The following is a 57,531-nucleotide window of genomic DNA, read 5'->3' as shown; positions in this document are numbered from 1 at the left end:
AAGCCCGCACCCGGCTGCTCTACGGCGAATGGCTGCGCCGCGACAAACGCAAGGTCGACGCGCGCACGCAACTGGAGCAGGCGATGGCCCTGTTCGATCGGCTCGACGCGACACCGTGGAGCGAACGCGCCCGCACCGAACTCGGCGCACTCGGCGTCGGAACCGGCGTGCGCGCGAGCGGTGGTCCGCTGAGTTCGCTCACCCCGCAGGAGTCACAGATCGTGCGGCTGGCGGCGCAGGGGTTGTCGAATCGGGAGATCGCGGCCCGGTTGTTCCTGAGTCACCGCACGGTCGGCCATCACCTGTACAAGGCGTATCCGAAGCTGGGCGTGCTCTCGCGCGGGGAATTGAGCGCGCTCGATCTGACGGAGTAGTTCGGAAGCGCGGAAACCAGCTGGCGCGTCTACCGAGGACACCGGCGGCGGCTCAACGCAGGAGTCGGGCGCGCCGGATCAAGTGCGAGACGCGGTGCGGGTGGCGCCGATGGTCCAGCGCACCGCGGCGACCGCAGCCGCGACCAGCACGGCCACCTGCGGTGACCCGACGATCAGCAGCAACAGTGCCCCGACAACGAGCGCGGCGACGAGCGCCTCGAGCTTGTAGACCGGCCAAGCGCTGCCCGCGATGTCGACGGTCGCCGATGCTGCCGATGAGGTGAGCACTGCCATGCAGACCAGGATAGGCGCACATCGAAGTTCGGGCCACCGAACTTATTCGAATCACCCTATCGGGAACATCACATCGCGTTGGTTCGTTGTGCAGGTCATGCCACTCACAGGAGAGTACGCACCGAGCACATCGGACTGGGCACGCGAACAGGCCGAGACCTACGAGAACTCCGGCGGTACCGAGGGCGCTTCGCTGCAGGGCAAGCCCGTCATCCTGCTCACCACGAAGGGCGCCAAGACCGGCAAGCTGCGCAAGACGCCGCTGATGCGGGTCGAGCACGACGGTGAGTACGCCGTCGTCGCCTCGCTGGGCGGGGCGCCCAAACACCCCGTCTGGTACCACAACATCAAGGCCGATCCGCACGTCGAATTGCGCGACGGCACCACCACCAAGGACTACACCGCCCGCGAGGTCGACGGGGACGAGCGAGCGCTGTGGTGGGAGCGCGCGGTCGCCGTGTGGCCCGACTACGACGAGTACACCAAGAAGACCGATCGCGTGATCCCGGTCTTCGTCCTCACCCCGCGCTGAAACCGCAGGTCCGAGCCCACCCGCCGTGGCCACCACGGCGGGTGGTTCCCCTCGTCGTGCGTGCGGGGCGCCTCGGTAGCATTGTGCGGGTGCCCCCCATCGCTGACGTCGCCGAAGTGTCCGTAACCCGTCCGCCGCTGTCCGCGGACGAGATCGACGCCGCCGCCAAGCGAATTTCCGACATCATCGAGCCGACACCGCTGCAGTACAGCGCGCGACTGTCGGCGAGCACCGGTGCGCAGGTCTACCTCAAGCGCGAAGACCTGACCGCGGTCCGCTCCTACAAGCTGCGCGGTGCCTACAACCTGATGGTGCAGCTCACCGCCGCCGAGCGCGCGGCCGGTGTGGTGACCGCCAGCGCGGGCAACCACGCGCAGGGCGTGGCCTTCGCCTGTCAGGCGATGGGTGTGCGCGGGCGCATCTACGTGCCGACCACCACCCCCAAGCAGAAGCGTGACCGCATCCGCGTGCACGGCGGCGAGTTCGTCGAGTTGATCGCGGTCGGCGAGACCTACGACGCGGCCGCCGCGGCCGCCGCCGACGATGTGGCCCGCACCGGCGCCACCATGGTGCCGCCGTTCGACGACGCCCGCACCGCCGCGGGTCAGGGCACCATCGCCGCGGAATTCCTCGAACAGCTCGGCACCGCGCCCGACCTGGTGATCGTCCCGGTCGGCGGCGGCGGCTGCCTGGCAGGCATCGGCACCTACCTGCGCGAACGCGCCCCACACACCGGTCTGCTCGCCGTCGAACCCGCCGGCGCCGCCTCGCTCACGGCCGCGCTGGTCGCAGGCGCACCGGTGACGCTGCCCGAGATCGACCCGTTCGTCGACGGTGCCGCCGTTCGCCGCATCGGCGAACTGCCCTACCGGGCCGCGGCCTCGTTCGGCGGCCGGATGGTCTCGCATGCCTCGCTGCCGCTGCTCACCACACCCGAATCCGCCACCGGCACAGCACTTTTCCGGGTGATGCTGGTCGACGAGGGCGCCATCTGCACCGCGATGCTCGACCTCTACCAGAGCGAGGGCATCATCGCCGAGCCCGCGGGCGCGCTGGCCACCGCGGCACTGGCCGAGATCGACGTGGAACCCGGCAGCACGGTCGTGGTGCTGGTCTCGGGCGGCAACAACGACATCTCGCGCTACGGCGAGATCATCGAACGCTCGCTCGTGCATCGCGGTCTCAAGCACTACTTCCTGGTCGACTTCCCCCAGGAACCCGGTGCGCTGCGCCGCTTCCTCGACGATGTCCTCGGCCCCGACGACGACATCACCATGTTCGAGTACGTCAAGCGCAACAACCGCGATACCGGAGCGGCGCTGGTCGGCATCGAGCTCGGCGCCACCGACGACCTGGCCTCGCTGATGCACCGCATCGAGGAGTCCCCGATCCAGGCCGAACGCCTGGAACCGGGTTCCCCCGCCTATCGCTACCTGACCTAGGAGCCCGCGCGGCGGTCAGGCCGCCGCGCGGTCCTCACGGTGTCCGGATACGCGACTCGCGCGCACGCTCGACACGACCAGCGGCAGCAGCCAGCCCATGGCGAGCTGGTCGTAGGGCAGCAGGATCTGATCGAGCCGGTTGTGGACGTAGGCCACCGACAGACCCGACTGCGGGTCGACCCAGCCGAACGAACCACCGAGTCCGATGTGGCCGAAACCGTGCCGTGCGCCGGGGACGGGCAACGAGTGGTAGCCCAGGTGCCACATCATCGGCAGGTAGAACAGCGCGTGGTCGAGCTTGTAGGTCTGGACCCGGCGGATCGCGGCGTGTGCGCTCGGCGACAGGTACGGGGTGCCGTCGACGGTGACCCCGTCGGCCAGCGCGGCGTACATCTTCGCCAGCCCGGCGGCGGTGGCGACACCGTTGCCCGCCGGCATCTCGCTGTTCAGGATCGGGGGGTCCTCACCGTCGAGGATGCCGTCGAGGCCGGGCACGAACAGGCAGCGCGCGGCCGCACCGAGCGGTCCGGGCAGCCGGAAACCGACCTTCGCGAGGAAGCCCGCAGCGAGCGGGTGCGCGGCGAAGCTCAAGTGCGCGCCCGCCAGCGGGGCGTACTCGGTCGACGAGTCCGCGGCCGGACGCCCGAGGTGAATGCCGTCGATACCGAGCGGATCGGTGACCTCGCTGCGGATCAGCTCGCTCATGTTCCGGCCGGTCGCGCCCCTGGCGATGCCCGCGAGCAGCCAGCCGTAGGTCAGGGCGTGATAGGTGGGAGTGCCGAGCATCCGGTCCGGGGTGGCCAGCGCGAGACGGTCCTCCATCAACTCGTGATCGAGGGCTTCGCCCGCGGTGTTCGCGACCGCGGACAGCGACGACAGTCCGGCGCGGTGGGTGAGCACGTCGGCGACGGTGATCGCGCCCTTGCCGTGCGCGGCGAAGCGCGGCCAGTACTCGGCGACCGGCGCCTGGTAGTCGATCACTCCGCGGTCGGCGAGCCGATGGATGACGGTGGCGGTGACGCCCTTGGTCGCGGAGAACACGATCGCACCGGTATCCGCGGTCCACGGCCGGTCACCCGCGCTGCCGATCCAGAAGTGGGCGAGTGGTTCACCGTGGCGATAGACCGCGAGCGCACCGCCCGCGTCGTGGCGGTGGCCGATCAAGGTGGCGAAAGCGCGCACCAGCGGACCGAATCCGGCCGGGGCGTAACCCCCGACACCGGCCGGGAGGGCAGCGCTGTCCTGCCCGTAAGCGTCGTTGCTCATCATCCAACTATACGGCGTTATGTCTATTCGGCAACGGCTCGTTTCGGACTGTGGCCGACCCGTGGCCGGACGGAATCACTCGGTGATCACCGTGCCCGCGCCGTCACCTTCCTCGAGCACGGCGAAGCTGTGACCCGAAATGAGTGTTCCCGCAACACTTTCGGTCGCAGGGGACCAGGCGAGCAGCACGCGACCGTGCACCGGGATCACCACTTCGTCCTCGGCGAGGTTGCACACCACTGCTATTCGGCCACGACGCAGGATGAACCAACGCTGTGCTTCGTCATAGTCGGCCCAGACGCGTTCCAGCCATGGATCAGTGAATTCCGGCCTGGATCTACGCAAGGCCAGCAGGCTGCGGTAGCAGGCGAGCAACCGTGCGTGCGGCTCGCGACCGACCTCGGTCCAGTCGAGCTTGGAGCGGGTGAAGGTGGCCGGGTCCTGTGGGTCGGGCACCTCGTCGGCGGACCAGCCGTGTTCGGCGAATTCGGCACGGCGCCCGGTGGCGGTGGCCGCGGCGACCACCGGGTCGGTGTGGGAGGTGAAGAACTGGAACGGGGTGAGCGCGCCCCACTCCTCCCCCATGAACAGCATCGGGGTGCTCGCCGAGAGCAGCACCAGCGCCGCTTTGACCGCGAGCTGTCCGGGGGTGAGGTAGGCGCTGGGACGGTCCCCGATCGCGCGGTTGCCGATTTGATCGTGATTGCAGGTGTAGCCGAGCAGTGCGCTGCCGGGGACGAGGTCGCGCCGGAGGGGCGCACCGTGGGTGCGACCGCGGAAGCTGGAATAGGTTGCGGCGTGGAAGAACCCGTGGGTGAGCGTCTGCATCAGGCAGGCCAGTGAGCCGAAATCGGCGTAATAGCCCTGTCTTTCGCCGGACACGGCGGTGTGGACGGCGTGGTGCAGGTCGTCGTTCCACTGGCCGGTCAGTCCGTAGCCGCCTGCCGCGCGCGGGGTGATCAGGCGGGGGTCGTTGAGGTCGCTCTCGGCGATCAGACTGAGCGGTCGGCCCAGATGCGCTGCCAGCGCGGTGGTTTCGACGGCGAGCTCGTCGAGCAGGTGGGTGGCGGTGCGGTCGACCAGCGCGTGGACGGCGTCGATGCGCAGCGCGTCGAGGTGGAATTCGCGCAGCCAGCGCAGGGCATTGTCGATGATGTAGGCGCGAACCGCGTCCGAGCCGGGACCGTCGAGGTTGAGGCTCTGACCCCAGGTGTTGCGGCCGGTGGTGAGGTAGGGGCCGAAGCGTGGCAGGTAGTTGCCGCTGGGCCCGAGGTGGTTGTAGACCACGTCGAGGCAGACCGCGAGGCTCCTGGCGTGACAGGCGTCGACGAAGCGTTGCAGCCCGTCGGGACCGCCGTAGCTTTCCTGCACCGCGTACCAGCCGACGCCGTCGTAGCCCCAGTTGTGGGTGCCGTCGAAGGCATTGACCGGCATGAGTTCGACCGTGGTGACACCGAGGGTGACCAGGTGGTCGAGGTGCGCGATCGCCGCGTCGAACGTGCCGTCGGGGGTGAAGGTGCCGATGTGCAGCTCGTAGAACACCGAGCCCGCGAGGGTCCTGCCGGTCCAGTTCCGGTCGGTCCAGGCCGCCGGGTCGAGGTCGTGGACTGCCGAGGTTTCGTGCACGCCGTCAGGCTGGCGGGCCGAGCGCGGGTCGGGCAGTACGGTCGGGTCATCGTCGATCAGGAAGCCGTATCGTGCCCCCTGACCTGCGTCGACGCGCACCGACCAGTTGCCGCCACCGTTTCTTCGCATCGGGTGCTCGACCCCGTCCAGTCGCAGCCGCACCGCTCCCGCCTCCGGTGCCCACACCCGAAACTGCCTCATCGGCCCAGCATCGCACGGCTCGCGCCGGTGTGCTCGATCAACGATTCACCGCGCGTGTGCGGTGACCCCGACCGGTCCGGCGCCGACGCACAGCGACTGCCGCTCGTCGAGGGACCTGATCCGTAAGGTGTCACCACCACCGAGCAGCCGGACGTACACGGTGTTCAAGCCCGCACGCACGTCGGCGATCGTCTCGGTCTCGCCTTCGAAGGACAGGGCGATCCGGCCGTCACGTTCGGCGTGGTAGTTCACCTGGGCGGTCCAGTCGCGAATCTGCATGGGGCCGTTCAGCGGGAGGTTGGTGCCGGTGGTGCCGCGTACGCGGTAGCCGCAGCGGGGTTCGGGGCCTGCGACGATGGCGCGGTTCCACCAGACCTGGGCGTCGACGATGGCGCCTTCGTCGGTGATCATGCGCAAGCGTGAGGTCGAGAGCGCGAAGGTGGTGGGGGTGGCGATCGGGGCGAAGACGCGGTCGGTCATGTTCTCGGGGAAAGCCAACGGGTTCAAGACGTTCCACGGGACCTCTTGTGGCAGCAGCGGCGCATCGGCGGCGCCGGGCAGAGCGGCGTGCACCCCGGTGACATAGGTACGGGCCGGGCTCGGTTCCCATGATCTGGTGAAGGTGATCGTCGAGTACACGCTGCTCGCGAGGAACACGATGATCGCCGCGCTACCCACGGCCCGCCGCACGGGAGTGCCGGGCCGACGGGCATTTCGAGGAGTTGCGCCGTCGCCGGACAGAACATCTTGTCGGGCAGCACCGTTCGACCCGTCGACCGAACGCGAGCAGACCTGAGCGGACGCCAACCCGATCAGCGCGAGTGCCATGGTGGCGACCACAGCGAAGTCGGCGAAATAGCGCAGGGATTGCAGGAGCAGACCCGCGGTGCTCGGGCCGTCGCGCAGGAGCACCACAGGCGCGATGGTCGCTATCGCGTAGGCGGCGGCACACAGCCAGACCGCGACCACCCGGTGCCGGGTGCGAATCATCCACGCCACGAACAGGATCAGCAGGATCCAGCTCAGCGCGACCAGTGGGCCGGGCGGATCAGCCCACGGGGTGGCGGGTTGCCAGCGCTCCCAGCGCCACGGACCGCCGGACAGTGCGGGCACCAGCCCGTCCGACAGCGCCCGACTCCAGAGGGATCCGGGATGTTCGGGAGCCGAGAGTCCGCGCGGGCGTTGGATGACGAGCAGGAAGCACGCCGCCCACGTGAGCATGACCGCACCGGCTGCCGTCCACAGCGCGGCCCCACGGCGAGCGGCGTCGCGCGCCGACCCGCCCGACACGTGCGCCGCGAGCACCGCGACCGCGAAGGCGACCGGCAGCACGACCACCGATTTCTCGAAGAACAGCAACGCCACCGCGAACACCGCGGCACCCGACACCGCGTACCTGCGCCGCCCGGTCCGCACCAGTCGCACCGCGTCCGCGCTCACCCAGGCAAGGGCGATCTGCAAGGGCAGCGCGTTCACCGCCGCCGACCACCAGGCGAACGCGGGCACCGTCAACGGCACGAACAGGGAGAACGCCAACGGCCCCAGCATTCGGGCTCGAACCCCGAGCAGCACGACGAGCAGGCGCAACACGGCCAACGACGCGAGCAACTGCAACGCCACCAGCACCACGACCGCGACCGTCCAATTCAGCGGCGCCACCTCGGTGACCAGCCAGGTCAGCACGAACGCCAACGGCATCACGTGCCCGTCGTGGCTGGTGAACAGCAGTTCCGTCGACAACACCGGCTGAGCACTCACCCGGCCGATCAGCAGAAAATCATCCCAGTAGAAGAACCCCGACGCGGCCACCCAGCCGCGTAGTACCAGCTGCGCCGCGATCAACGTCGCCGCCACGAGCAGCACCGCTCGCCCGGACATCCGCCACGGCACCGGCCGCGACGGGTCACGGGAGTGTGGTGGCGAGTCGAGCAGCGGCACGGACGTCACGTCTCTCGACGCTAGCCCGTAGTTCGCGGGGCGGCCATCACGACCCACCACAGGGGTGTCACCGATGGCCTGTGTCCGCGCACAGGGTTATTTTGTACCGATCTGTTCAAAACATGCTACGGTCGACGACATGGCCCGACCCAAGGAATTCGACGAGCACCGCGCCGTGGAGGCCGCGATGCGGGCGTTCTGGTCCGCCGGTTACGAGGCGACCTCGACCCAGGACCTCTGCACCGCAACGGGTTTGGGCCGCAGCAGCATCTACAACACTTTCACCAGCAAACGTGACCTGTTCGATCGCGCGCTGCAGCACTACATGACGACGAAGAACGCGCCCCTGTTCGACATTCTCGACAGCGACATGCCGGCCAGGGAGCGGATCGGCACCGTGATGCGCCGGACCGCCGAGGCACCCGATACCGAACCGGCGGGCTGCCTCGTGGTGAACTCGATCGTCGAACTCGCCCCGCACGATGCCGCCGCACGGGCGACCCTGCGGGCCGACGAGCAGCGTCGCCTCGACGCGCTCACCGCGACGATCGAAAGCGGCCAGCGCGCAGGCGAATTCGCCGTCGATCGCGACGCACGCGCCATCGCCCAGTTCCTGACCACCACCATCAGCGGCATGCGCGTCGCGGCGCGCGGCGGTGCGGATCACGCCACCCTCGCCGCGATCGCCGACACCGCGATGCGCTGTCTCTGAGATCACTTGGCTCAGAACGTCTTTCACCATGCGCTTATTTTAGACCGATTGATTCAAAACGGTTTTCGACGTACGAGAGGTTTGTCATGCCGACCGCTGTCTACATCCTGGGCTTGTCCATCTTCGCCCAGGGCACCTCCGAGCTGATGCTCGCCGGCCTGCTCCCCGAGATGGCCGCCGACCTGGGTGTCTCCATTCCCAGTGCGGGACTGCTCATCTCGGCCTTCGCGCTGGGCATGCTGGTCGGCGCGCCGCTGCTGGCCGTGGTGACGCTGCGCTGGCCACGCCGCGACGCACTGCTGGCCTTCCTCGCGATCTTCGTCGCCGCCCATGTCGTCGGCGCGCTGAGCGGCGACTACTGGGTGATCCTCGGGACACGGGTGGTGAGCGCCTTCGTCTACGCGGGATTCTGGGCGCTCGCGGCGGCGACCGCGGTGAGCCTGGTGGCGCCCCAGTTGCGCGGGCGGGCGATGAGCATCGTCGCGGGTGGCCTCACCATCGCCACGATCGTCGGGGTGCCAGCGGGTACCGTCATCGGCCAGCACTGGGGCTGGCGCGCGGCTTTCTGGGCAGTCGCCGGACTGTCCGCGCTGACCATGATCGGCGTGTTCGCGAAAATTCCCGGCGGTCGGCCCACCACGGTCGCGGCACTGCGCGGCGAATTGCGGGTGATGGCGAACCCGCGGCTGTGGGTGTCCTACGGCGCCACCGCGCTGTCGACGGGTTCGGCGTTCGTCACCTTCGCCTACCTCGGCGCCCTCCTGGCCGACACGACCGGCATCTCTGTGGCGTGGGTCCCCGCGGTGCTGGGTCTGTACGGTGTCGGCGGGTTGATCGGCATCACGATCGGCGGGCGCTACGCCGACGCGCACCCGTTCCGCACCCTGTACGTGGGTGCCGCGGGGATGACGGTGGCTGCGGTCGCGATCGCCGTCACCGCGCACTCCCCCGCGGCGATGATCGTGCTGGTCCTACTGCTCGGTGCCTTCGGCTTCGCGACGAATCCGGCGTTGAACACTCGCGTCTTCACGCTGGCCGACGGCGCCCCGACGCTTGCCGCGGCGACCAACTACTCGGCGTTCAACGTCGGGATCACTGTCGGTCCGTGGTTGGGTGGACTGGCCATCGGCGCCGGGCTGGGCTTGGCCTCGGTGGGCTGGATCGGCGCCGCGCTCGGTCTGGCCATGCTCGCCACCGTCGCCCTGTCCCACCGGCTGGAGCGTGAATCCCGCACCGCCGCTGCCTACTCCGAGGCTCGAGCGCCCGCGTTCACCACTCTGGAGACCTAGCCAGTAGACCCGAATCGGCGAAGCCACCCGCGGGGGTGGCTTCGTCGTTTCGGGCTCAGCCCAGGCAGCCGGGGCCGAGCAGGGCTTTCAGGTCGCCCATCAGAGCCGAGGACGGCGAGACCCGCCAGGCGTCGTCGAGTTTGAGCATGGTGGTCTTCTCGCGGGCACCGACGTGGCGGATGAAGACATCCGAGGTGCCCTGGTGGCGGGTGAGGACCTTCTTGAGTTCGCCGAGCTTGTCGGGCGTGCACATCCGGGTCGTCATGACCACCGCCACCGGCTTGGCCACGCCGATGGCCGAAAGATCCGGCACGACGAGGTCGTTGGCGATCAGCGAGATGCGGTCGTCACGCACGGAGACGCGGGCCTTCACCAACACCACGGCGTCCTCGACCACGTCCATGCCGTACACCGAGTACGACTGCGGGAAGAACAGCACCTCCACACCACCGGTGAGGTCCTCCAATTGCGCCGAGGCCCAGGCCAATCCGTTCTTGTTGATGCGGCGGTTCACCGAGGCGAGGATGCCGCCGATGGTCACCTGCGCGCCGTCCTTGACATCGCCTTCCAGGATCGCCGGAATGGGGGTGTCGACCTGGGCGGCCAGCACGTGCTCGACGCCGTTGAGCGGATGCCCGGACACGTACAGGCCCAGCATCTCTCGTTCGAGGGCGAGCTTGTGCTTGGTTTCCCATTCGTCTTCTGGCACTTTGACGTTGAACACCGACGCCATCGAGTCGTCGCCGTCGTCGAGACCACCGAACAGGTCGAACTGGCCGATCGCCTCGGCCTTCTTGGTCGACATCACGGCATCGATCGCATCGGAATGGATCAGCAGCAGGCCCTTGCGCGGGTGCCCGAGAGAGTCGAAACCGCCTGCCTTGATGAGGGATTCGGTGACCTTCTTGGAGCAGGCGATCGCGTCGATCTTATTCAGATAGTCGGAGAAGTCGGTGAACTTCGACTTCTCCTTGCGCGCGGCGATGATCGACCCGACCACGTTGGTGCCGACATTGCGGACCGCGCCGAGACCGAACCGGATATCGGTGCCGACGGAGGCGAAGTTCAGCTCCGACTCGTTGACATCGGGCGGCAGCACCGTGATGCCCATCTTGCGGCAATCCGACAGGTAGATCGCGGCCTTGTCCTTGTCGTCACCGACGGAGGTGAGCAGGCCAGCCATGTACTCAGCCGGATAGTTGGCCTTGAGATAGGCGGTCCAGAAGGAGACGAGACCGTAGCCGGCGGCGTGCGATTTGTTGAACGCGTACCCGGCGAACGGGAGAATCGTGTCCCACAGCGCTTTGATCGCGGGCTCGGAGAAATCGTTGGCGAGCATGCCGTCGCGGAAGCCGGCATAGGCCTCTTCCAGGACGGACAACTTCTTCTTACCCATGGCGCGGCGCAGGATGTCGGCCTGACCGAGCGAGTACCCGGCCACCTTCTGCGCGATCTGCATGATCTGTTCCTGATAGACGATCAGACCGAAGGTGTCGGCCAGGATCTCTTTCAGCGGCTCTTCGAGTTCGGGGTGGATCGGTTTGACTTCTTGCCGGTTGTTCTTGCGGTCGGCGTAGTCGTTGTGGGCGTTCATGCCCATCGGACCGGGGCGGTACAGCGCGAGGACGGCGACGATATCGCCGAAGCCGGTGGGCTGCATGCGGCGCAGCAGGTCGCGCATGGCGCTGCCGTCGAGCTGGAACACACCGAGAGTGTCGCCGCGGGCGAGCAATTCGTAGGTGGCCGGGTCGTCGAGCGGCAGGTTGTCCATGTCCAGATCGATGCCGCGGTTGGCCTTGATGTTCTCCAACGTGTCACCGATGACGGTGAGGTTGCGCAGACCCAGGAAGTCCATCTTCAGCAGGCCGATGGCCTCACACGACGGGTAGTCCCAGCCGGTGATGATCGCGCCGTCCTGCGCGCGCTTCCACACCGGAATCGCGTCGGTGAGCGGTTCCGAGGACATGATGACCGCGCAGGCGTGCACGCCCGCGTTGCGGATCAGGCCTTCGAGACCGCGTGCCGTTTCGTAGATCTTGGCGACATCGGGGTTGCTCGAGATGAGTTCGCGAACCTCGGCGGCTTCCTTGTACCGCTCGTGGTCGGGATCGGTGATGCCGGCGACCGAGATGTCCTTGGCCATGATCGGCGGCGGCAGCGCCTTGGTGATCTGGTCGGCGATGGCGAAACCGGGCTGGCCGAACAGGACTCGTGCGGAGTCCTTGATCGCGGCCTTGGTCTTGATGGTGCCGAAGGTGATCACCTGGGCGACGCGGTCGCTGCCCCACTTCTCGGTGGCGTAACGCACCATCTCACCGCGGCGGCGATCATCGAAGTCGATATCGATATCGGGCATCGACACGCGCTCGGGATTGAGGAATCGCTCGAAGAGCAGGCCGTGCGGAATGGGGTCGATATTGGTGATACCCATCGCGTACGCGACCAACGAACCGGCGGCCGAACCACGGCCCGGACCGACCCGGATACCCACTTCGAGCGCGTGCTTGATCAGATCACCGACGACGAGGAAGTAGGCGGGGAAACCCATTTCGCAGATGACGCCGAGTTCGAAGTCGGCACGCGCCATGTACTCCTGCGACGGGCCGTCGGGGAAGCGGCGATCGAGACCGTCGAAGACTTCCTTGCGCAGCCAGGTCGCCTGGGTGTGGCCCTCTGGCACCGGGAAGACCGGCATCCGGTCACGGTGTTCCCAGACATCGTCGTAGGGCTGCACGCGCTCACCGATGAGCTCGGTGTTGTCGCAGGCGCCGGGGACCTCGGCGTCCCAGATGGCACGCATCTCCGCGGCGGACTTGAGGTAGTAGCCGTCACCGTCGAACTTGAACCGGGTCGGGTCCGACAGCGTCTTGCCGGTCTGAATGCACAGCAGCGCTTCGTGATTGACCGACTGGTCCTTGGTGACGTAGTGGCAGTCGTTGGTGGCGATCGGCGGGATGCCCAGCTGCTTGCTGATGTCGATCAGGCCCTCGCGGACCCGGCGCTCGATGGACAGACCGTGGTCCATCACCTCGAGGAAGAAGTTCTCGGCGCCGAAGATCTCCTGCCACTTCGCGGCGGCTTCGAGCGCTTCGCGTTCGTGACCGAGGCGCAGGCGGGTCTGCACCTCACCCGACGGGCAGCCGGTGGTCGCGATGATGCCCTCGGCGTGCTGGGCGATGATCTCCTCGTCCATGCGCGCCCACTTGCCCAGCTGACCCTCGATGGAGGCCAGGCTCGACAGCTTGAACAGGTTACGCAGGCCGGTCGCGTTCTCCGCGACCATGGTCATGTGGGTGTAGGCACCCGAGCCGGAGACGTCGTCGCCCTTCTGGCCGGGATCACCCCACTTCACTCGCTTGGTGTCGAAACGCGAGCCGGGCGCGATGTAGGCCTCGATGCCGATGATCGGCTTGATGCCCGCGCTCTTGGCACTGTTGTAGAACTCCGAGGCGCCGTACATGTTGCCGTGGTCGGTCATGCCGACCGCGGTCATGCCCAACCGATCCGCCTCCGCGAACAGCGGCGAGATCTTCGCCGCTCCATCGAGCATCGAGTACTCGGTGTGGTTGTGCAGGTGAACGAACGATCCGGACGGAGCCAAGACGGTCCTTCCTCCCATAGAGTCGGCGGGGGTTGGCCCTGGCATTCTATGCACGGGGGTCCGACAGATTTCGCACTCGGCACGCGCGCCCCGAACCGCACCTCGGTGTGGGGTGGCGTGTCGTGGTGAACGTCACCGACATAATCGGTGGGTGCACTCAGAACGGCCCACTCGTTGACCACCTTCCTCGTGGCCGCCGCGGCCGCCACCCTGCTGGTCGTGGCCTTGCTGGTGTGGCGACGGACCCAGCGTGTCGTCACCACGCCCGCGCAGCGTGCCGTCCACCAGGCGCTGCACACCGCGTCGCTGGCCGCTGTGCCGTTGCGGCGCGGGCTGACCGAGGAATCCGCGAGTGAGGCGGCGCCCCACCTGCGCGCGCTCGCGGGCGCCGAGGCGCTCGGGGTAGCCGATGCCGAGGGGAAGCTGCTGGCCTGGGACGGTCCCCATGCGGGCATGCTCGCGTTGTTCGCCGATGCGAGTCGGCGGGCTGTCGCGGATGAGCGGCCGGTCCTGGTCGCGGGTGACGAGCACACGTTGATCGCGCAGCCGTTGTCGATCGATGCGGGGGCGGCGGTCGGCGCGCTCGGCATGGTGACGACCGGGAAGCCGGGGCCCGGCATGCTCGGGGCGGCGGCGGAAGTGGCGCGGTACGCGTGTGGGCAGTTGGAGCTCGCCGAGTTGGATGCGTCAAGAGCTCGGGTCGACCGGGCCGAATTGCGGGCGCTGCGAGCCCAGATCAGCCCGCACTTCATCTACAACGCACTCAATACGATCGCCTCGTTCGTCCGCACCGACCCCGATCGAGCCCGCGAACTGATCCTCGAATTCGCCGACTTCACCCGCTACTCCTTCCGCGCCGCGGGCGAATTCACCGTCCTGGCCGACGAACTGCGCAATATCGAGCGGTATCTGGCGTTGGAGCAGGCCCGCTTCGGCGACGCCATCGACGTGCGCCTGCGCATCGCACCGGAAGTCCTCGGCGTCGTGCTGCCCTTCCTCGCCTTGCAACCACTCGTCGAGAACGCGGTCCGGCACGGCCTCGCCGGCGGCGGCCGGGGTGGGCAACTCAGCATCGTCGCCACCGACGCGGGCACCGACTGCCTGATCAGCGTCGAAGACGACGGCATCGGCATGGACCCCGACCTGCTCCGCTCCGGCGCCCTCGACGCTGTCGACACCGACTCGGGCCCCGCCCGCACCGGCGAAGCCGCCCACGTCGGCCTGGCCAACGTCGACGACCGTCTCCGCGCCGCCTTCGGCAACGACTACGGCCTGGTCGTGGAAACCGCCCCCGGAGCGGGCACCAAGGTGAGCATGCGGGTCCCGAAGTTCCGCGCCGGTATCCGCGCCTGATTCGCGTCGCGGGGCAGCGTTGGACACGACCGCCGAGGGTGCCGGTTACGATGGATGGGTTGTGACTTGGAACACTGATGAACCCTCGACCGCTCTGCGGGTGCTCGCCGTCGATGATGAGAAACCGGCGCTGGATGAGCTCGTGTATCTGCTGAGCACGCAGGCGGGGGTCGGTGAGATTCATCGAGCCGGTGAGGCGACGGGGGCGTTGCGGTTGCTGCGGGCGCATCCAATCGACGCGGTGTTTCTCGATATCGATATGCCAGGGCTCACCGGGATGGAATTGGCGGGGATTCTGTCGGAGTTCGCGGAGCCGCCCGCGGTGGTCTTCGTGACCGCGCACGATGATCACGCGGTGGCGGCATTCGACTTGGGGGCGGTGGATTATCTACTGAAGCCGCTGCGCGGGGCCCGGCTGGGTGAGGCGGTGCGGCGAATTCTGGCGGGGCGGGTGTCGGCGCCCGCGGCGGTGGTGGCGGAGTCCGCGCATCCCAGCGAGGTGATTCCGGTGGAACTCGGCGGGGTGACCACGTTGGTGCATCGGGCTGATGTGGCGTGGGTCGAAGCGGACGGGGACTACGCGCGGCTGCATACCGGCAGTGGTTCGCATCTGGTGCGCATTCCGTTGTCCGCGTTGGAATCACGGTGGGAGGACGCGGGTTTTCTGCGGGTGCATCGGTCCTATCTGGTGGCCTTGCGCATGGTGACCGGGTTGCGCAGTGCCGGGAACGCGACGGTGGTGTGTTTGCGGGCCGAGGGGGCGGCGGGAGCGGTGGAGTTGCCGGTGAGCCGACGGCAGGTGCGTGAGCTCAAGCAGCGGCTCGTGCACGGGCCTCGGCAGAACTGGTCTCAGCGGTGACAGGTCCGCAGCGTCCGCCGCGCGAACGGGTGGTGCTGGCGCAGCGGCGCGGAGCACGGCAGGTGCGGAACCGCACCGAGATGGTCGAGCAGACCGATCTGGGTGCGGCGTTGATCGGTGGGTTGATTCGGGCGCAGCTCGGTTTGGCACTGCGCCTCGGGCTGGTGGTGGCGGTCGGGTTCGGCGCGCTGCCGGTGCTGTTCGGCATCGACGCGGTCGCCGAGGCCACGGTTCTCGGGATCCGCCTACCGTGGCTGATCCTCGGTGTCGTCGCGTTCCCGGTGCTCTACGCGGTGGGGTGGCTCTATGTTCGCCTGGCTCAGCGCAATGAGGACGACTTCCTGGAATTGGCCGGGGACTGATCCCCATGGGCTCCGGCACCCCCGCGCTCACCGTCGCCGCGCTGCTGCTCGCGGCGCTCGCCACCGTCGGCATCGGGTTCTACGGAGTTCGCCTGTCCCGCACGACCTCCGATTTCCTTGTCGCGTCACGCACGGTGGGTTCACGATGGAACGCGGCGGCGATTTCCGGTGAATACCTCTCCGCCGCTTCTTTTCTCGGCGTCGCCGGCTTGATCGCCAAATACGGCGCCGACGCCCTGTGGTATCCGGTCGGATTCACCGCGGGCTATGTGGGGCTGTTGATGTTCGTGGCCGCACCGCTGCGCCGGTCCGGTGCCTACACCGTGCCGGACTTCGCCGAATTCCGCTTGGGTTCCATCCGGTTGCGGCGCATGGCCGCCGGTCTCGTCGTCCTGGTCTGCGCGGTGTATCTGATTCCGCAGTTCCAAGGAGCCGGACTCACACTGCACATTCTGCTCGGAGTGCCCGCCTGGGTCGGCGCGGTCTCGGTGGGCGCGATCGTCTTGGCGAATGTGATCGGCGGCGGCATGCGGTCGGTGACCCTGGTGCAGGCATTCCAGTATTGGCTGAAGCTGACCGCGGTGGCGGTGCCCGCGCTGGTGCTCGGCATGCATTTCCTCGCCGACGAACGACCGGTCGCCACGCCCGTGCCACCGACCGTCGACGAGCGAACCACCGTCGACATCTCCACCGATGTCGTAGTGCACCTGGATGTCTCACAACAGGTCACGATCACCGGGACAGTCGACGGGCGCCCCACCGCGGGTCCGGTCGTCCTGACACCGGGAGATCACACCCTCGCCTCGGGTACCGAATTGATCCTCGCGCCGGGTTCGGCCGTTCCGGTGGTGGCCGGTGCGCCGGCCGACGGCGCCAGCTGGGTGGAACCCGGCGGCGGCTTCGGCGGGCAACATCCGCAATACCAGGTGTTTTCGCTGATCGTGGCGACCTTCCTCGGCACGATGGGACTGCCGCACGTGCTGGTCCGCTTCTACACCAACCGCGACGGCCCCTCCGCTCGCCGGACCGCGCTGACGGTGATCGGACTGGTCGGCGTGTTCTACCTGTTCCCGATCCTGCTCGGCGTCTTCGCCCGCCTCTATGTGCCCCAACTGCTGATCACCGGCGCCTCCGACGCGGCGGTGGTGCTGCTGCCCGGCGCGGTGCTCGGCGGACTCGGCGGACAACTGCTGGCCGCGCTGGCGGCGGCCGGGGCGATCGCGGCGTTCCTGTCCACCTCGTCGGGGCTGCTGGTCAGCTTGGCGGGCGTGCTCAGTACCGACGTGCTGCGCGGGCGGATCCGGGATTTCCGGCTCGCCGCCCTGGTCGCGGGCCTGGTCCCGCTGACGCTCGCGGTGACCGTCGCGTCCCTGGATCTGTCGCGCACCGTCGCCCTCGCCTTCTCGGTGGCCGCGTCGACGCTGTGCCCGCTGCTCGTCCTCGGCATCTGGTGGCGCGGACTCACCGCGACCGGTGCGGCCGCAGGCATGCTCACCGGCGGCATCACCGCGGGTGGAGCGACCGTGCTCGCGGTGCTCGGCGGTGTCTCCCCCGACCTGGCGAACGGCTGGCCCGCCGCGATCGTCGACTATCCGGGCGCGGTCAGCGTGCCACTGGCCTTCGCGGTGACCATCCTGGTCAGCCTCGCCACCCCGGGCCAGGATCGGCGCACAGTGGCGGGGGTCTTCCTGCGCATGCACGCCCCCGAACGACTCGGGATGAGCGCCGATCGTGACCCCGAAACCGCCCTGCACCGGTGATCTCGCCGACGACCGTTCGTCGCGTCACATCGACCGCTCACCGCACGGGCGGCCACCTTCACCGAGTGACCCACGCCACACCATCATGCACCCATGTCCTGGGGCTTACCGTCATCTCCACGCACGACCCCCCTTCACGCTAGGACGACCGGCATGACCCAAACCGACACCGAGGCGCCAGATCCGCGCACGCCGAGTGCCGACGAATGGCTCGCGGTACAGGCGAGTCCTCAGTTCCAAGATCTGCGAAACCGGCTGCGCCGCTTCGTTTTCCCGATGACCGCACTGTTTCTGGTGTGGTACCTGAGCTATGTGTTGCTCGGCGCCTACGCACACGACTTCATGGCGCAGGAGGTCTTCGGCAACATCAATGTCGGCCTGCTGCTCGGCCTCGGGCAGTTCGTCTCCACCTTCCTCATCACCGGGCTCTACGTCCGTTTCGCCAACCGTGAACTGGATCCGCGCGCCGCGGCCATTCGCGAAGAACTCGAAGGGGACCGGGCATGAGCGTCACCCTTGCCGCGTCTTCGACGGTGGGCAACCCCGTCGCCAATATCGCCATTTTCCTGGTGTTCGTCGCGGTCACCATGGTCGTGGTGATCCGGGCCAGCCGCAACAACGCCAGTGCCGCGGACTATTTCACCGGCGGACGTGGGTTCTCCGGTCCGCAGAACGGCGTCGCCATCGCCGGTGACTACCTGTCGGCCGCGAGCTTCCTCGGCATCGCGGGCGCGATCGCCGTCTACGGCTACGACGGGTTCCTGTATTCGATCGGGTTCCTCGTCGCCTGGCTCGTCGCGCTGCTGCTGGTGGCCGAAATGCTGCGCAACACCGGCAAGTTCACCATGGCCGACGTGCTCAGCTTCCGGCTGAAGGAAGGCCCGGTGCGCACCGCGGCCGCGCTGACCACCCTCACCGTGTCGCTGTTCTATCTGCTCGCGCAGATGGCGGGCGCCGGTGGTCTGGTCGCGCTGCTGCTCGATATCTCCAGTCGCGCCGGACAATCGGTCGTCATCGCGGCCGTCGGCGTACTGATGATCGTGTACGTGCTGGTCGGCGGCATGAAGGGCACCACCTGGGTGCAGATCATCAAGGCGGTGCTGCTCATCGCGGGCGCCGCGCTGATGACGGTGATGGTGCTGGCCAAGTTCGGCTTCAACTTCTCCGACATCCTCGGTGCCGCACAGGAATCGGTGAGCGAGTCCACCAGCAAGGCGGTCGCCGCCCGCGACGTGCTCGCCCCCGGCGCGCAATACGGCGGCAGCGAGATGTCCAAACTGAACTTCCTGTCGCTGGGTCTGGCCCTGGTGCTCGGCACCGCTGGCCTGCCGCACGTGCTGATGCGCTTCTACACGGTCCCCACCGCGAAAGAGGCTCGACGCTCGGTGGTGTGGGCGATCGCGCTGATCGGTTCCTTCTACCTGTTCACCCTGGTGCTCGGTTACGGCGCGGCGGCCATCGTCGGCCCGGACAGGATCCTCGCCGCGGCGGGCGGTCAGAACTCGGCGGCGCCGCTGCTGGCGTTCGAACTCGGCGGAGTGATCCTGCTCGGGGTGATCTCGGCAGTCGCGTTCGCCACGATCCTCGCGGTCGTGGCCGGACTGACAATCACCGCGTCGGCCTCGTTCGCGCACGATATCTACGCCAGCGTGATCAAGAAGGGCAACGTCGACGAGGTCAAGCAGGTGCGGGTCTCGCGGATCACCGCGGTGGTGGTCGGTGTGCTCGCGATCGGTCTCGGCATCCTCGCCAACGGCCAGAACATCGCGTTCCTGGTGGCACTGGCGTTCGCGGTAGCGGCAGCGGCGAACCTGCCGACGATCCTGTACTCGCTGTTCTGGAAGCGTTTCAACACCACCGGCGCGCTGTGGTCGATGTACGGCGGTCTGATCTCGACCATCGTGCTCATCGTGTTCTCGCCCGCGGTGTCGGGCACCAGCACCTCGATGATCAAGGGTGCGGATTTCGACTACTTCCCGCTGGCCAACCCGGGCATCGTGTCCATTCCGCTGGCATTCGCGCTCGGCGTGCTCGGCACCTACCTCGGTGGCCGTGGCGAGCAGGTCGATCATGCCAAGGCCGCGGAGATGGAAGTCCGGTCACTGACCGGCGTCGGTGCGGAGAAGGCGATCTCGCACTAGCGCCAACCCTGCCCGTGCCGGTGGTTCGCCCCACCGGCACGGGTTTGTACCCCCACGTTTTCGAAGGAGAGTTTCTTGTGACCAGTTTCCCGCCTGCCCCCGAGTTCGCCGCGTCGGCCAATGCCGATGTCGCGCTGTACGAGCGGGCGCGCACCGATCGCGACGGTTTCTGGACCGAGCAGGCCAACCGGTTGCACTGGCACAAGCCCTTCACCGAGGTGCTCGACTGGTCCGACGCGCCGGTCGCGCGCTGGTTCGGCGACGGCGAACTCAATGTCGCCTACAACTGCCTGGACCGCCACGTCATCGACGGGTACGGCGACCAGGTCGCCATCCACTGGGAGGGCGAACCCGGCGACTCCCGGGCGATCACCTACGCGGAACTGCTCGATGAAGTGTGCAGGGCGGCAAACACTTTCACCGCTCTCGGCCTCGTGGCAGGCGATCGCGTCGCCGTCTACATGCCGATGGTGCCCGAAGCCATCGTGACGATGCTGGCCTGCGCGCGGCTCGGGCTCACCCACTCGGTGGTGTTCGCCGGGTTCTCCCCCACCGCCCTGCGCCAGCGGGTCGACGACGCCCAGGCGCGGTTGATCGTGACCACCGACGGGCAGTGGCGTCGTGGGAAGCCCGCCGCGTTGAAGTACGCCGTCGACGAGGCACTTGGTTCGGATCCGTCGAGCGTCGAGCATGTGCTGGTGGTGCGCCGGGTCGGCCTGGAAGTGCCGTGGACCGAAGTCCGCGACCTGTGGTGGGACGAAACCGTCGCCGTCGCTTCACCTTCCCACGAAGCACAACCCTTCCCCGCCGAGCACCCACTGTTCATCCTCTACACCTCCGGCACCACCGGCAAACCCAAGGGAATCCTGCACACCACCGGCGGCTACCTCACCCAAACCGCCTACACCCACCACAACGTCTTCGACCACAAACCAGAACAAGACATCTACTGGTGCACCGCCGACATCGGCTGGGTCACCGGACACAGCTACATCGTCTACGGACCACTGGCCAACCGCGCCACCCAGGTCGTCTACGAAGGCACCCCCAACTCCCCCGACGAACACCGCCACTTCCAGATCATCGAAAAATACGGCGTCACCATCTACTACACCGCCCCCACCCTGATCCGCACCTTCATGAAATGGGGCCGCGAGATCCCCGACGCCCACGACCTGAGCACCCTGCGACTGCTCGGCTCCGTCGGCGAACCGATCAACCCCGAAGCCTGGCGCTGGTACCGAGAAGTCTTCGGCGCCAACAACACACCCATCGTCGACACCTGGTGGCAGACCGAGACCGGTGCCATCATGATCTCCCCACTGCCCGGCGTCACCACCACCAAGCCCGGCGCCGCCATGGGCCCACTGCCCGGCATCTCCGCCAAGGTCGTCGATGACGAGGGCACGCCGCTCGGTTCCGACGAATCCGGGTTGCTCGTCCTGGATCAGCCGTGGCCGTCGATGCTGCGCGGCATCTGGAACGACATGGACCGCTACCGCGAAACCTATTGGCAGCGTTTCGCTTCCGAGGGCTGGTATTTCGCCGGGGACGGCGCCAAGCTCGACGCCGACGGGGATCTGTGGATCCTGGGGCGCGTCGACGACGTGATGAATGTGTCCGGTCACCGCATCTCCACCGCCGAGGTGGAATCCGCGCTGGTCGGGCATCCGGCCGTCGCCGAGGCCGCCGTGGTCGGCGCGTCCGACGAGACCACCGGGCAGGGGATCGTCGCGTTCGTCATCCTCACCGGTTCGGCCGCCGCGGCCGAAGGCCTCGTCGCCGAGCTCAAGGCGGCGGTCTCGCTCGAGATCAGTCCGATCGCGCGGCCGCGCGAGATCCACATCGTGCCGGAGCTGCCCAAGACGCGCAGCGGCAAGATCATGCGGCGACTGTTGCGTGATGTCGCCGAAGGGCGCGAGCTCGGCGACACCTCGACACTGGTCGACCCGACGGTATTCGAGGCGATCGCCACGGCGTGAAAGGTCGATCCCTCGACCGGACAGCCTGTGCCCGATGGCATCGGATCGGCTGGTCCGCAGCACGATCGAGCGGACCAGCCGCCGACGAAAGGACACAGCGTGAACGCGCCGGATGACGCGCGCGTGCGCGGTTGCGGGCATGCTGGGACGGTGGAGATACCTATTTTCCCGCTGGGTGCGGTACTGCTACCCGGTGAGTCACTGTCGTTGCAGATCTTCGAGCCGCGATACGTGGCACTGGTGCGCGACTGCACGGACGGGCGGCGGGAGCCGGAATTCGGTGTCGTGCTGATCGCGCGTGGGCACGAGGTGGGCGGCGGTGAGGTGCGCACGGAGGTGGGCACCGTCGCCCGGATCACCGAGGTCATCGAACTGCCCGATTCGCGATACCGCCTGCGCTGCAAGGGCACCGAGCGCCTTCGCATCGAGAAATGGCTCGACGATGCCCCGTACCCCCGGGCGGAAGCCGAGCTCTGGCCGGACGGCCCCGGCACCGATGACGCCGCGTCACTGGCGGGCCTGCGCGAACGCGCGGACCGCCTGCACACCCTGACGGCCCAGTTCGCGCGCCGCAACGGCATCCGCCGCCCACCGCCGTCGGCATCGCTGGACGACCTGCCCGCCGATCCGACCGCCCGTTCCTACGAGCTCGCCGCCCGCCTGCCGATCGGCCCGACCGACCGCCAGGCGGCCCTGTCGGCACCGGACTCGTCGAGCCGACTCACCGCTCTCACCACCGCGGTCGACGATGCGATCGCGATGATGGAATTCCGCCTGCTGTGATGACACCCCGGCTTCCGGTCAGCTCGGTACGGCGATGGTGATCACGATCTTGGCTCGCGCGTGTTCGGTCTCCATGTACTCGATCGCGGCGGGCGTTTCGGCCAGCGGATAGGTCCGGTCGATGGCCGGGCGGACAACGCCGGACTCGATCAGTTCGCGGAGCTCGGTCAACGACGCCGGCGTCTGCTCCGCCCGGGGAACGCGGATAGCCGGTTTCACGAACGGCCGGGCCAGCGGCGCGCGGGCGAGCAAGCCCACCGGGCCGAACCAGCTACCACCGTCGAAATTGCCACCACCGGACAGCACCAACGTGCCGGTGGGTTCGACCAGGCGAAGCAGTTCGCGCAGGGTCCGAGTTCCAGCGAGGTCGAGGACAGTGTCGTAGCGGCCGGTCACGGTGTCGCGGGTGTAGTCGAAGACGTGCTCCGCCCCGAGCGACCTGGCCGCCTCGACATTGCGGGTGCTGCACACCGCGCTGACCTGCGCACCCCGTGCTCGGGCGAGCTGAACCGCGAACGTGCCGACCCCACCGGAGGCGCCGATGATCAGCACCCGCTCACCGTCACCGACATCACGCAGGCAGATCAGGGCGGTATTGGCGGCCAACGGCACCGCCGCCGCCTCCTCGAAACTCAGATTCGCCGGTTTCCGCTCGAGCAGTCGCCGAGGCACCGCGATGTACTCCGCGAACGCCCCGCTGATCGCCTCCCCGAAGACTTCGTCACCGGCCACCAGATCCGTGACGCCATCCCCCACCTGTTCGACCGTCCCCGCGAAATCACCGCCCTGCACCGGATTCGCCGGTCCCCGACGGCCGAACACCGACCGATCCATCCACCGCGCGATCTTCGGATCTCCCCGCATCACATGCCAATCCCGCGCATTCACCGACGCAGCGTGAACCCGAACCAGCACCTCCCCCGCGCCCGGCCGCGGCCGGCCGATCTCCCCCACGGCCAACATCGCCGATGACCCGTAAACCTGCTGCACAATCGCCCTCACACCGACAACGCTAGGCGCGCCGACCTCCGTACACATCGGGGAATTCCCTGATGTGTACGGAGATTTCAAGCCAGGTGCGGAACTACCCGCGAGGCACAGGACGCTGCGGCGAACGTGTCTCGCCATCAGGATTCGCCGAACACCGCTCGAGTGCACCGAACGCTTCGAAAACCTCGGGGGCCTCGAACGCGCGGTTGCGGCGGCCGACTGTCAGTTGCCGCAGGATTCCGGCATCGATGAGCCGCTCGATCGCGGTGTTGGCGGCGGGAAAGCTGCGCTCCACCAGCGCAGCGGCCGTCGCGACGGTGATGATCGGCGCGCCGACGAGATGCGGAAGTAGCAGGGCGGCAGCTGAATCCGCTCGTAGCGGCGCTACTCGCTCGCGCCATCGGCGCAACAGGGCGGTGGTTCTCGCCTCGAACACTGTGGCGTCGGTGACCGCCTGTGCACAGGCTGCGGCGAACCTACCGATCCAAGCATTGACGCCTTCCATCGCCGCCGCGGTGTCGGAGGGACCGAGGTGACGGAATCCGGTGAGGCCATCGATGTAGCTGCGGGTCGCTGTGGCCAAGACGAGCGAAACCGGCGCGATCACCCGCTCGGAGAGCCCACGTCGGCGCAGCACGAGGTGGATCAGAACACGTCCCGCACGACCGTTGCCGTCGACGAACGGGTGGATCGTCTCGAACTGGGCATGCGCGATCGCCGCCTGCGCGACCGCGGGCAGGTCGTCGGTGTTGACGAACCCGATCAGGTCCGACATCAACTCCGCGACGTAACGCGGCGGCGGTGGCACATACGCGGCGGAGCGCGGGTTATAGGAGCTGCCGCCGATCCAGTTCTGCTGATCGCGGTACCTCCCGCCGTGGGAGGCGAGGTGCGTGCCGGTCATCAATCGTCGATGCACGTCGGTCACCACCTCTGCGGTGATTTCCTGACCACGCGAGATCGAACGCACGCCCAGAGCCATCGCATCGATGTTCGCCAGCACTTCCACCGCGGTGACGTCGGTGGACACTCCTTCGAAAGTCGCGGCAGCCTCGGCACGCAACAACCGCCGTGCGCCGATTTCGAGGCCTTCGATGCGAGAGGAGGCGACGGCCTCGGCGCGCAGCAGCAGTCGTGACAGCACCTCGGTATCGGACAACGCGGTCGCATCCCGATCGAGCCGGGCGATAGCGATCTCGGCATCCGCGATATCGGCGGCCGTGGCGCCGTCGAACGTGAATGCCCGACCCATCAGCGGATCGGGAAGGTAGGCATCGAAAAGACCGGCACTGCGATCACGGCGGGACAGCCCGCCACGATCGAGCGAACTCTCCCATCGACACGGCAGTAGCTCAGCCATCTCCTACCTCCTTATTAAAGGATATCAGTAAAACTTTAATAAGGAGGGCTGGAATGTTCGCTCAGAATCGGATTCGGTCGAACCGGAAGTGGGCGTGTGCCGTAGACAGGGAAGGAGCCGGTCGCGTCACGGCCGCACTTTCTGATCGGAGAACTACCGATGACCATCGATGATTTCTCGTTGAACCGGCGTACCGCCGTCGTGGGCGCGGGCGCGCTGGCCGTTGCGGCGACGTTGACCGCGTGCGGTAGCTCGGCGAGCGAATCGGCGCCTGCCGCCCCTGCCGACCCCGGGGCACCCGCTGGCGCGCTGGCCAAGGTGGCGGATGTTCCGGTGGGGGGTGGGGTGATCGTCGGCGATACGGTGGTCACGCAGCCGACCGCGGGCAATTTCGTCGGACTGTCGTCGACCTGCACGCACGCCGGGTGCAAGGTCGCGACCGTGGCCAAGGGGACGATCAACTGCCCCTGCCATGGCAGCCGGTTCGGGCTCGACGGTGCCGTGCGCGGCGGGCCTGCCAACGAACCGCTGGCCGCCAAACCTGTTCGTGTCGAAGGCGACTCGATCGTTCCCGCGTAATCCGGACGCGTCACACCCGCACCGCGAGATCGTCAGCAGTGCGGGTGTGATGATCCGATCAGCCCGCTTCCATCATTTCCGACATGCGCCGCTCCATTTCTTCCGCGGACACGTCTTCGACGTGGGTGGCCACGGTCCAGCGATGGCCCCACGGGTCTTCGAAGGAGCCGCTGCGGTCGCCGTAGAACTGGTCGGCCATGGGGGTGATCGCGGTGGCGCCCGCGGTGAGCGCGGCGGCGAACGTGGCGTCGGCGTCGGTGACGTAGACCATCAGGTTCACCGGGGTGCCGCCGACAGCCTTGGGGTCGCTGAAGCCGATCTCGGGGACGGGGTCGCCGACCATCAGCACCGAGTCGCCGACGAGCAGTTCACTGTGGACGACGGTGCCGCCGGGCCCGTCCATCTTCATCCGCACGGTGGCGCCGAAGATCGCGATGTAGAAGTCGATCGCGGCGGCCGCTCCCGCGCACGCCAGGCCGGGACAGATCCGCGGATAGCCTTCGGGAAAAGGGGAAACTTCAGACATCGGATACCTCCGTGTCGAGAGTGACGCTCGGACGACCCCCAGCGTATTCCCCTCGTGTGATCGGGGAAAGGCCGTCGTCCGGCGGACCATCCCCAGGATGTCAAGACTAGTAGAACTGGTTCTAGTCCTGTAGAACTTGGTGCAGTTCTTATGGAACCTGTTTCAGTTTTGCAGTCGATGCCGGAGGGTCGGGACATGCGGTACGGGGTTGTGTTGTTCACCAGTGACCGGGGCATCACGCCCGCCGATGCGGCCAAGGCCGCCGAGGACGCGGGATTCGACGCGTTCTACGTTCCCGAGCACACCCATATTCCGGTCGTGCGGGCCGCGGCCCATCCCCAGACCGGGGACTCCTCGCTGCCCGACGACCGGTACCTGCGCACGCTCGACCCCTGGGTCGCGCTGGCCACCGCCGCCGCGGTCACCGAGCGGATCACCCTGTCGACGGCGGTGGCGCTGCCCGCCGAGCACCACCCGATCACCCTCGCCAAGACCATCGCCTCCCTCGACCACCTGTCCGGTGGCCGGGTCGAGCTGGGTGTCGGATTCGGTTGGAACACCGACGAACTCGCCCACCACGGCGTGCCCGCGAACAAGCGACGCACGGTGTTGCGCGAGAATCTCGACGCGATGCGGGCACTGTGGTCGCAGGAGGAAGCCGAATTCGCCGGTGACTTCGTGACATTCGGCCCGAGCTGGTCCTGGCCGAAGCCGGTGCGCGCCGGGGTTCCGGTGCTGCTCGGCGCGGGCGGCACCGAGAAATCGTTCGGGTGGTTGGCCGCCAACGCCGACGGTTGGATCACGACCCCGACCGAAGGCGACCTCGGCGCCAAAATCGAACTCCTGCACCGCGTCTGGAAGGAAGCAGGCCGCGAGGGCACCCCGCGGGTGATCGCGCTGGCCGGTCGTCACAATGCCGAGCAGCTCGCCGGCTGGGCCGACGTCGGCGTCACCGAGGTGGTCTTCGGACTTCCTGACAAGAGCGCCGACGAGGTCCGTGGTTACCTCGGCCATCTCGGCGGGAAGCTCGCCGTCTCGGCGTGAACCCGAGCCGGTCTCAGCCGCGGAGTTTGCGCACCTGCGCCGCGGTGAGATCGGCGAGCACGCCGGGATCGACGATCTCCGGCGCGGTGACGACGACCTGAACCAGCGTGTTTCCCACCTGGACAAGCGAGGTCGCCGAGGTGAGGGTGAGTCCCTCACTCGTGGCGGTCAGGGTGAACGCCGAGCCCGCGTCCCCCGCGGGTGGCTGTGCGAGCGCGCTGGTTCGATACTCGATCCGCACGCCCTCGTCTTCACCCGAGTAGCTGGTGCAGCGCCGCGGTTGCGCTTGGAGCGCATCGAAGGCCGGGACGAGCGCCGCGTCCGGGTAGCTCGCGGCGTCGATATCGATGGTGGCGAAGCTCGGTCCGGCGAACTGCACCGACGCGGCGGCAGCCGACCCCGGCCACTGCTGTGCGATGGGCGAGAGCAGACGCCCACAGTCCGGCGGATCCGTCGGCGCCGAGGCAGGCACCGCGGGCCCGTCCGTCTCACCGCGCGGTGGCACCACCGCGAAATCGCCGGGCAGATCCGTTTCGGCGAGCAGACCGGCCGACAACTGCGCCGAATCGCGAACGACAGCCCCGGTTCCCGGCGCGGCGGTGACCGCGGCGGAGAACGGGCCGGACCCCGGCGAATCCGCCGGGTCGTCGGACCCGCAGCCCGCGATCCCGACCAATCCCACGCACGCCGAAGCAGCTGCGCCCACGCGCAGCACACCTGCCCGCATCATTCCGTCCAGGAAACGCGCGTCGACTGCGTCTGCACCAACGTGCTCATGCTGCGCGCGTCACGATAGGTCTGCTGTCCACCGATCTCGATGGAACCCGAAACCGGCAGCGGCATACCGAGATCGATGGTGATCGACCCGACGCCTTCCATCACGTATCCGTCGATGTCGAGTGCGCCCGCGTCGTTGGGCAACTCCCACACCATGTCGGTGGGCGTCTGATTCACCTGCAGATCGATGGTGAGCCGGTCGCCTTCCCGGCTGGTGAGGGTGGCCGTGGTGATCTGGTCCAGGGTGACGGCGCCGGTGATCTGCTGATGCACCGACCACACCGCACCGACCCCGACGGGCTCGTCCGGGAACGCGATCGACTGGTACACCGCTTGATAGAAGGCCTGTTCGAGCGCGGCCCGCGCGTTGTTCGGGGTATCCGGTGACGGTGCCATCCGCAGTTCGGTGATCGCACCCAGGTCGCTCATCCCCAAACCGGCGTGGGAACCGTCGGCGGAGGTGAACGCCTTGTTGAGCGCCGGATCGGGGGTGGTGATCGCGCCGACGGTGAGGTCGACGCCGTCGTCGCCCGCGCGCGCGATCATCGGGATGGTCAGCGCGGCAGGCGAGAAGTCGCGGGCGGGCTGATCGTTGACCTGCTGCTGGATTCGGTAGTCGGTGCGCAGCGTCACCTCCTGGGTGGTGCCCGCACCGTAACGCGGCCGCAGCAGCTCGCGCGGCTCTTCGCCGGGCGAGATCATCGTGGTGACCGCCGCCGAGATCGGCACGGTGACTTCCTTGCCGATGCCGAGCGGTTCGGTGCCGTCGACCTCCGCGGCGGGGGCCGAGCGGTCGGCACACCCGGCGCCGAAGGTCGCGAACCCGAGCACGAGCGCCACCAGTAACACCCCGGGGCGCGCGACGCGGGGTAAGCGAGATCTAGACAACACCGTCACAGCCATCAGCGTACGACCGCTTCCTGAGTAACACCTGGGACTCCTCGGCACCGCGGCGCAGGCCAGATCAGCACTAGGGAATGATGGACGCGTGAGCGAAGACCGGCCAACCGACAACGCTGCTGTCCCCGAGACCGGCGACGACTCCGTCCCCCCGTCGGCCGCTGCTGTGCCCGAGGCCACCGAGCAGACGAAATCCGCTGGTCGCCGCCGTCTACCGATGCTGCTGGTCATCGCCGTCGTGCTGTTCGGGCTCGACCTGCTGACCAAGTGTCTCGCGGTCGCGTTGATCGATCCGGGCGAATCGGTGCCGATCATCGGCGATTTCGCGCGGTTCACCCTGGTCCGCAACCCCGGCGCGGCGTTCTCGATGGCCACCGGCATGACCTGGCTGCTCACCCTGATCGCCGCCGCGGTGGTGATCGGGGTGATCCGGATCGGGCGCACCCTGCGTTCGCTGTGGTGGGCCATCGGCCTGGGCATGGTGCTCGGCGGGGCGCTGGGCAACCTGGTCGACCGGCTCTTCCGATACCCAGGCCCGCTGCAGGGTCATGTGGTCGACTTCGTTGCCATCGGCTGGTGGCCGGTCTTCAACGTCGCCGACTCGGCCATCGTGTGCGGGGCGATCCTACTGGTCGCGCTCACCGTGTTCGGTTTCGAACCGGACGGCACCCGCAGCGGTCGCAAACACACCGAGGAGACCGTATGAGAGAAACCAGAACCATGGCCGTCCCTGATGGGCTTGACGGGATGCGGGTGGACGCTGGTCTTGCCCGGCTGCTCGGCCTGTCGCGGACCGCGGTGGTGGCGCTGACCGAGGACGGCTCGGTGCAGCTCGACGGGGTCGCCGCGGGGAAGTCCGACCGGCTGACCGCGGGCGCGTGGCTGGAAGTGATCTTCCCCGAACCCAAGCGCGAGCTGACGGTCGAGGCCACCCCGGTCGACGGAATGAACATCCTCTACGCCGACGACGACATCGTCGCCGTGGACAAGCCGATCGGCGTCGCCGCGCACTCCGGTGTCGGCTGGACCGGGCCGACCGTGGTCGGCGGGCTGGCGGCGATGGGCTACCGCATCTCCACCTCGGGCGCGCACGAACGCCAGGGCATCGTCCACCGGCTCGACGTGGGCACCTCCGGGGTGATGGTGGTGGCACAGTCCGAACACGCTTACACGATGCTCAAGCGCGCCTTCAAGGAACGCACGGTCGACAAGCAATACCATGCACTCGTGCAGGGACACCCGGATCCGAGCAGCGGCACCATCGACGCGCCGATCGGGCGCGCGCGGGGCAATGCCTGGAAGTTCGCGGTGACCGGCGACGGCAGGCCCAGTGTCACCCATTACGACACCATCGAGGCGTTCCAGGCGGCCAGCCTGCTCGACGTGCACCTCGAGACCGGCCGCACGCACCAGATCCGGGTGCACTTCTCCGCGGTCCGCCACCCCTGCGCGGGTGACCTGACCTACGGCGCCGACCCGACGCTGGCCAAACGCCTCGGCCTGGAACGGCAGTGGCTGCACGCGCGTCAACTCGGCTTCCATCACCCCGCCGACGGTCGCTGGCTCGAGATCACCAGCGAGTACCCCGACGATCTGGCGGGCGCCTTGGACGTATTACGCAATGCCTGACGACCCGCGGTCGTCCGAACCGGTGCCGGATACGGCGCCGGACGACCGCGGGGAACCATCCATCGAACAGACATCCTCCGAGACGCTCGGGAACATGCCCGCCGAGCCCGTAATCGCGGGAGCGCAGGCCGACGACGGCGATGCGGGCCACGGTCGATTCGCACTACGCAATGCCGCCGTCTACGCGATCACGGCGATCGGTGCGGTGATCCTGCTGGTTGTCGCGTTTCGTGAACCGCCGCCCGCGTCGGCGGTGGCCACCGATCGGCTGGGGCCCGCGCCCGGCGAGCAGGTCGAGCAATACCTGATCGACGCCAGGACCTCCCTCGACGGCGCCGACACCGACCAGCACTGGGCACTCGTTTCGTTCACCGAATACGTGACGCCCCAACAGCTTCCGGCCGCGGCTGAGGGTTTGCGGATCTCCGGGGTGATCCAGCACGTGCCGGTGGATCGAGTTCAGACGCCGGTGATCACCGTCGCGACGCCGGGCGGTGACGAGCCCGCGGTGAAGTCCGGCGAGGCTGCCGCGGGTCTGGTTGCGGCCCAACGGTTCCGCGATCAGCGCAGCGCCGATATCGCCCGTCTCACCGAGAGCCGCTTGCGTGCGGGTTGCGCGTGCACGGCCGGGCTGGTGGTGCGCGGCACTCTGCCCCAATTGCGTGACCTCGCAACACAACCCGGTGTCCGGGCAGTGCAGGCGTTGCCTGCCGACGCCGTCGCGGGCCGGTTCGCGGTGAGTCCACTGCTGCCGGGCAGCGGCGACACCGTCACACCGATCCCCGATGACGGGCCGGTTCCCACCGAGTGACTCCGGCGATCGCGTCGACGTTCGCCGAAGCGCGGAACTACGTTCGATCGGTGCCGCGGCGCGTCTCGGCCAGCTCCCACAGCGCGCGGGCCCGGTCGACATCGCCGGCCTGGTCGTACGCCGTCGCCATCAACTCCAGCGCATCGGTGTCGAGTCGGTCGATCTGTCCGATGAGGTCGGAGAACAGATCGTCCAGTTCGTCGGGGGTCACCGGGTGGTCCCGAGACGAAGCGCGCGCGGCAGCGTTACCTCCATAACCGGCAAAGGTACTCCAACACTGAATACTCGTCCGGCACAAGGGTTCTCGAAGCCGCTTCGGCCCGGGTCAGTGATCGATCACGCGCCCTGCGCACCCACCGGAGGAAAGAGCTTGCCCGTGCCGCCGGAGCGCCGCGCCTGTACCCACCAGGCCAGCTCGACCAGCACGATGCCGATGACACCGCAGACCGCCGCGGCCAGCGTCAGCCGCGGGTTGGACGGGTCGAGCTTGAAGAACTCGCGGGTGAACGGGATCGTGAACAGCGCGACGTAGGCCAGCACCGAGACCGCGATCAGCACCACCTTCCACCACACGTACGGGCGCGCCACCAGCACGAGTACCCACACCGCGATCATGATCAGCGTGATCAGCGCGGTGGTGCCCGCCTGCACCTTCTGCGTTTCCGAGGCTTCCGGTCCGGCGTAGGCGATGAGGTAGGCCACGAACGTCGCGACGCCGATCACCACGCCCGATGGCACCGCCAGGCGCATCACCCGGCCGACGAAGCCGGTGCGGGCGCGCTCGTTGTTGGGTGCCAGCGAGAGCACGAAGGCGGGGATGCCGATGGTGAACCACGCCGCGATGGTGACGTGGCGCGGCAGGAACGGATACCCGATGGGGTCGTAGCCGAATATCTGCGAACCGACGCCCGCGATGCCGACCAGGAACGCCAGCAGCACCGAGTACACGGTCTTGGTGAGGAACAGGTTCGAGACGCGTTCGATATTGCCGATCACCCGGCGGCCCTCCCCCACCACGTACGGCAGGGTCGCGAACTTGTTGTCCAGCAACACGATCTGCGCCACCGCACGGGTCGCCGGGCTACCGGCGCCCATCGCGACACCGATGTCGGCGTCCTTGAGGGCGAGCACGTCGTTGACGCCGTCACCGGTCATGGCCACGGTGTGCCCGCGCGACTGCAGGGCACCGACCATGGCGCGCTTCTGATCGGGACGTACACGGCCGAAGGTGGTTTCGTGATCGAGGACGTCGGCGAGCGCGGCCGGATCGTCGGGCAGGGTGCGGGCATCGACGGCGTGGTCGCCGCCGGGCAGGTCGAGCGAAGAGGCGACCGCGCCGACGGACACGGCATTGTCGCCGGAGATCACCTTGATCGAAACCTGCTGGCTCGCGAAGTATTCGAGGGTTTCCTTGGCGTCGGGACGAACCTTCTGTTCGAGTACGACCAGCGCGGCGGGCTCGACCCGGCCGGGTGCGTCGTCGGCGTCGACCGGGCGGTCGCCGCGCGCCAGCAGCAGCACGCGCAGACCCGAGGAGCCGAGCTCCTCGGCGTGAGCGGCATCGGCGGAGGTGGGATCGAGCAGCACGTCGGCGGCACCGAGCAGCCAATCACCGTGGGCGCCATAGGAAATGCCGCTCCACTTCTTGGCCGAGGAGAACGGCGCGATGGCGGTCTGTGACCAGCCGGGCGAGTCGGGTAGCGCTTCGGCGATGGCCTGGACGCTGGCATTGGGACGCGGGTCGTCGCTCGCGAGCGCGGCCAGCACGGCCTTCACCTGTGCCTCGTCGAACCCGCCGAGCGGTTCGACCTGTGCAAGGCGCATGCCGTTCTCGGTGAGGGTGCCGGTCTTGTCGGCGCACACCACGTCCACGCGCGCCAGACCCTCGATCGCGGGCAGTTCCTGGACCAGGCACTGGCGTTTGCCCAGGCGCACCACACCGACAGCGAAGGCGATCGAGGTCATCAGCACCAGGCCCTCGGGAACCATCGGTACCAGCGCGGCGACCATGCCGGTCACGGCGGGTCGCCACGATTCCCCGCTCGAGACCAGCTGGTTGTAGATGCTGAGCAGACCGGCCGGGATGAGCAGGTAGGTGATGAACTTCAGGATCTTGTCGATACCCGAACGCAATTCGGAGTGCACCAGCGTGAACTTGCTGGCTTCCTCGGCGAGTTTCGCGGCGTAGGCGTCTTTACCGACCTTGGTCGCGCGGTAGGCGCCCGAGCCCGACACCACGAAGCTGCCCGACATCACCGGCGCGCCGACGCCCTTGTCGATCGGGTCGGCCTCACCGGTCAGCAGCGACTCGTCGATCTCGAGCGCGGCGGCTTCGGACACCTCACCGTCGACCACGATCTGGTCGCCGGGGCCGAGCTCGATCAGATCGTCGAGGACCACCTCGCCGGGCGCGACCTGCTCGGCGACGCCGTCGCGGCGCACCGTGGGCTTGGCCTGGCTGACGATCGCCAGCTCGTCCAGGGTCCGCTTGGCCCTGACCTCCTGGATGATGCCGACCGCGCTGTTGGCCACGATGAGCAGCCCGAACATGCCGTCGATGATCGAGCCGGTCGACAGAACGAGCAGGAACAGCACGCCGAGGATGGCATTGATGCGGGTGAGGACATTCGCGCGAACGATCTCCCCGACCGACCGACTCGCCCTGGCGGGGACATCGTTGGTGCGCCCGTCGCGGCGGCGCTCGTCGACCTGTGCGGCGGTGAGCCCGGCGGCCGCGGAATCCTGCACGGATATGGACATGGTCGTCAGATTAGCCGGTCGTATCATGGGATGAATGCAGCGCAGTTCCTCCCCGCCCGGTGTCGTTTTCGGTGCGGGGGCCTACCTCATCTGGGGTTCGTTCGCCGCCTTCTTCGGGCTGCTGGCGTTCGCCTCGCCCGCCGAAGTGGTGGCGCAGCGAATCGTCTGGACACTGGTCGTGGTGCTGGCCGTGCTCACACTGACCGGGCGGCTGAACAAGCTGCGCGGGATCGATGCCAGGACCTGGCGGCTGGCCGCCGCGGCCTCGGCGGCGTTGTCGCTGAACTGGGGTGTGTACGTCTTCGGGGTCACCACCGGGCACATCGTGGAATGCGCGCTCGGCTACTTCATCAACCCACTGGTCACCGTTGCCATCGGGGTGCTGCTGTTCCGGGAGAAACTCACCAGGGCGCAGTGGGTGGCGTTGGGCCTCGGCGCGCTCGCGGTGGTGGTGTTGACCGTCGATTACGGCAGGCCGCCAGTGATCGCGTTGATCCTGGCCGGCTCGTTCGCCACCTACGGGCTGGTGAAGAAGGTGATCCGGCTCGACGCGCTCCCCGGCATCGCGGCCGAGGGCATCGTGGCCGTGCCGTTCGCCCTGGCGTTCCTGATCATCCTGATGGCCACCGGCGGCAGCGAAATGACTTCCAGCCCCGCCCATTTCGGCCTCATGCTCGCCACCGGCCCCGTCACCCTGCTCCCGCTGCTGCTGTTCGCCGTCGCCGCCAAACGGGTCCCACTCTCGACCATGGGCATCCTGCAATACCTCACCCCGGCCCTCCAGATGGCCTGGGGCGTCGCGGTCATGCACGAACCCATGCCCGCCTCCCGCTGGGCCGGTTTCGCCCTGATCTGGACGGCGCTGGCGGTGTTCACCGCCGACGCACTCCTGCGGGGTCGCCGCACCCGGCGGCTCTCGGTGGCCGAGGCGACGGGCGCGACCACGCGGTAGCCCTATTCGGTGTCACATCGGAAGCTCGATTCGGTGTCACACCGGCGTGAATCGCTGGTGGATCACAAGCCGACCGGTAGGCTCGATAGTCGGACAATCGGATAGTGGGCACCCGAAAGGGGTGGATTCTGTGCACGATGCCGGGTACTCGGATCGGGTCGCCGGAGTGCTGGTGGGTACCGCCGCCGGTGACGCGCTGGGGGCGGGCTACGAGTTCACTCATCCGGGGCCGGACACGGTGATCGACATGATCGGTGGCGGGGTGTTCGACTGGGCGCCGGGCGAGTGGACCGACGATACGTCGATGGCTCTCGCCGTCGCGGTAGCCGCTGCCAATGGGCCGGGGATCGATCTCGACGCGGTGGCGGCGGGGTTCGTCTCCTGGTACGACTCGAAGCCGCCGGACGTCGGGAATCAGACTCGAAATGTGTTGTCCGCCAGGCCCTCCTGCGCGCGGGACATGCAGATCGTCGCGATGTCGCTGACGGGGCGGACCGGGGGCAACGGGTCGCTGATGCGGACCGCGCCGGTGGCGTTGGCCTATCTCGATGATGGCGACGAATGTGTCGCGGCGGCGGGGCGGGTCGGGTTGCTCACGCACTACGACGAGAACGCTGTCGAGGCGTGCAAGATCTGGACCTACGCGATCCGGCATGCCGTGCTGAACGCCGATTTCGACGGGGTTCGCGAATACGTCAGCGGCTCAACGCAATCCGCGTACTGGACCGAACGGCTCGACGAAGCGGAGAAGGGCACGCCCGCCGACTTCCCGAACAACGGCTGGGTGGTGCACGCACTGCAGACCGCGTGGTGGGCCATCACCACCACCGACCGATCGACGCCCGAACACCTGCCACGCGCGCTGGAGGCGTGCGTGCGCGCGGGCAACGACACCGACACCACCGCGGCCATCGCGGGCGGTCTGCTCGGCGCCCGCTGGGGAGCCTCCGCCGTACCCGCCCGCTGGCGCGCCGTCCTCCACGGCTACCCCGGACTCACCGGCGCCGACCTTCCCGACCTCGCCCTGCGCATCGCCACCAACTCCCGGTAGAAGTCCGATGACGCGCTGACGGCGACCGGGCAGGCGTGCTGCGCCACCACCGGTGAACCCGACGCCCGGCCTGCGACTACCAGGCGGTGATGACAGGGCCGGGAGTCCATGTGCCCCAGCGGTTGTCGGAGTTGACATCCACCTTCGCGGGAGTGGCGGTGCTGTCGAGGGGGAGGTACTGCTCGAGGGAGCCCCAGTCCCTGTCCCAGTCGTTGTTCAGGTATGTCGGCAGGGTGCGGGCGGTGAAGAGGAGTTGGGTCCAGCCGAGGGGGCCGCCGCCGTCGTGGCCCTGCCACAGGTTGGTGATGGTGGCGCCGTTGCGGTCGGGCAGGATGCGGTATTCGGGGAGCTCGGCGATGCCGTTGTAGGTGGGCATCTGGTTCTGGCACGGGAAGTGCAGTCCCACCGCCCAATCCAGGAGCACCGGCGCCTCGCGGCCCACCAGCGCGCTGAGCGTGGTGGTCTGCGGCATGCGCGGCGGAGTGAGCGCGAGCCACTGGTCGGGGGCGAGGTTCTTGTCGGCGGCGACCAGTCGAACGACATTCGCCTCGGCGGGCACCTGGTCGAGCGGGACACGCAGGTTGCGCCACATCGGGGCGGGGCCGATATCGGTCGGCGCGATCTGGCCGGTCACGGCGACGTCGGCGGCACCCTCGGCCACGGTGCCGTATTCGACGGCGAGTTCCTGGCCGGGGTGGACGATGCCGTCGGCGTCGACCGTGCGGATCCGACCGGCCACCGACATCGCGAGCAGCGGGCCGCGCGGGCCCGCAGGCAGGCGGAACCAGCCCGTTGTCAGCGCGGCCGGTTCCTGGGTGCCGGCGCGGTAGCTACCGAGGACCGGGGTGGTCGCGGGGTCGAGACCGAACGGCAGCTGCAAGGAACCCTGGCGTGATTCCGAGCCTGCCGAGGTCGAGGCATCCCGTAGTTTCTCGGGGTCGTCGGACACCGAATTCGCTTGCCCTGTGGTCGATTCCACCTCATCCGAGGTGAGCACCGGCGCGACACCGTCGGCCCGGAAGCCGGTGGATTCGGTGCCGTTCATGGCAGTGGTCACGTCACCCGACAGCGGCGCGAGCATCGAGGCGTTCGGGTCGGTTTCGACGAGCACCTCGTCGGCCATTCCACACCCACCCGCGAAGGCGGCGGAGAGGTTGGAGCCGGCCAGGGAGTACGCGGGGTACTGGGCGACGGTGGCCTTGGCGAACGAGGCCACTTCGAACAGCACCATCATCGCGGCGGCGATCGCGAGGACGGGCACCCCGGCGAACCGCCCCACCTCGGCCTTCGGCTTCAGATTCGGGTGAACGTGGAACCACGCCGCCACCGCGAGCGCCAGCAGGGTCATACCGACGAACAGGGTCGAAACACCGTACCCGGCGACCGTCGGCGGCTTGTCCCACCAGGGGATTCCCCACGAGGAGACGTACCAGTACCCGTTGGCACCGACCCATGTCATGGCGAGGGTGAAGAAGACACCGGCGGCGAACAGCGCGCGATTACGCATCGGCCGCAGGACATCCGAGCTCACCGCGACCGCGGTCACCGCGGCGACACAGGTGGCCAGGCCCGCGAACACACCGAACTGGTGGGTCCACTTGGTGGGCGAGAACATCATCAACACCATGGCGGCGAGGGTGATGCCGAGCATGCGCCGGACCGGGCCGACCGCGGTGCCGGGAATGTGACCGCCGCGGCGCAGCAGGACGGCGGTGCAGACGATGAGCCCGATCAGCATCACGAAGACACCGAACCGCCTGGTCAGCCAGCCATCGGCGTTGAGCTGCAGCAGATATTGGTAGCGCAGGAATTCGAAGAACCAGGACTCCCCCGGCCCGATCACGTTGTGCACGGCGAACATCTCCCGCACACCGGCGAAGGTCCGGTCGGCGAAGACGACGGTGAGCACCACCGTGCCCGCGGCCAGGATCGGCAGCAATTGCGCCAGGTAGCCCACCGACTTCGACCGCGCCACGATCATCGCCGTGACCACGCGCGCACCGGCCACCAGCGCGCCGAGACAGATCAGGCCCGACGGTGCACCGGTGAGCGTGAAGGCGGCCACGATCACCGCGACGGCGAACGGCACGAGTCGCCGGGTCGCGATCGCACGTTCGACCGAGACCCAGGTGACCAGCACACCCAGCGCCACAACGAATTCCGCGCGCAGACCGTTGTTGTAGGGCAGCCAGAAGGCCAGGAAGACGAAGGCCGCGGTCCAGGTGGCGACACGCTCACGACGCACCGCGACGCCGAGTCGGGGCAGCACTTCGCGGCTGATCAACCACCAGGTGAGCACGCCCGCGCCGAGGGCGGGCAGGCGCACCAGCGGGCTGACCGCGGAGATGTGGGTGAGCCAGCCGATGATGTCGACGTAGGGGGTGTAGAACGGCCCCTCGTCGACGCTGAACCAGCGGTAGTAGTTGGACATGTTGCCCGAACTGCGCGCACCCCTTGCCATCCCGAGGATGTAGCCGTCGTCGGAGGTGTTGGCGCCGATGAAATGCCAGACGAGCAGCACCGAGAACACCAGCCAGTCGACCGGGCGCAGCCGCCACCAGCGTTGCGGCAGGAATCGGCGCGCCGAACGGCCGTCGAGGGCGTCGAGGCGGTGCAGGGCGAACAGCGACACCGCCGTCGCCAGCAGGCACAGCACGATCGCGGCCAGTTTGAGCCAGGTCGGGGACGACGTGTAGCGGGCGTCGACGTCGACGCGCACCGCGAGATCCGCGGGGGCGGCGCCGGTCAGCTCGCTGAATACGCCGACCACCTGGGGACGCAGATCGGCGGCCACCGCGGCGCCTTCGCCGAGCCCGGTGGTGGTGACCGAGGATTGCTGCGCGGTGATCGCGATCGTCAGCGCGCAGGAGCGATCGAGCACCTCCGCGAGCGGGGCCGTCCACACCAGCGTCGAGCGCGAGACGACGTCCACCCGGCCGGGACGTTCGGCGGTATCGGCGACGACTTTGACGACGAAGCCGTACTTCTCCATGTCGGCCGACTGCCGCGGCACGGTCGAGACCGCGACGCCACCGGCGGCCGCGAGGGAACTCAACGCCGCACACGGCACCGTGGCGGACATGGCAGCGGGCGCGTAGGCGACGAGCGGCGATTCGACCGCGGCGGGTGAACCCTGCTGGGGCCAGGAGACCGTCGCGGCGTCGACCCGGACGGGCAGGAACGGGATCACCGCGGCACTGAGTATGCCGATCAGTCCCGCGACGATCGCGACGAGGCGCGCCCACCCCGGGCGATCACGTCGTGCCGGCTCCGACACATCCTTGGGCGGATGCCCCTGCCGCACGATCGTCTCTACCACGGGGCCCGATAGTAGCCGCGCCACCGACAGCGGGCGAAACACGTCTCGACTCGCACGCGAAAGCCCCGTTCGGAAGCTTCCGAACGGGGCTGGAGCGAGAGATCAGGGGCAGGCGACCGAGGTCTGACCCAGGTTGGTCATCATGCCGCAGGCCCACGACTTCTGAACCTTCCACTTGCCCTCTTCGGCCACGAACGGCACGTCGACGACGTTGGTCTGCCCGTTGACCGTGAAATTGGCCTTGGCGTTGACACTGTCACCGAAGGAGGTCACCTCGGTGACCTGCACCACGACATTGGCGTCCGACGCGGCCTGGGCCAAGCGGTTCGGCAGCTCGGGGTCGGCCTCGCCACCCTGGACGAAGTCCAGCTTCTGGTCGTTGGGGATCGACGGGTCCAGCGCGGTGTTGAGCTGCTCGTTGAGCTGTTCCACGGTCGGCACGGGCGGCAGGTCCGCGGCAGCCGGTGCCGACGCCTTCGCGCTGGTGGTGGTTTTGGCGGCGGGCTTGTCACCCTTGTCGTCGCTGCACGCGCTCAGGCCGAGGGCGGCGACCACGGCCAGTCCGGCGATCGCTACACGTCCGGTCGTACGAAGCTTCAACTGCTCGTCCTTTGCGTTCGAGGTGGGAGTGAATCCATCGCGGTAGCCGAGGCTACTCCTCAGGCGAGGCTGGCCAGCGGATCGGCCCGTGTCAGCCCCGTGTCGTCGGCTGGAAAGGTACGCGCCGCACCGGGACCTGTCGAGCTGGTCTCGAAACGCACGGTCACCACGCCGTAGCCCGCACCCTGCACCCAGCCGTGCCCGAAATCCGGGTGATTCACGTCCATTCCCGGAAACCACAGTCCCGCAGGCAGTTTCGACTGTTCATCCGGTGGCGGCGCGGTGTCGGTGACGGTACCGAGATCCTCGGGCACGGCCTGGTCGAGTTCGGGGAACAACGATTCCTGACGCACCAGCGACAATCCGCCGTAACCGACGCCGACCAGCCGGATCGGGCCGAGCTCGGCGGGGTCGATCGCGGAGCGCTGCGCGGCCGCGGCCAGGGTGGTCAGGTCGGCGGTGGCGTAGGGCAGGGTGAACGACCTGGTCACGATGCCCATATCGGACTTCTTGAGTTTGAGGACCACGGTGCGCGCGGCGCGGCCGTCGCGTTCGAGCCTGCGATGCGCCGACGCGGCCATCGCGGTGACGGCGGCGCGCAGGTCGACCATGGTGACGATGTCGCGCTCGTAGGTGTTCTCGGCGCTGATCTGTTTGGCCTCGGCGCGTTCGGCGACCGGGCGGTCGTCGATCCCGCGCGCGAGCCGGTGCAGGGCGGCGCCCGTGCTGCCGCCCAGGATCGACGCGGCCTCCGATTCCGGCAGCGCGGCGAACGCGCCGACCGTCTCGATACCGAGGCTGCGCAGCCTGCTCTCGGCGACCGGGCCGATCCCCCACAGCTTGCGCACGGGCAGCGAGGCGAGCAGCTCACCCTGCTCGGCGGGTGAAATGACCCGCATCCCATCGGGTTTCGCGAGGCCGGACCCGATCTTGGCGAGTTGTTTCCCGGTCGCCGCGCCGATCGAGGCTGTGAGCCCGGTCTGCGCGCGGACGAGAGCGCGCAGCATCACGCAATAGTCCTCGACCTGCGTGACACTCGCGCCTGCCAACTCGGCCGGTTCGGCGAACGCCTCGTCGAACGACAGCGTCTCCAGCACCGGAACGCAACTGCGCAACGTGTCGAACACCTGCCCGCTCAGCACCGAGTAGAGCGCCCCGCGTGGCGGCACGACCACCGCCGACACCCCGATCAAGCGCCGGGCCTGATGCATCGGCATGGCCGAGCGCGCCCCGTAGACCCGAGCCTCGTAGCTGGCGCCCGCGACCACACCGCGCTGACTAGCCCCGCCGACCAGGACCGGACGGCCACGCAGCGTGGGTCTGGTCAACTGCTCTACCGAGGCGAAGAAGGCGTCCATATCGATGTGCAGCACCCAGCGCCGGGCGGTCACCGCCGCATCGGGCCTGGCCGGGGCACCGGCGGCAGGAGTGTGGGTGCGCACGAGGCGCAATCTACGCCGGGCCACCGACAATTCCTCGACCCCGTTCCCCACCGTGGCACACCGATCACACAGGCAGATATGTGATGATCGAGGGATGAAGATCCGCAAGGCTGTCATTCCGGCGGCGGGAATCGGCTCCCGGCTGCTTCCGCTGACCAAGGCGACGCCGAAGGAGATGCTGCCGGTCGGCGACAAACCGGTCATCGAACACACGGTGCGTGAACTGGTGGCCTCCGGGATCACCGACATCACCATCGTGGTGAGCAGCGGCAAGTCGCTGATCCAGGATCACTTCCGGCCGAATCCGGCACTGGTCGCACAGCTGCGCGCCGACGGCAAGTCCGCCTACGCCGATGCCGTGGAGGAGGTCGGTGAGCTCTCCCGCGAGGGTCACATCACCTATCTCGACCAGCACGGCCCGTACGGCAACGGCACGCCGGTGCTCAACGCGGCACGCCACCTCGGCGACGAACCGATGCTGGTGCTGTGGCCCGACGACGTGTTCGTCGCCGAAGTTCCCCGCGCCCAGCAGCTGATCACCGCCTACGAATCGACCGGGTGCCCGGTGTTGGCGCTGCTGCCGATGTCGCCGGGTGAATCGCAGCGCTACGGTGTGCCGGTGGTGCGCGAGGACCTCGACGACGGGCTGCTTCGCATCTCCGGCCTGATGGAGAAGCCCAAGCCCGAAGACGCGCCGTCGGCCTTCGCGGCGATCGGTGGGTACGTGGTGACCCCGGGCATCATCGATGAACTGCGCACCCAGACCGAGAACTGGTACACCCACCAGACCGGCGAGGTGTACCTGACCGACGCGATCAACAACTACGCCACCGAGCACGCGGTGTACGGCCAGGTCATCCAGGGTCGCTGGTACGACACCGGCAACCCGGCCGACTACCTGGTAGCCCAGTTCGCCTCGGCCCTCGCCCACCCAGAATACGGCCCGCTACTGCGGCAGCTGGTGGACGAGAACTAGAACCTTCTGATCGCGAAGATGTCGAATTCGCGTAACGGGTGCAGGCCGACGGGGACGCCCCAGTCGTGGGCGTCGAGGAGTTGGCCCCCACCTGCGTAGATGCCGACGTGGGAACCGTCGCCGTTGAGGATGACGACGTCGCCGGGTGCCAGTCCGCCGAAGGTGACCGGGAGTCCGACTTTCGCCTGTTCCCAGGTGGTGCGCGGCAGAGTGACGCCGACCTGCCGGAACGCCCACTGGACCAGCGCCGAGCAGTCCCAGGAGTGCGGGCCCATGGCGCCCCACTCGTAGGGTTTGCCGAGCTGGGTCATGGCGGCGGTGAGTGCGCCGATGCCGGTGGCGCTTGGCAGCGGGATCATGCCGGAGCCGCTGGAACTGCCTGTCGACGAACCCGATTCGCCCGAGCCCGACGCGCTGCCCGGCTGCGCAAACGCCGGCCCCGCGAGGGTGAGGGTCGTGGTGATGGTGGCGACAAAGCCGAAGGCCATACGTCTCGAGAGTTTTCGCTTCATGTGCGCGCCCTTCCTCACGGCCGGGAGCTAGGCCTCCGGCTGGTCGGCTATCGGGCGGCATCGCCTGATCCTCGGGTGAGCCACCCACTGATCCGGTGTCCACGCCGAGGTACTGAGACCTTGGCACGACACCGTTTCCACAGGACAATCGTCACGAGCAGTCACTGCCGCCTCAGCGGTTCCCTGCGCATCAGCAGTAACATCACGATTCTGCCGGAGAAGTTCGCCGATGTCACAATGTTCAGCAACTTTTCAGCATCTTTTCGCGCACACTCAGGCGATGAGCGTCAATGCCGCGCGAATACCGGCGCGCACCGTGTCGTTGTCACCGACGCCGCCACTGATGGTGACGCCGTCGCGGGTGAGAAGTAGGGCGCGGGCCGCGTAGTCGGGGGCGGCATGGCCGCCCGCACGGAGGTGTTCGGCCATGAGTTCACGGAACCAGGTGCGATAGTCGTCGACCACGAGACGGACCGGGTGTGCCGGGTTGGGGAACTCGACGGCAGCGTTGAGGAAGGGGCAGCCACGGAAGCCGGGGCCGCAACTGATGTCGCTGAGCGTGTCGAAGATGGTGGTGATGGTCGCGAAACCCTCGCCCGGCACCGATTCCAGCGCGTCGCGCTGACGCGCGTACTCCCGCTGCAAATAGGCGACTACCAGGTCTTCTTTGGTTTTGAAGTGCCGGTAGAACGTAGCCTTGGCGATGCCGGCCTCGGCGATGATCCGGTCGATGCCGACAGTGTGCACGCCCTCGGTATAGAACAACCGAGTAGCGGTTTCGAGTAGACGATCACGGGCGACACTCACCCCTTGACAATACCAGACAGACCTGTCTACTCTCAGCAGCAAGAAAGTGCACAGACAAGTCTGTCTAGGAGGACACCATGGCTCCCATCTACACCGCGATCGCCACCTCGGTCGGCCGCGACGGCCGTTCGTACACCGATGACGGCGTGCTCGATCTGACGCTCGCCCGCCCCAAGGCAATGGGTGGCGACGGCGCGGGCACCAACCCGGAGCAGCTCTTCGCAGCCGGCTATTCGGCTTGTTTCGCGAGCGCGCTGCAGTTGGTCGCCAAGCGGATGAAGCTCGATGCCGACGACGCGTCGGTGACGGCCGAGGTCGGTCTGAATCCGCTCGAGGGCGGCCGCTTCGGCCTCTCGGTGGTACTGCGCGTGGAACTGCCCGAGCACCTGCACAACGAGCAGGGCCAGCAGTTGATCGAGACCACCCACCAGGTGTGCCCGTACTCCAATGCCACCCGGGGCAACATCCCGGTGGAACTGGTTGTCGAGTAACAGTCGACGAAATAGGAAAGGTCCGGGCACTGAATGCCCGGACCTTTCTCAGCTGCAAACACCTAAACCTTGGCGACCGAAACCTTCACGCCGCCCGTGATCTCGGCGGCATCGACACCGGCGTCACCGAAAGTCAGTGCGGTGGCGAGGATTTCCCCGGCGATCAGGTCGCGATGGGTCGCGGCCCACTGCGCCCGCTCGGCAGGGACATCCAGGACCACGCTGATCCGGTCGGACACCGCGAGACCCTGCGACTTACGGGTCTCCTGCAGGTCGCGGATGAGGTCGCGGGCCCAGCCCTCGGCCTCCAGCTCCTCGGTGACCACCGAGTTCAGCACCACCAGTCCGGCATTGCCGGGCAGGGCGGCGGTGGACTCGGGTTCGGCGGCCACCAGGCGCTGGGTGTACTCCTCGGGCAGCAGGGTGATCCCCGCGGCGGTGACGACACCGTCGGCGGACTCGCTCCACTCCCCCGCCTTGACGGCCTTGATCACCGTCTGGACCTGCTTACCGATGCGCGGGCCGGCGGCGCGCGCGTTGACGACCAGTTCGAACCGGCCGTGCGCGGACACGTCGGTGGTCAGGTCGACCTTCTTGACGTTGACCTCGTCGGCGATCAGCTCGGTGAACGGCGCCAACCGCTCGGCATCGGCCGCGGCGATGGTGACCTCGGCCAGTGGCAGTCGCACCCGCAGGTTCTGCGCCTTGCGCAGGCTCAGCACGGTGGAGCAGACCACCCGCACCTCGTCCATCGCGGCGACGAGTTCGGGATCGTGTGGCAGCTCGGTCTCGGTCGGCCAGTCGGTGAGGTGCACCGAACGTTCGCCGGTGAGCCCACGCCAGATCACCTCGGTGATCAGCGGCAGCAGCGGCGCGGCGAGGCGGGTGACCACCTCGAGGACCGTGTGCAGGGTGTCGACCGCGTCGCGGTCCTCGGACCAGAACCGCGAACGCGACCGGCGCACATACCAATTGGTGAGCGCGTCGGCGAAACCACGCAGTTCGTCGGCGGCACCGGCGATGTCGTAGGTTTCCAGCGACTCGGTCACCACGTCGCGGGTGACCGCGAGCTTGGCGAGGATGTAGCGATCGAGCACGTTCGGCGAATCCGTGCGCCGTACACCGGGCTTCGAGGCGTAGAGCTGCAGGAACGTCCACGCGTTCCACAGCGGCCGCATCGCGTGGCTCACGCCTTCGCGGATGCCACGCTCGGTGACGATGAGATTGCCACCGCGCAGGATGGGCGAACTCATCAGGAACCAGCGCATGGCGTCGGAGCCGTCGCGATCGAAGACCTCGTTGACGTCGGGATAGTTACCCTTCGACTTCGACATCTTCAGGCCGTCGTCACCGAGCACGATGCCGTGCGCGGCAACGGTTTTGAACGACGGCGAGTCGAACAGCGCCGTCGAGAGCACGTGCAGGGTGTAGAACCAGCCACGCGTCTGCCCGTTGTACTCGACGATGAAATCGCCGGGGAAGTGGCTGTCGAACCACTCCTTGTTCTCGAACGGGTAGTGCACCTGGGCATAGGGCATCGAGCCCGACTCGAACCAGCAGTCGAGTACCTCGGGTACCCGGCGCATGGTCGAATTCCCGGTCGGGTCATCGGGATTGGCGCGGGTGAGGTCGTCGATGTAGGGGCGGTGCAGGTCGGTGGGACGCACGCCGAAGTCGGCTTCGAGCTGGTCCAGCGATCCGTAGACGTCCACGCGCGGGTACGCCGGGTCGTCGGAGACCCAGACCGGGATCGGGCTGCCCCAGTACCGGTTTCGGCTGATGTTCCAGTCGCGCGCGCCCTCGAGCCACTTGCCGAACTGGCCGTCGCGGATGTGCTCGGGCACCCAGCTGATCTGCTGATTGAGCTCGACCATCCGGTCGCGGAACTTGGTCACCGCGACGAACCACGACGGCACGGCCATGTAGATCAACGGCTGACCGGAGCGCCAGCTGTGCGGGTAGGAGTGCTCGATCGTCTCGTGCCGCAACAGCTTGCCGGCGGCCTTGAGGTCCTTGATGATCACCGGATTGGCGTCGAACACCATCAGGCCCTCGTACGGCGGCACCATCGAGGTGAACTTGCCCGCCGGGTCGAGTGGCTGGACGATCTCGATGCCGTTGGCTCCTGCCACGTCCATATCCTCTTCACCGAAAGCCGGTGCGAGGTGGACGATTCCGGTACCGGAGTCGGTGGTGACGTAGTCGGCGGTGAGTACGCGGTGCGCGTTCGGATGGCCGACGAAGAAGTCGAACGGCGGGGCGTAGGACAGGTCGGACAGGGCGGCGCCGTCGTACTCACCGAGCACCTCGGGCTCCTCGCCCAGTTCGCGGCTGTAGTGCGAAAGACGTTCGGCGGCGAGCAGGTAACGCTTGTCGTCGGTACCGCGCACGTGCACGTAGCGCACGTCGGGGTGCACCGCGATCGCGAGGTTGGACGGCAGGGTCCATGGCGTGGTGGTCCAGATCAGCGCGTTCGCGCCGTCGAGGGCCGCGAAGGGGTGCTCGGCGGGGACGCTCAGACGCATGTCGACGGTGACCGCGGGGTCCTGACGCATCTTGTACGCGTCGTCGAGGCGGGTCTCCTGGTTCGACAGCGGCGTCTGCTCGTACCAGCTGTAGGGCAGCACGCGGAAGCCCTGATAGATCAGGCCCTTCTCGTGCAGCGACTTGAACGCCCACATGACCGACTCCATGAAATCGAGGTCGAGGGTCTTGTAGTCGTTGTCGAAGTCGACCCAGCGGGCCTGCCGGGTGACGTATTCGCGCCACTCGTTCGTGTACCGCAGCACCGACGACTTACAGGCGGCGTTGAACTCGGCCAGGCCCATCTCGTCGATCTGCGCCTTGTCGGTGATGCCGAGCTGCTTCTCGGCCTCGATCTCGGCGGGCAGGCCGTGGGTGTCCCAGCCGAAGCGGCGGTCGACCTTCTTGCCACGCATCGTTTGGAAGCGCGGGATCAGGTCCTTGACGTAGCCGGTCAGCAGGTGGCCGTAGTGCGGCAGGCCGTTGGCGAAGGGCGGTCCGTCGTAGAAGACGAACTCGGCTTCCCCGTCGCGGTTGTCGATGCTGGCGCGGAAGGTGTCATCGCGAGCCCAGTAGTCGAGCACCTGGGTTTCGAGCTCCGGGAAGGACGCGCCCGCGGCCGCGCCGAAATCGACCCGGGGGTATGCGCTACCGGTAGTTGTCTCGTCCGCCATCGCGGATTGCTCCTCGTGCCGCCGCGCCGTCGGCGCGGAATGTGGGCACGGGGACGATGTCGGCGCCGGTGCGCCGTACCGCGGTACCACCCCGTTTGCCTGATCCACTCCCTACGGAAGGGGCCAGGCCTCTCGTTGTGTGAGCTGTGACGGGCTCACCCGTTCGGTTCTACTGAGCGCGAAGCGCCGTTCTTCCGAAGGCTCCCCGGTGATAGCCGGATCAGCGCCATGTGTACTTCGATTCTAGCCGGACGCGTCCAGCCGATATTTCGCGCCGGCTCAGTTCCGCCGGGCGTGTCGGCCGGGTGGGACAGGTTCGCTCTCCGGTTTCCGGGTGACCAGTGCGCTCACGAGCAAACTCGCGGCACCGACAACACAGATCAGAATGCACCCCCACGCCCACACCACCGAACCGGTGGCGAGCGCTGCGACCAGCAGTCCGAAACCGATCGCCGCGAGAACAAGCGTTAAGACGAGCATGCTGACTCCCAAGCCAACCGAGCAGCCCGAAAATAGCTGGGCATTCCCGAATCACGCGACGCGCTGCGTCGCGCGACTCGGAAACCAGTTTACTTGGCGCCCTTGGCGAAGGAAGCCGGAGCCAGACTGTTGGCCGAACCGTTGGTTTCGCCCGCGAACTCGCCGCCGTCGACCGGCACGGCCGACCCACGGTTCTCGAGCTCTTCCAGCTGCGATTCCAGGTAGGACTTCAGGCGCACGCGGTACTCGCGCTCGAAGGTCTTCAGCTGCTCGATGCGGCTTTCCAGCACCGTGCGCTGCTGGGTGATCGTGGCCATGATCTCGGCATGCTGACGCTCGGCATCGGCGGTGAGCGCCTCTGCCTTGTCCTTGGCCTGCCGGATCTGGGTGTCGGAGCGGTTCTGCGCGTCGGCCAGCATCGCGTCGGACTTCTGACGCGCGTCGGCGATCATCGCTTCCGAGCGGGTGCGGGCGTCGCCGACCAGTCGCTCGGAGTTTGCCCGCGCGTTCGAGAGCAGTCCCTCGGACTCGGTCTTGGCGTCGGTGGTGAGACGGTCTGCCATCTCCTGCGCCAGGGTGAGCACCTTCGCGGCCTGCATGTTCGCGTCCGGGCCGTTGTTCTGCACCGGTGCCGCGACGGGCATCGGGGCGGGCGGCGCGGCCGGAATCGGCTGCGGAACAGGTTCTGGTATGGGCGGTGGAGCCTGCTGGACAGGCGCCTTGGCCGCGTTGACCGGGGCCGGGCCGCGGTTCTTCTTGGCGTCGGCCAGCTCGGTGTCGAGTTCGGCGACCCGCTGACGCAGGTCGGCGTTCTCCTCGATCAGGCGCGAAAGCTCCTGTTCGACGAGATCCAGGAAGGCATCGACCTCGTCCTCGTTGTAGCCGCGCTTACCGATCGGCGGTTTGCTGAACGCGACGTTGTGCACATCGGCAGGAGTCAGCGGCATCGAAGGATCCCTTCACGCGTCTTTTGGAGAACTAGCAAGCGGTCTTCTCGATTCATTGTGTCACACGGAGGTCACGGGCTGCCCGAGCCTACCCACGATCGACATCAGGATGAAGACGAGGAAGAGCAGGACCATTATCGAAAGATCGAGACGAATCCCCCCAAGATTCACAGGAGGTATCAACCGCCTCAGAAGTTTCACCGGAGGGTCGGTAACAGTGAAGATCGCCTCGAGGACGATCACCACTACACCGGTCGGGCGCCAGTCGCGCGCGAAACTGCGAATGAACTCCACGATCACCCGACTGATGAGCAACAGCCAGAAGATGAAAAGCACGAGGTACAGAACCGCGAACAGGGCCACGGCTTCACTCTGCCGCAAAACACCCGGCGCGCAAAATGGCCGCGCCGCGCAGTGCGCGGGCGGCCATCTCGGTACCGAGTGCGCGGACGCTATTTCTGGTTGTAGAAGCCGTTTTCCGCGATCCGGCGGCGTTCTTCCGCCGATACGTCGACATCGGCGGGTGAGAGCAGGAACACCTTCGTCGCCACCTTGTCGAACGAACCACGCAGCGCGAACGCGAGCCCGGCCGCGAAATCGACCAGCCTTTTCGCATCCGCATTGCTCAGATCGACCAGATCCATGATGACCGGATTTCCTTCGCGGAACCGTTCACCGATGATCCTGGCCTCGCTGTAGTCGCGCGGACGCAGCGTGGTGATCTTGGACAAGGGACCTCCGTCCTCGAAGATCCCAGGACGCCGTGCGGGCGCGGGCTCGGGGCGCATGCGCTCCTCCAGCCTGCGCTCCTCGGCGTCGGGATCGACCGCGAGCGCACCACGAGTGGAGCCACGCATACCGGGTGCGACACCGCCTGCCCGGAAGGACCGGCCCGACGACGGCGCCGTTTCGATCCTGGTGGGGCGACGCGGCGTCTCGTAGCGATCGTCGGCGTAGGTGTCGGCGACGTAGTCGTCGCGACGCGCCTGGTAGGCCGACTTGTAGGCCGGCTGTGGGAAGTCGTCGACCTCGTCCTCGAAACGGTCGGAGCCGTAACGGTCGTCGGCATAGCGGTCGTAGCTGCGCGGGCGGACGCGGCCCACGCGCTCCTCGGCACCGCGAGGGGCATGATCGTCGACATAGTCGTCTTCGTACTCATCGAGCGGAACCATGCCGAAGTACGCCTTGAACTTATGCAGGGTACTCATCTGGTCGACCTTCCTTCGGCCCCGGTGGCGGCCGGGTGTTGAAGTTCTTGCTCAGCGCCTCTTCGGCCCAATCGTATGTGTCGAATGTGACTGGTGAGGTTTCTTTGCTACGCCGAGGTTATCGGTCGGATGCCCATCAAGGCAGTTCCGACACGCACGCACGTCGAACCGTGTTCGACCGCAATCTCCAAATCACCCGACATACCTGCGGAAAGCTCGGTGGCTTCGGCGTGTTGCGCGAGCAGCGAAGTGTGCAATGTCGCAAGATTCGCAAACGACACATCAGTCGGGGTGTCAAGGGGCGGAATCGCCATCAGACCGGCCAGATGCAGGCCCGGCGCCTTCGCTACCAGGTCGGCCAAGGCGAGCAGATCGGCGGGTGCGACACCCCCGCGTCCAGGATCCGCATCCAAGCTCACTTGCAGCAGGACGCGCAGCGGCGCGATACGCTCGCCGGCTGCCAGTGCGTCCTGCGCGGCTCTGTCCAGGGCGTTTGCCAGACGTTCGCTGTCGACCGAGGCCACGGTGTGCGCCCAGCGGGCTACCGCGCGTGCCTTGTTGCGTTGTAAACGGCCGATCATGTGCCACGCGACATCGTCGTAGGCGAGTTCGTCGACCTTCGCCGAGGCTTCCTGCTCGCGGGACTCGCCGAATTCGCGTCGGCCGAGGGCGTGCAGGATGGCGACATCGGCGGCCGGGAAGAACTTCGTCACCGGGAGCAGGTTGACCGAACCCGCCGGGCGACCCGCGGATTCGACCGCGGCGTCGATGCGGGCGAGCAGGCCGTCGAGACGGGCCGAGAGTTCCGCGGTGCGGGCGGCGTCTGCCGCGATGTCGGTCGTCACGCGGCGGGGTCCATCCAGATCACACCGGCGATGCGGCCGGTGGGGGCACCGCGGCGGTGGCTGAACAGGGTTTTGTCCTCGATGGTGCAGCGGGGGTCGACGGCGATTCCGGCGACACCCGCCTCGGTGAGCTGTCGGCGGATGCCCGCGCGCAAGTCGAGACCGGGGGTTTTGCGGACGGTCGTGGTCGCACTGCCCGGCAGGTGGGCTTCGACATCAGCGCGCATGGCGGCCGGGACCTCGTACTGGCGGCCCGAGGCGGCGGGGCCGAGAAACGCGCCGATGCGATCGACCCGGGCGCCGACCGAGACCATCGCGTCGAGGACTCGCCCTACGATGCCGATCCTGGCGCCGATACGGCCCGCGTGGACGGCAGCGATGACGCCCGCCTCGTCGTCGGAGAGCAGGATCGGCACGCAGTCGGCGGTGAGCACCACCAGTGCCAGGCCCGGCACGGTCGTGACCAGCGCGTCGGTCACCGGGACCGGTTCGGCGCGCGGCCCGTCGACGATCTCGACAGTGCGCCCGTGCACCTGCTCCATCCACACCAGCCGGTCCGGGCGCAGACCGATGCCATCGGCCAGCCGAATCCTGTTGCGGCGCACAGCTTCCGGATCGTCACCGACGTGGTCACCCAGGTTGAACGAGTCGTAGGGCGCGGCGGAGAAGCCACCGGTGCGAGTGGTGGTCACCCGGCGGACGGTCACGGTAGGAGGTGCGGAAGTCATGGTTCGAGGGTAGTGCGGTCACGGTGCCGGACAGCCATCGCGGTCACACCGCGGCCGCCGCGGCGTCGAGTTCGCCGAGCTTGCGAGCGATTCCCGCGCGACCGGTCAGATCCAGTTTTCGCAGGACTCGGCTGAGGTGGTCCTCGACGGTGCGTGGGCTGAGATAGAGATGCTCGGCGATGGCCTTGTTGGTGTGGCCGTTGGCGGCCAGATCGGCGATCTCGCGTTCGCGCTTGGTCAGGGTGGTAGGGGTGCCCACCCGCTGGGCGCCCGCGAGTCGGCGTTGTTCGGTAGTCACCTCGTCGAGCAGGCGGGTGGCGCCGGTGGCGAGGAAAACCGCACGCGCGCAAGCGAATCGGCTCGTCGCGGCGCCGAAATCGCCACACCTGCCCGCGATGACACCGGCGAACAACTCGGCCTGCGCCCGATTCACGACCATCCCGGCACGGGTGAACGCCGCGATCGCCACCTCGACACTCGCTGCCGCCGCGGCCACGTCGCCGGCCGCCGCGGCGTAGTCGGCGCGCGCCAACGCAGCCGCGCCGACCTGACTGCCCAGGCAGTCGACGTTGCCGTCCACTGGGGCCGCTCCCTCGGTACCCGCATCTGCCCGGTCCGATGTGACGGACGAGTCACCCACACCGACTGCGGCATCGTGGGTACGGGTGCGGCTCGCGGCGGTGGCTGCTTCGGCTCGGGTGATCAGGGCGGCGGCGGTGGCGAGGTCGCCCGTGGCTATGGCGGCATGGGCGGCTCGGGAGAGCTGGGTCGGCGTGAAGGGGCCGGGGCGGTCTCGGTCGGGTTCGACTGTCGGAGGTGGGAGTCGCAGGGTACGGGCGGTTTCGGTGAGTGTGGTCTCCACTACCTGGCGCCACCAGCGCATGGTGGGGCGTGGGAGGGCGGCGACGGTGTGCCACTGCGTGGTGACCGCTTCGGGTGGGGCAGTCAGTTGGAGGGTGCGCAGTTTCAGTGCGCCGGCCAGGGCGAGCAGGTCCGGATAGTGGAAGGTGGTCGCGGCGTCGGTGGCTTCGTCGGCGGCGGCGACGGCGTCGTGGAGGCGGCCCAGTTTGGCCAGTGAGTAGGCGCGGACCGTGTGGAGTTCGGCCAGCGCGTAGGTACGGCCGAAGCGGTGGGTCACCGCGATCGCGCGGTCCAGGTGGTGCAGACCGTTCGCATCACGGTCGAGGAAGTACGCGCACCAGCCGAAGGCAGGGGCGGCGTGCACTACTTCGCGCAGAGCGGTGTCGGTGAGCTGGTCGAAGGCGTGGTGGCAGCGCTCATAGAGCGGAGCGGCCTCGGCGATTCGCGCATCGGCGAGCAGGCCGAGGCAGCGCAGAGCCAGCGCGGCGGCGCGGATGGCGGGGTCGTCGATGGCGTCGGAGTCGAACAGCGCGGTGAGGCGGGCCGCGCCTTCGACGTCTTGGTGGTCCTGCATCTCCAGGATGGCCAGTTCCAATTGCACCGGGCCGTCGCCGGGGCGGCGGGGCAGCGTGGCACCGACGCCGAGCAGCGTTCTCGCCCGGCCGACGCGGCCGAGCATCCGTGCGCAGCGAGCCGACAACAGCAGCGCTTCCAGTTGATGCGGACCTGCGGTGGCCGCGGCCACCTGGAGGGTCTGCCCCGCCTGTTCGGCCGCACCGGACAGCAATTGGGCCCGGCCCGATGACACGGCGTCGGCCAGCGGGTGGGCGAGCGCGGGGGCGATGCGCGCGGCGGCCGCGAGCCAGCGCGCGCTCGCCGCTGGTGCGTCGGCCAGCACCTGCTCGGCGGCCAGTCGCAGCTCCGCACCGGCGATCTCGTCGGCGCCGAGCAACGCGTGCTCGAGATGCCGTGCGCGCACCGGCATCGGTGCCTGGCGCGCACGCAGAACGATCGCCGCGCGCCGGTGGGCCAACGCTCGCCAGCCGTGCCCGGCCAGGCGATACGCGGCAGTGCGAATCAGCGGGTGGGCCACCGACACCGCGCCGTCGAGCACTGTGAGGACCCCACGCCCGACCAGCCCATCCACTCCCGACACCACTGAAAGCTCATCGAGGTCCACCGTCGCACACAGCAATTCGAGGTCGACCGCCACACCACAGACGGCAGCGGCCTGCACGATCAGGCGCTCGGTTTCCGGCAGTTGGGCGAGTTCGGCGCGAATGGTCCGGTCCAGCGCCGCATACCCGTTCGACGCGGGATCGGGGGCGCCGACACCGCGCGGTGCCCGGCCCTCGCCTGCTTCCGACGCGGGATCGAGGTCGTCGCCACCCAGCACGCGGTCGAGTTCACGGGCGGGGAGATCGGCGAGCAGTGTCAGATACAGCGGATTGCCGTGGGAGGCACTGAACAACCTGGCCCGCCGATGCCGATCCTCGCGCGGCAACAACTCATCGACCTCGGATTCGGTGAGCGGCGGCACCCGTACCTGCGCGGTTCGCACCCGAGGTGCCCGCGTCAACCGGGCGATCGACGGTGGACAGCCGCCTTCGCGAAAGGCGAGCAACAACCGGAATCCCGGCGTCGGCCGGTTCCGGATCAGAAAGGCCAGCAGCCGCACCGACTCCGGATCAGCCCACTGGAGATCGTCGACGACGAGCATGGTCTGCCTCGCGCCGAGCACCCGCCGCAGCCGGCGAGCACGGTCGACATCGACCGAGTGGCCTTCGGGCTGTGTGGCACCGCGACCGGCCGCCCCCACTGTCGCGACGATGCCCGACGGTGCGTCCACGACCGCGGCGCCGTCGTCATCGGTCGCGCACTCGCCTACCTGCTCGACGATGTCGTCGGCTAGGTAGCCCGGTTGAGCCTGGGCGTCTTCGACTCCGGTCACCATCACCACCCGCCCGGAGACCGCGCCGGCGAACTCGGCGATCAAGCGGGACTTGCCGATACCCGCGGGGCCGTCGACCAGTAGCAACCAGGGCGCGTCGGGGCCGGTGAACGTCGTGGTCAGCGCGGCTAGTTCGGTGGCGCGACCCACGAAGGCGCGTTCGAACATGGCACTCCGTACTCACTGGCGATCTCGGCCGTCGGAGCGGCCGGATCAGAGCTTAGCGGCTACCACCGAACGAAAATACCGTGATTTCCCGGATGCTCGCGGGGGCGCGGTCGGGTTGGGTGGTCGGGGCCGACACCGCCGAAGGGTCAGCGGTGCGGTTCTGCAGAAAGAAGGTTCGCATGACGTTCACCGGCAAGGGAATGGTTTCGCGGTTCTCGCTCGCACTGCTGGCGGTCGCGGCACTCGGTGCCGCGGGTTGCTCGGCCGTGGACAAGGTCACCGATGTGGCCAAGGACGCGAGCAAGTCCGATACCGCCCGCTCGAAGGTCGGTGAGTGCATCAACGTGATCTCGGCGTCGATGATCGACTCCAAGACCGAGCCCGTCCCCTGCTCGGCCGAGAATGCCGTCTACCAGGTCGTCCAGGTGCACGACAAGAAGGTCGAGTGCCACGAGGACTACACCTCCTACGAGGAGACCTTCGGCAGCGGCGGCACGGTCGCGTTCCTCTGTCTCGCCCCGAATTTCACCGAGGGCAGCTGCTACAACGAGGGCATGATGACCGGCTACAAGTTCGTGCCGTGCACGGCCCCCGAAGCCAGCTTCAAGGTCGTCTCCCGCGTCGACGGCCAGGTCGACGAGCAACTGTGCGGCGAGGACGCCGACCAGGTGCTGGTGGTCAATGATCCGAAGATCACCTACTGCCTCGGCAGCGCCAAGGGCTGATCCCGCGCACCACGCGAAAGCGCCCGAACTCGACAGGAGTCGGGCGCTTTCGCGTGTGTGAGTGCTTATCGACGCATGAAGATGGGAATATCGATGTCGTCGTCATCGTCGCCGTCGTCACGTGGCGAGGAGTTGTTGACCTCGTTCATCGCCCGTTCGGTGACCCGCTGCCGCTCCGACTCCCGGTAACGCTCCGTGTCGCGGTAATTCGGCGCCGCGGCCCGACCACCGGACACCCCGGCCGTGGCGGGCTCGGTGGGACGCGACGGGGCCTCGGAGGAGCGTCCCTGGCCGATCTCGCCCGCGCGGCCGGAACCGATCGGGTTCGCCCCGGTCCGGCTGGTCGTGACCGCGCTGGCCTCAGAACTTCGCCGCGACGGACCGCCGCCGTCGAAACCGGCGGCGATGACGGTGACCCGCACTTCGTCGCCGAGCGAATCGTCGATGACCGTACCGAAGATGATGTTGGCCTCGATGTGGGCCGCCTCCTGCACCAGCGAGGCTGCCTCGTTGATCTCGAACAGACCGAGATCGGAGCCGCCCGCGATCGAGAGCAGCACGCCGTGCGCGCCGTCCATGGAGGCTTCCAGCAGCGGCGAGTTGATCGCCGTCTCGGCCGCCTTCACCGAACGACCCTCACCGCGCGCCGAGCCGATGCCCATGAGCGCCGATCCGGCACCGGACATCACGCTCTTGACGTCGGCGAAGTCGACGTTGATCAGACCGGGGGTGGTGATCAGGTCGGTAATACCCTGAACACCGTTGAGCAGCACCTCATCCGCGGAGCGGAAGGCGTCCATCAGACTCACCGCCGCGTCGCCCAGCTGCAGCAGCCGGTCGTTCGGAATGACGATGAGGGTGTCGCACGACTCGCGAAGCAGGTTGATCCCTACTTCGGCCTGGTTCCCGCGCCGCTTGCCCTCGAAAGAGAACGGCCGGGTGACGACTCCTATAGTCAACGCGCCCAGCTTGCGGGCGATGCTGGCGACGACGGGTGCGCCACCGGTTCCGGTGCCACCACCCTCGCCCGCCGTGACGAAGACCATGTCGGCGCCCTTGAGCACCTCTTCGATCTCGTCCTTGTGGTCTTCTGCGGCCTTGCGGCCGACTTCCGGATCGGCTCCGGCACCGAGACCTCGGGTGAGTTCGCGACCGACATCGAGTTTGACGTCGGCATCACTCATCAGCAGGGCTTGCGCGTCGGTATTGACCGCGATGAACTCGACTCCCTTGAGTCCCTGTTCGATCATTCGGTTGACGGCGTTCACGCCGCCGCCGCCGATACCGACGACCTTGATCACTGCAAGGTAGTTGTGCGGGGGCGTCATGGGCTCTCGCCTTCCTTCGATCTTAAACCCTCAACCTCAACCATAGGGTTGGCGTTATGTCAAGTATCCGACTGCTGCGGAACGCTATTCGCAGCCACTGCGATCGCGGCGCAGGCGCGCCGAGATGAGAGCCAGAATCTTGTGCCACAAAGAATGTCGCTCACTTTACCGTGACCAGATTCGGACTCGAAACGTCGAACACGGTCCCCTCACGGGTCAGGAGCGGCAACACGACGGCAGCTTTGCGCTCGCCGTCGCCCGTGCCGCCCCACACTACCTTCCTGCCATCGCGAAGGCTCAGCGAGACGTCCGAAATCGACCGCGCGACAACCTCGCCCACCTGCACCGACAGCGCGGGCGGCAGGGTGACCAGCACCTCGACGGCCGCCCTGGCCGCCGCAGGGCCGGTGAAAGAGCCCTCGGTGAGCAGTTTCGGCACCCCGATGGGCGGTTCGGGTTCGATCGCGAATTCGACGCTCTCCGCGTCGACCAGGTGCGCGCCGTCCGGTGCGTCGAAATACACCACCGGTGTGCGCTCCACGACGGTGACCAGCACCGTCGAGGGGAATTTGCGTTGCACCCGGACCGAGCGCACCTTCGGGATCGCGGCGACGCGCTGGGCGATCGCGGTGGTGTCGATGCGCAGCATCGAACGGCCGTCCGGAATTTCGAGCCGAGCGCGCACGTCGACCTCCGGCACCGCGGACAGGCCGTCGATACGCACGGTGCGCACCGACAGCGCCGGGGTGAACCAGGCCAGCACCACCAGCAGGCTCACCACGACCACTCCGACCACCGTCCAGAGACGGTAGCCGTGCCACCCGCGCGCGGCGGGCATCGGCAACCTCACCGGCCGCCCTGCTGCGGCCTGGCTCGCAGGCCGTCGAGGATCTGGCTGCCGAGCATGGTGACATCGCCCGCACCCATGGTGATCACGACGTCACCGTCGCCCGCGAGCCCGGCGGCCTGCTTGCCGACCTTGGACATATCCGGCTGGTAGTGCACAGGTTTGGTCACCGACTGGGCGACCAGCGCGCCGTTGACGCCGGGCA

At 67.9% G+C, this 57,531-nt stretch carries 51 protein-coding genes (2 of these 51 cut by a window edge); 23 read left to right on the top strand and 28 right to left on the bottom strand.

All coding sequences use genetic code 11. The features are described 5' to 3' along the window. A protein-coding gene (locus ACLJPD_RS29900; RefSeq protein ID WP_410876538.1) for an AAA family ATPase crosses the window boundary here: on the top strand, positions 1 to 374 show its end. The gene continues 2,452 nt to the left of window position 1, outside the view; only the last 374 of its 2,826 coding nucleotides appear in the window; its start codon lies off the left edge, out of view; its stop codon occupies positions 372 to 374. Positions 375 to 452: 78 nt separating this feature from the next. On the opposite strand, the gene ACLJPD_RS29895 is transcribed toward ACLJPD_RS29900, so the two are convergent. After that, positions 453 to 668 (bottom strand): hypothetical protein, encoded by a 216-nt coding sequence (locus tag ACLJPD_RS29895; protein ID WP_410876537.1) that lies wholly within the window; start codon positions 666 to 668, stop codon positions 453 to 455. A 97-nt stretch (positions 669 to 765) separates the two neighbouring features. Between ACLJPD_RS29895 and ACLJPD_RS29890 the strand changes: the two genes are divergently transcribed. Both ACLJPD_RS29890 and ilvA read left to right on the top strand, forming a co-directional pair. Then, a complete protein-coding gene (locus ACLJPD_RS29890) occupies positions 766 to 1,200 on the top strand; it encodes a nitroreductase family deazaflavin-dependent oxidoreductase (protein ID WP_410876536.1) in 435 nt (144 codons plus the stop codon). An 89-nt stretch (positions 1,201 to 1,289) separates the two neighbouring features. Further along, the gene (gene ilvA / locus ACLJPD_RS29885) at positions 1,290 to 2,642 is read left to right on the top strand and encodes a threonine ammonia-lyase IlvA (RefSeq protein ID WP_410876535.1); all 1,353 of its coding nucleotides are present in this window, start codon (positions 1,290 to 1,292) and stop codon (positions 2,640 to 2,642) included. 15 nt (positions 2,643 to 2,657) lie between these two features. Here ilvA and ACLJPD_RS29880 read toward each other — a convergent pair whose 3' ends face one another. From ACLJPD_RS29880 to ACLJPD_RS29870, 3 genes are all read right to left on the bottom strand, one after another. After that, positions 2,658 to 3,908, bottom strand: coding sequence for a serine hydrolase domain-containing protein (locus ACLJPD_RS29880; RefSeq protein WP_410876534.1), 1,251 nt, complete (start codon positions 3,906 to 3,908; stop codon positions 2,658 to 2,660). 75 nt (positions 3,909 to 3,983) lie between these two features. Further along, a complete protein-coding gene (treZ, locus tag ACLJPD_RS29875) occupies positions 3,984 to 5,735 on the bottom strand; it encodes a malto-oligosyltrehalose trehalohydrolase (RefSeq protein WP_410876533.1) in 1,752 nt (583 codons plus the stop codon). 45 nt (positions 5,736 to 5,780) lie between these two features. Then, positions 5,781 to 7,682 carry a hypothetical protein gene (locus ACLJPD_RS29870; RefSeq protein WP_410876532.1) on the bottom strand — a complete coding sequence of 634 codons (1,902 nt, stop codon included), beginning with the start codon at positions 7,680 to 7,682 and terminating at the stop codon, positions 5,781 to 5,783. A 130-nt stretch (positions 7,683 to 7,812) separates the two neighbouring features. On the opposite strand from ACLJPD_RS29870, the gene ACLJPD_RS29865 reads away from it, so the two are divergent. Both ACLJPD_RS29865 and ACLJPD_RS29860 read left to right on the top strand, forming a co-directional pair. Next, positions 7,813 to 8,385 (top strand): TetR/AcrR family transcriptional regulator, encoded by a 573-nt coding sequence (locus tag ACLJPD_RS29865; protein ID WP_410876531.1) that lies wholly within the window; start codon positions 7,813 to 7,815, stop codon positions 8,383 to 8,385. 86 nt (positions 8,386 to 8,471) lie between these two features. After that, entirely contained in the window at positions 8,472 to 9,674 is a 1,203-nt protein-coding gene (locus ACLJPD_RS29860; protein WP_410876530.1) for a Cmx/CmrA family chloramphenicol efflux MFS transporter, read from the top strand. 55 nt (positions 9,675 to 9,729) lie between these two features. On the opposite strand, the gene dnaE is transcribed toward ACLJPD_RS29860, so the two are convergent. Then, positions 9,730 to 13,293, bottom strand: a complete 3,564-nt coding sequence (gene dnaE, locus ACLJPD_RS29855; protein ID WP_410876529.1) for a DNA polymerase III subunit alpha — start codon at positions 13,291 to 13,293, stop codon at positions 9,730 to 9,732. A gap of 156 nt (positions 13,294 to 13,449) precedes the next feature. On the opposite strand from dnaE, the gene ACLJPD_RS29850 reads away from it, so the two are divergent. The 8 genes from ACLJPD_RS29850 to ACLJPD_RS29815 all read left to right on the top strand — a co-directional run bounded on the left by ACLJPD_RS29850 (position 13,450) and on the right by ACLJPD_RS29815 (position 22,515). After that, positions 13,450 to 14,628: a sensor histidine kinase gene (locus ACLJPD_RS29850; protein ID WP_410876569.1), complete on the top strand. Its 1,179-nt coding sequence runs from the start codon at positions 13,450 to 13,452 to the stop codon at positions 14,626 to 14,628. Between the two features lie 61 nt (positions 14,629 to 14,689). After that, on the top strand, positions 14,690 to 15,487 hold the full coding sequence (locus ACLJPD_RS29845; protein WP_410876528.1) for a LytR/AlgR family response regulator transcription factor: 798 nt from the start codon (positions 14,690 to 14,692) through the stop codon (positions 15,485 to 15,487). Next, positions 15,484 to 15,849: a hypothetical protein gene (locus tag ACLJPD_RS29840; protein WP_410876527.1), complete on the top strand. Its 366-nt coding sequence runs from the start codon at positions 15,484 to 15,486 to the stop codon at positions 15,847 to 15,849. Before ACLJPD_RS29845 ends, ACLJPD_RS29840 begins: the two co-directional genes overlap by 4 nt. Positions 15,850 to 15,854: 5 nt before the next feature. After that, complete coding sequence (locus ACLJPD_RS29835) at positions 15,855 to 17,609, top strand: cation acetate symporter (protein ID WP_410876526.1); 1,755 nt, start codon at positions 15,855 to 15,857, stop codon at positions 17,607 to 17,609. 153 nt (positions 17,610 to 17,762) lie between these two features. Then, positions 17,763 to 18,116: a DUF485 domain-containing protein gene (locus tag ACLJPD_RS29830; RefSeq protein WP_410876525.1), complete on the top strand. Its 354-nt coding sequence runs from the start codon at positions 17,763 to 17,765 to the stop codon at positions 18,114 to 18,116. Next, entirely contained in the window at positions 18,113 to 19,750 is a 1,638-nt protein-coding gene (locus tag ACLJPD_RS29825) for a cation acetate symporter (RefSeq protein WP_410876524.1), read from the top strand. The genes ACLJPD_RS29830 and ACLJPD_RS29825 overlap by 4 nt, the downstream gene beginning before the upstream one ends. 77 nt (positions 19,751 to 19,827) lie before the next feature. Then, a complete protein-coding gene (gene acs / locus ACLJPD_RS29820; RefSeq protein ID WP_410876523.1) occupies positions 19,828 to 21,732 on the top strand; it encodes an acetate--CoA ligase in 1,905 nt (634 codons plus the stop codon). A gap of 99 nt (positions 21,733 to 21,831) precedes the next feature. Further along, entirely contained in the window at positions 21,832 to 22,515 is a 684-nt protein-coding gene (locus tag ACLJPD_RS29815) for an LON peptidase substrate-binding domain-containing protein (RefSeq protein WP_410876522.1), read from the top strand. Between the two features lie 18 nt (positions 22,516 to 22,533). Here ACLJPD_RS29815 and ACLJPD_RS29810 read toward each other — a convergent pair whose 3' ends face one another. Continuing rightward, complete coding sequence (locus ACLJPD_RS29810; RefSeq protein ID WP_410876568.1) at positions 22,534 to 23,478, bottom strand: NAD(P)-dependent alcohol dehydrogenase; 945 nt, start codon at positions 23,476 to 23,478, stop codon at positions 22,534 to 22,536. A gap of 121 nt (positions 23,479 to 23,599) precedes the next feature. Beyond that, the gene (locus tag ACLJPD_RS29805) at positions 23,600 to 24,865 is read right to left on the bottom strand and encodes a Fic family protein (protein WP_410876521.1); all 1,266 of its coding nucleotides are present in this window, start codon (positions 24,863 to 24,865) and stop codon (positions 23,600 to 23,602) included. Positions 24,866 to 25,024: 159 nt separating this feature from the next. On the opposite strand from ACLJPD_RS29805, the gene ACLJPD_RS29800 reads away from it, so the two are divergent. After that, positions 25,025 to 25,444 carry a ubiquinol-cytochrome c reductase iron-sulfur subunit gene (locus tag ACLJPD_RS29800; RefSeq protein ID WP_410876520.1) on the top strand — a complete coding sequence of 140 codons (420 nt, stop codon included), beginning with the start codon at positions 25,025 to 25,027 and terminating at the stop codon, positions 25,442 to 25,444. 58 nt (positions 25,445 to 25,502) lie between these two features. Here the strand turns inward: ACLJPD_RS29800 and ACLJPD_RS29795 are convergent, their stop codons facing one another. Beyond that, positions 25,503 to 25,970 (bottom strand): VOC family protein, encoded by a 468-nt coding sequence (locus tag ACLJPD_RS29795; protein ID WP_410876519.1) that lies wholly within the window; start codon positions 25,968 to 25,970, stop codon positions 25,503 to 25,505. Between the two features lie 195 nt (positions 25,971 to 26,165). On the opposite strand from ACLJPD_RS29795, the gene ACLJPD_RS29790 reads away from it, so the two are divergent. Then, positions 26,166 to 27,014, top strand: a complete 849-nt coding sequence (locus tag ACLJPD_RS29790) for a TIGR03619 family F420-dependent LLM class oxidoreductase (protein WP_410876518.1) — start codon at positions 26,166 to 26,168, stop codon at positions 27,012 to 27,014. A 13-nt stretch (positions 27,015 to 27,027) separates the two neighbouring features. Here ACLJPD_RS29790 and ACLJPD_RS29785 read toward each other — a convergent pair whose 3' ends face one another. Both ACLJPD_RS29785 and ACLJPD_RS29780 read right to left on the bottom strand, forming a co-directional pair. Beyond that, positions 27,028 to 27,720 carry a hypothetical protein gene (locus ACLJPD_RS29785; protein ID WP_410876517.1) on the bottom strand — a complete coding sequence of 231 codons (693 nt, stop codon included), beginning with the start codon at positions 27,718 to 27,720 and terminating at the stop codon, positions 27,028 to 27,030. Positions 27,721 to 27,740: 20 nt separating this feature from the next. Then, entirely contained in the window at positions 27,741 to 28,631 is an 891-nt protein-coding gene (locus ACLJPD_RS29780; protein ID WP_410876516.1) for a hypothetical protein, read from the bottom strand. A gap of 226 nt (positions 28,632 to 28,857) precedes the next feature. Here ACLJPD_RS29780 and lspA point away from each other — a divergent pair, with 226 nt between their 5' ends. From lspA to ACLJPD_RS29765, 3 genes are all read left to right on the top strand, one after another. Continuing rightward, on the top strand, positions 28,858 to 29,397 hold the full coding sequence (gene lspA, locus ACLJPD_RS29775; RefSeq protein ID WP_410876567.1) for a signal peptidase II: 540 nt from the start codon (positions 28,858 to 28,860) through the stop codon (positions 29,395 to 29,397). Beyond that, on the top strand, positions 29,394 to 30,320 hold the full coding sequence (locus ACLJPD_RS29770) for an RluA family pseudouridine synthase (RefSeq protein ID WP_410876515.1): 927 nt from the start codon (positions 29,394 to 29,396) through the stop codon (positions 30,318 to 30,320). The genes lspA and ACLJPD_RS29770 overlap by 4 nt, the downstream gene beginning before the upstream one ends. Before the next feature lie 94 nt (positions 30,321 to 30,414). Beyond that, positions 30,415 to 31,131 carry a hypothetical protein gene (locus tag ACLJPD_RS29765; RefSeq protein WP_410876514.1) on the top strand — a complete coding sequence of 239 codons (717 nt, stop codon included), beginning with the start codon at positions 30,415 to 30,417 and terminating at the stop codon, positions 31,129 to 31,131. A 37-nt stretch (positions 31,132 to 31,168) separates the two neighbouring features. Here the strand turns inward: ACLJPD_RS29765 and ACLJPD_RS29760 are convergent, their stop codons facing one another. After that, positions 31,169 to 31,342, bottom strand: coding sequence for a hypothetical protein (locus tag ACLJPD_RS29760; protein ID WP_410876513.1), 174 nt, complete (start codon positions 31,340 to 31,342; stop codon positions 31,169 to 31,171). 125 nt (positions 31,343 to 31,467) lie between these two features. Continuing rightward, the gene (locus ACLJPD_RS29755; RefSeq protein ID WP_410876512.1) at positions 31,468 to 33,891 is read right to left on the bottom strand and encodes a cation-translocating P-type ATPase; all 2,424 of its coding nucleotides are present in this window, start codon (positions 33,889 to 33,891) and stop codon (positions 31,468 to 31,470) included. 34 nt (positions 33,892 to 33,925) lie between these two features. On the opposite strand from ACLJPD_RS29755, the gene rarD reads away from it, so the two are divergent. Both rarD and ACLJPD_RS29745 read left to right on the top strand, forming a co-directional pair. Beyond that, complete coding sequence (rarD, locus tag ACLJPD_RS29750; RefSeq protein WP_410876511.1) at positions 33,926 to 34,843, top strand: EamA family transporter RarD; 918 nt, start codon at positions 33,926 to 33,928, stop codon at positions 34,841 to 34,843. A 121-nt stretch (positions 34,844 to 34,964) separates the two neighbouring features. After that, on the top strand, positions 34,965 to 35,894 hold the full coding sequence (locus tag ACLJPD_RS29745) for an ADP-ribosylglycohydrolase family protein (RefSeq protein ID WP_410876510.1): 930 nt from the start codon (positions 34,965 to 34,967) through the stop codon (positions 35,892 to 35,894). 76 nt (positions 35,895 to 35,970) lie between these two features. On the opposite strand, the gene ACLJPD_RS29740 is transcribed toward ACLJPD_RS29745, so the two are convergent. The 3 genes from ACLJPD_RS29740 to ACLJPD_RS29730 all read right to left on the bottom strand — a co-directional run bounded on the left by ACLJPD_RS29740 (position 35,971) and on the right by ACLJPD_RS29730 (position 41,171). Next, on the bottom strand, positions 35,971 to 39,213 hold the full coding sequence (locus ACLJPD_RS29740) for an arabinosyltransferase domain-containing protein (protein WP_410876509.1): 3,243 nt from the start codon (positions 39,211 to 39,213) through the stop codon (positions 35,971 to 35,973). Positions 39,214 to 39,315: 102 nt separating this feature from the next. Further along, positions 39,316 to 39,813 carry a hypothetical protein gene (locus ACLJPD_RS29735; RefSeq protein WP_410876508.1) on the bottom strand — a complete coding sequence of 166 codons (498 nt, stop codon included), beginning with the start codon at positions 39,811 to 39,813 and terminating at the stop codon, positions 39,316 to 39,318. A gap of 59 nt (positions 39,814 to 39,872) precedes the next feature. After that, positions 39,873 to 41,171, bottom strand: a complete 1,299-nt coding sequence (locus tag ACLJPD_RS29730) for a DNA polymerase IV (protein WP_410876566.1) — start codon at positions 41,169 to 41,171, stop codon at positions 39,873 to 39,875. A 178-nt stretch (positions 41,172 to 41,349) separates the two neighbouring features. Here ACLJPD_RS29730 and ACLJPD_RS29725 point away from each other — a divergent pair, with 178 nt between their 5' ends. Next, positions 41,350 to 42,231: a UTP--glucose-1-phosphate uridylyltransferase gene (locus ACLJPD_RS29725; protein ID WP_410876507.1), complete on the top strand. Its 882-nt coding sequence runs from the start codon at positions 41,350 to 41,352 to the stop codon at positions 42,229 to 42,231. Here ACLJPD_RS29725 and ACLJPD_RS29720 read toward each other — a convergent pair. Both ACLJPD_RS29720 and ACLJPD_RS29715 read right to left on the bottom strand, forming a co-directional pair. Continuing rightward, positions 42,228 to 42,743 carry a C40 family peptidase gene (locus tag ACLJPD_RS29720; RefSeq protein WP_410876506.1) on the bottom strand — a complete coding sequence of 172 codons (516 nt, stop codon included), beginning with the start codon at positions 42,741 to 42,743 and terminating at the stop codon, positions 42,228 to 42,230. The two genes, ACLJPD_RS29725 and ACLJPD_RS29720, sit on opposite strands and share 4 nt — an antisense overlap. Positions 42,744 to 43,016: 273 nt before the next feature. Beyond that, positions 43,017 to 43,550 carry a TetR/AcrR family transcriptional regulator gene (locus ACLJPD_RS29715; RefSeq protein ID WP_410876505.1) on the bottom strand — a complete coding sequence of 178 codons (534 nt, stop codon included), beginning with the start codon at positions 43,548 to 43,550 and terminating at the stop codon, positions 43,017 to 43,019. Between the two features lie 77 nt (positions 43,551 to 43,627). Here ACLJPD_RS29715 and ACLJPD_RS29710 point away from each other — a divergent pair, with 77 nt between their 5' ends. Next, positions 43,628 to 44,041: an organic hydroperoxide resistance protein gene (locus tag ACLJPD_RS29710; RefSeq protein ID WP_410876504.1), complete on the top strand. Its 414-nt coding sequence runs from the start codon at positions 43,628 to 43,630 to the stop codon at positions 44,039 to 44,041. Positions 44,042 to 44,103: 62 nt separating this feature from the next. Here the strand turns inward: ACLJPD_RS29710 and ileS are convergent, their stop codons facing one another. From ileS to ACLJPD_RS29670, 8 genes are all read right to left on the bottom strand, one after another. Continuing rightward, entirely contained in the window at positions 44,104 to 47,238 is a 3,135-nt protein-coding gene (ileS, locus tag ACLJPD_RS29705) for an isoleucine--tRNA ligase (RefSeq protein ID WP_410876503.1), read from the bottom strand. 279 nt (positions 47,239 to 47,517) lie between these two features. Beyond that, entirely contained in the window at positions 47,518 to 47,718 is a 201-nt protein-coding gene (locus tag ACLJPD_RS29700; protein WP_410876502.1) for a hypothetical protein, read from the bottom strand. An 89-nt stretch (positions 47,719 to 47,807) separates the two neighbouring features. Continuing rightward, complete coding sequence (locus tag ACLJPD_RS29695) at positions 47,808 to 48,665, bottom strand: DivIVA domain-containing protein (protein WP_410876501.1); 858 nt, start codon at positions 48,663 to 48,665, stop codon at positions 47,808 to 47,810. A 60-nt stretch (positions 48,666 to 48,725) separates the two neighbouring features. Next, entirely contained in the window at positions 48,726 to 49,028 is a 303-nt protein-coding gene (locus ACLJPD_RS29690) for a YggT family protein (protein WP_067459304.1), read from the bottom strand. A gap of 89 nt (positions 49,029 to 49,117) precedes the next feature. After that, entirely contained in the window at positions 49,118 to 49,873 is a 756-nt protein-coding gene (locus ACLJPD_RS29685) for a cell division protein SepF (RefSeq protein WP_410876500.1), read from the bottom strand. Positions 49,874 to 49,980: 107 nt separating this feature from the next. Next, positions 49,981 to 50,718 (bottom strand): YggS family pyridoxal phosphate-dependent enzyme, encoded by a 738-nt coding sequence (locus ACLJPD_RS29680; protein WP_410876499.1) that lies wholly within the window; start codon positions 50,716 to 50,718, stop codon positions 49,981 to 49,983. Continuing rightward, positions 50,715 to 51,446 (bottom strand): peptidoglycan editing factor PgeF, encoded by a 732-nt coding sequence (gene pgeF, locus ACLJPD_RS29675; RefSeq protein WP_410876498.1) that lies wholly within the window; start codon positions 51,444 to 51,446, stop codon positions 50,715 to 50,717. Before pgeF ends, ACLJPD_RS29680 begins: the two co-directional genes overlap by 4 nt. A gap of 43 nt (positions 51,447 to 51,489) precedes the next feature. Next, positions 51,490 to 54,426 (bottom strand): AAA family ATPase, encoded by a 2,937-nt coding sequence (locus tag ACLJPD_RS29670; RefSeq protein ID WP_410876497.1) that lies wholly within the window; start codon positions 54,424 to 54,426, stop codon positions 51,490 to 51,492. Positions 54,427 to 54,605: 179 nt separating this feature from the next. On the opposite strand from ACLJPD_RS29670, the gene ACLJPD_RS29665 reads away from it, so the two are divergent. Beyond that, positions 54,606 to 55,151, top strand: coding sequence for a hypothetical protein (locus ACLJPD_RS29665; RefSeq protein ID WP_410876496.1), 546 nt, complete (start codon positions 54,606 to 54,608; stop codon positions 55,149 to 55,151). A 65-nt stretch (positions 55,152 to 55,216) separates the two neighbouring features. Here the strand turns inward: ACLJPD_RS29665 and ftsZ are convergent, their stop codons facing one another. From ftsZ to murC, 3 genes are all read right to left on the bottom strand, one after another. Then, positions 55,217 to 56,479 (bottom strand): cell division protein FtsZ, encoded by a 1,263-nt coding sequence (ftsZ, locus tag ACLJPD_RS29660; protein ID WP_410876495.1) that lies wholly within the window; start codon positions 56,477 to 56,479, stop codon positions 55,217 to 55,219. Between the two features lie 160 nt (positions 56,480 to 56,639). Then, a complete protein-coding gene (locus ACLJPD_RS29655; RefSeq protein ID WP_410876494.1) occupies positions 56,640 to 57,317 on the bottom strand; it encodes a cell division protein FtsQ/DivIB in 678 nt (225 codons plus the stop codon). Positions 57,318 to 57,325: 8 nt separating this feature from the next. After that, positions 57,326 to 57,531, bottom strand: partial view of a UDP-N-acetylmuramate--L-alanine ligase gene (gene murC, locus ACLJPD_RS29650; protein ID WP_410876565.1) — the final stretch only. 1,237 nt of this gene lie beyond the right edge of the window; only the last 206 of its 1,443 coding nucleotides appear in the window; its start codon lies beyond the right edge, outside the window; its stop codon occupies positions 57,326 to 57,328.

This window comes from Nocardia sp. A7 (assembly GCF_046549215.1).
Classification (GTDB): Bacteria; Actinomycetota; Actinomycetes; order Mycobacteriales; family Mycobacteriaceae; genus Nocardia.
This window is presented reverse-complemented; position numbering and strand designations above follow the sequence as displayed.

Excerpts from the sequence above, each read along its gene's own strand:
- ACLJPD_RS29895 (WP_410876537.1), bottom strand. The coding sequence starts at position 668 with ATGGCAGTGCTCACCTCATCGGCAGCATCGGCGACCGTCGACATCGCG.
- ACLJPD_RS29890 (WP_410876536.1), top strand. The coding sequence starts at position 766 with ATGCCACTCACAGGAGAGTACGCACCGAGCACATCGGACTGGGCACGC.
- ACLJPD_RS29880 (WP_410876534.1), bottom strand. The coding sequence starts at position 3,908 with ATGAGCAACGACGCTTACGGGCAGGACAGCGCTGCCCTCCCGGCCGGT.
- treZ (WP_410876533.1), bottom strand. The coding sequence starts at position 5,735 with ATGAGGCAGTTTCGGGTGTGGGCACCGGAGGCGGGAGCGGTGCGGCTG.
- ACLJPD_RS29865 (WP_410876531.1), top strand. The coding sequence starts at position 7,813 with ATGGCCCGACCCAAGGAATTCGACGAGCACCGCGCCGTGGAGGCCGCG.
- ACLJPD_RS29860 (WP_410876530.1), top strand. The coding sequence starts at position 8,472 with ATGCCGACCGCTGTCTACATCCTGGGCTTGTCCATCTTCGCCCAGGGC.
- dnaE (WP_410876529.1), bottom strand. The coding sequence starts at position 13,293 with ATGGGAGGAAGGACCGTCTTGGCTCCGTCCGGATCGTTCGTTCACCTG.
- ACLJPD_RS29835 (WP_410876526.1), top strand. The coding sequence starts at position 15,855 with ATGGGCTCCGGCACCCCCGCGCTCACCGTCGCCGCGCTGCTGCTCGCG.
- ACLJPD_RS29830 (WP_410876525.1), top strand. The coding sequence starts at position 17,763 with ATGACCCAAACCGACACCGAGGCGCCAGATCCGCGCACGCCGAGTGCC.
- ACLJPD_RS29825 (WP_410876524.1), top strand. The coding sequence starts at position 18,113 with ATGAGCGTCACCCTTGCCGCGTCTTCGACGGTGGGCAACCCCGTCGCC.
- ACLJPD_RS29810 (WP_410876568.1), bottom strand. The coding sequence starts at position 23,478 with ATGTTGGCCGTGGGGGAGATCGGCCGGCCGCGGCCGGGCGCGGGGGAG.
- ACLJPD_RS29805 (WP_410876521.1), bottom strand. The coding sequence starts at position 24,865 with ATGGCTGAGCTACTGCCGTGTCGATGGGAGAGTTCGCTCGATCGTGGC.
- ACLJPD_RS29800 (WP_410876520.1), top strand. The coding sequence starts at position 25,025 with ATGACCATCGATGATTTCTCGTTGAACCGGCGTACCGCCGTCGTGGGC.
- ACLJPD_RS29795 (WP_410876519.1), bottom strand. The coding sequence starts at position 25,970 with ATGTCTGAAGTTTCCCCTTTTCCCGAAGGCTATCCGCGGATCTGTCCC.
- ACLJPD_RS29790 (WP_410876518.1), top strand. The coding sequence starts at position 26,166 with ATGCGGTACGGGGTTGTGTTGTTCACCAGTGACCGGGGCATCACGCCC.
- ACLJPD_RS29770 (WP_410876515.1), top strand. The coding sequence starts at position 29,394 with ATGAGAGAAACCAGAACCATGGCCGTCCCTGATGGGCTTGACGGGATG.
- ACLJPD_RS29765 (WP_410876514.1), top strand. The coding sequence starts at position 30,415 with ATGCCCGCCGAGCCCGTAATCGCGGGAGCGCAGGCCGACGACGGCGAT.
- ACLJPD_RS29755 (WP_410876512.1), bottom strand. The coding sequence starts at position 33,891 with ATGTCCATATCCGTGCAGGATTCCGCGGCCGCCGGGCTCACCGCCGCA.
- rarD (WP_410876511.1), top strand. The coding sequence starts at position 33,926 with ATGCAGCGCAGTTCCTCCCCGCCCGGTGTCGTTTTCGGTGCGGGGGCC.
- ACLJPD_RS29730 (WP_410876566.1), bottom strand. The coding sequence starts at position 41,171 with ATGGACGCCTTCTTCGCCTCGGTAGAGCAGTTGACCAGACCCACGCTG.
- ACLJPD_RS29725 (WP_410876507.1), top strand. The coding sequence starts at position 41,350 with ATGAAGATCCGCAAGGCTGTCATTCCGGCGGCGGGAATCGGCTCCCGG.
- ACLJPD_RS29720 (WP_410876506.1), bottom strand. The coding sequence starts at position 42,743 with ATGAAGCGAAAACTCTCGAGACGTATGGCCTTCGGCTTTGTCGCCACC.
- ACLJPD_RS29710 (WP_410876504.1), top strand. The coding sequence starts at position 43,628 with ATGGCTCCCATCTACACCGCGATCGCCACCTCGGTCGGCCGCGACGGC.
- ileS (WP_410876503.1), bottom strand. The coding sequence starts at position 47,238 with ATGGCGGACGAGACAACTACCGGTAGCGCATACCCCCGGGTCGATTTC.
- ACLJPD_RS29700 (WP_410876502.1), bottom strand. The coding sequence starts at position 47,718 with ATGCTCGTCTTAACGCTTGTTCTCGCGGCGATCGGTTTCGGACTGCTG.
- ACLJPD_RS29695 (WP_410876501.1), bottom strand. The coding sequence starts at position 48,665 with ATGCCGCTGACTCCTGCCGATGTGCACAACGTCGCGTTCAGCAAACCG.
- ACLJPD_RS29685 (WP_410876500.1), bottom strand. The coding sequence starts at position 49,873 with ATGAGTACCCTGCATAAGTTCAAGGCGTACTTCGGCATGGTTCCGCTC.
- pgeF (WP_410876498.1), bottom strand. The coding sequence starts at position 51,446 with ATGACTTCCGCACCTCCTACCGTGACCGTCCGCCGGGTGACCACCACT.
- ACLJPD_RS29670 (WP_410876497.1), bottom strand. The coding sequence starts at position 54,426 with ATGTTCGAACGCGCCTTCGTGGGTCGCGCCACCGAACTAGCCGCGCTG.
- ACLJPD_RS29665 (WP_410876496.1), top strand. The coding sequence starts at position 54,606 with ATGACGTTCACCGGCAAGGGAATGGTTTCGCGGTTCTCGCTCGCACTG.
- ftsZ (WP_410876495.1), bottom strand. The coding sequence starts at position 56,479 with ATGACGCCCCCGCACAACTACCTTGCAGTGATCAAGGTCGTCGGTATC.
- ACLJPD_RS29655 (WP_410876494.1), bottom strand. The coding sequence starts at position 57,317 with ATGCCCGCCGCGCGCGGGTGGCACGGCTACCGTCTCTGGACGGTGGTC.